The sequence below is a fragment of the Bacillus sp. MBGLi79 genome (assembly GCF_002953915.1).
Window position 1 is genome coordinate 4,603,593 of record NZ_CP026521.1, and the last position, 57,671, is coordinate 4,661,263.

Genomic DNA, 57,671 nt, shown 5'->3' on the forward strand with positions numbered 1-57,671 from the left:
TCATAATTGTTTTATATATTCTTTCTAATAAAATAAGGCTATTTTAAAGTAACTCCACTCCAACTTGTTTGCAAAATTTAACTTTAAGTCTCTCTTCTTGACCCACATTCATTACCATAACTTTGTCATCTTTTTTTATACTTGTTACATTATTAAAATCACCTGTAAATACTATAGAATCATTAAATGTAATACTTAGACTACACGTTTGCTTATATACATCTAAAGTTAAAATCACCTTGAAATTTTGGTCATCTTTGTAAGTATAAATTAATTCTCCATCATCTATATTGCCTGTTATACTCACTGGCTCACTTTGAAAAAGTTCTAATAGATCATATTCATCATACTTTATAAACATTTGTATTCATCCTTTTATTAATTATTTCGGTATAACTGTGATAACATCGCCTGCTTCATTTATTATTACTTTGACATCCTGTGTTTCATGAACAAACGTTCCGCTTCTATTACCAGGTATCTTTTTCGTATTCATTATAGCGTCTTCAATAACTGAAGGTGAAATATTTCTTGGGTCAACATATTTTTTGATAAAATCACTAAATTCTTTTGTTTGTGGTTTATATCCTAATTCTTCAGCTTTTTTAATTGCTCTACTTGTTAAAGTAGCTTTTACTTCAGGAATATCAGGTGCCATTCTTTCCAAAGCATGCTGAGAATACTTTCTTCCATTTATTTGCCCTCCGCCTTTTGACATGTTCCAACCAATTTCACCCGTACCCTTAGAAGCAACTTTATTAACTTCACCCTTAATTTCCTTCTCCGTAACTTGTTTAGCCACATCTGTGACAACACGTTTCCCGCCTCGGACCGCCAATTTTTTAACAGCACCCTGAGGGCTTACCCACTCAATAAATTCATACTGCGTTCCAGCGAGAAATGAATCAAGTGACTCGGCTCCGCCTACTTTATCCTCTGGAATGTAAGACACTTCTTCTAGCCGCTTTTTCCCTCCGGCGTAGAATTCTCTCACAATTTGGCCGTTTGCATATACAAAATATTTGCCGCCGACGTAGTCGATGCTTGCAGTATCGCGAGTTAGTTCGTCAATCACTTCTATCGTATCTATCTTTTTTAATCCTTTATGATTATATAGTTTATCATTTATCACCCGTATGTCTCCATCGACTTTCGGGTGAGCTGCTGCTTCTTTCTGCAGAACTGTTACGTTACTGTCATCACCATAAATCTCACGCTCAATCTTCTGTTGTTTGCCATCCTTCATCACGGTATCAACGTTGGACTGCTTATGTTTCTCCAGCTTCTTCAACATCATCTCCATCGGTGAATCATCCGCCTGCTTCATTTGCGGGTTAATCGCGCCGAAGGTTTGGTTGATGTTTTCTTCTTCCTGTGATTTCAGGATGGAGCCGCTTTTGTAGCCTGTGATTTCAATTTTCGGGCCAGTGTACATGGTTTCGAGCTGGTCTATATATTTTTTCATCGTTTGAAAATCTGATTTTGCGGTTTCTAGTGCTTGGGTTTGCTGGCCGTCAAATTGAAATAGCTTATGCAGGGTTTCTGAAATTAGCCGCTCAGCCTGTTCTGTTTCCATCTGAAAAAAGGAATCATTGACTGTCGGCAGGCTGACGATGTGGCCGATGGCTGATGTCTGGCGATTAACTGCGTCTGTGAGTTGCTCTGTCACTTCTCGTGCATGCTTGACCCCATGTCTCGCATCGTGTGAGAGAAAAGCCTCCCCAATCATGCCGTGAGAGTCAGATTCTACAGAGGCAATCGCATGCTGTGTTTGTTTCAGCACTTTTTTGTATTCGTCGATAAACATGCCAAAGAAAAGGAGAAAAGGCTTGTGACACTCCTCGTAAAAAGTCCGGATGGCGTCTCCGCCTTTTCCTTTCAGCGCATCCTTCATGCCTGCCAGATGCTCAACGCTTTTTTCCAGCTTCTCCAGCTGTTGTTTTTGCTTGTCCAGTTTCTCAATCGTATGCTGAATGCCCTCGTGAAGAGCGTGGACATCTAATGTTTTCAATCCCTTGTCCTCCCGCGCTTTATTTCATGGAAGATGATATGTTTTCATCCGTTTCCTTCATGGCATTTACTGCACTTTCCGTTTGTGCAATATGCTTGGCCAGAACGGACGCATATGCTTCAGTGAGCTCTTTGATGTCCTCATTTAATTGCTCGATGGACTTCACAACATTCAAATGGTTTCTGCCTGAGAGATGGCCGGGCAAGGAGGACTTGAGTTCAGCTGAATTCTTGAGCTGAGAAAGCCCTTGCTTCACTGTGCCATACACCATTTTAATTTCCTGTGCCATTTGTGCTCACCTCACTTTTTATGTTTTTCCTTCTCTATTTCATGCTCTATCCTCGTAATTTGGCGTCTTATGGAATAGACATCGCCCTCTAATGAGTGGATTTTTCCTTCTATGCTTTCGATGATTCCGCTGACTTGATCACTTTTGATTTGCTGATATGCTTTGTTCATTCCTTCACGAATATCTTCAAACCGCTGAGCATGTGTTCCTCTCCATGCCTCCCGGTTAAGATGAGGCCGGTGAATGAGATGCTGGGCCTCAGAGAAATCGTGTTTGATTTGCCTAATTTCGTGCAGCACTCGTTTTAATTGATGGATCTGTTCCTGCTTTTCATGTAAGTCGGCTTTTACCGAATGTAACAACATTTCACTATGCATGCCGCAACACCTCGTGTTTCTATCAAACTGTGTCAATTCTTTACAATACAGACTATTTTCATATTACATGATGGGTCATATTGGATAAATAGGTAAAAAGGTTTGTCTTAAGGGGAGTTATAGTGGTTCTAATTTGCTAAAAAAAACAGTTTTTACGATTTCACAAGAGGGCGAATAATCACAATAGGGACTTTTCATTCAGGTCTTTCATCTCACTATCATTTACATTTCCCCCTCGTGCTTAACTGTTACTTTTAGTCAATAATAATCATAAAAAAACGCCTTCCCTCGAAGGCGTTTCTCCATCTTATTTAGATCCCCAAACAGCCTCACCGCTGCCATTCAACACACTAAACGTCATCACGTTCTTCTCTCTCACCGAATCCCACTGGCGTACAAATACCCCGTTATACTTCTTGCCCGCTAATGTGATCTCAGCTGCGTTTTTTCCGGTTTTCTTCCATGTTCCGGTCATTTCCCCGGAAATGGTGTGGTTTTTGTTGAGCTGGATGTTGATGGTTTTTTTGATGTCGGCTGAGATGTCTTTTCCGTGCTGGATGAGTTTGTACGTTCCTGTGATGTCTTTTTGTTTTACTTCTTTCAATGTTTCGCCTGCGTAACGATATGGCGCTGCTACCGGCCAGCCGTCTTTGTTCATGAACAATTGGTGGACTCTGACTTCGTGTTCTTCACCTCTGCCCGGGAAGCGGGTGTGGAAGATTAAATAGGAACGCCCGGTTTTCTCGTCATAGTATGCGGAGTTGTGGCCTGGTGAAACGTACCCGGTGCCTTTTTCATTTTCTGTTTCAAAAGTGTAGCTGCCCATGAGTTTGACGCCATATGGTTCGATGGAGCGGTCGTCGAAGAATGTGCCTTCTTTGCCGCGGACGTCGAGCATTGGATTGCCTTCTGCATCATAGTAAGGACCGTCCGGTTTCTTGGAGCGGGCCACACGGATGTTATAGCCGCCTGTTGCATCAAGACCGCCATATGATAGGTATAAGTAGTAGTATTGGGTGTCTGGATTGTAGAGAACATACGGGCCTTCGATTCTGCTGTGGTTTCCGCCGAGCAGTTTTTTCCCGTATCCCTGTCCAGAAAGCGGGAAGCCCGTTTTCGGATTCATTTCAAGTATGAAAATGCCGCCTGAGTATGATCCGTACACCATCCACAGCTTTCCGTCTTTATCAAAGAAGGTATGCGGGTCGACGACATTCGGATGTTTGGTTGCGTCATACGGTGTTCCATCGCTGCTTGTGCCTTCCATTCCTGATTTCAAAAAGATGCCTTTGTTTTTGTATGGCCCTTCGATGTTGTCAGCGACGGCAACACCCATGGCTGACCTAGGCGAGTCGCCGCGGCAGGCGTTGTAGTACATGTAGTATTTGCCGTCCGCCAGCTGCGTGACGTCAGCCGCCCAAAGAGTGTCGGATTGGGCCCATTCGAAGGTTTCTTTTAATTCTTCATAGACATTCGGAATCAGTGGGTTGTCATTGCTTACGCTGGTGGTCAGCTGCTGCCATTGCATGAGGTCATTCGTTTTTGCTGAAGCGAGATGAGATCCAAAAACATAAAAGGTGCCGTTCGTTTCAATGATGGAAGGGTCATGGACGCTGACTTCTTTAAATACAGGTTTTTGTGCATAAACGGAGTTTGGGAGGGTGAAGGCCATGATAAGAGCTGCAAGAAAACATACACGGAACAATCGGTTGAACATCTAAACAATTCGCCTCTCTTTTTTATTAAATTTTAAACGCTTACATTTCCCTATGAAGAAACCCCGCCTATTAAAACAGCCGAATGTTTTCATATTCAAACAGATAGGTGATTTCTCTTACATAGTCAGACTGATGTCTGTCAGTCTTGCGCAGAACTGCTGCTTGCATATCCTCTCCTTCATAGTTCAACTCTTTTGCTGTTTCTCCTTCTTTCATCACTCTGTTTTCATTCGCGTACATGTAATAACTGCTTTGTCAGGTTTTGCATCGACTGTGATACAGCCATTTCGTTGTCGGCGTTTTTTAAGATGATGGCTGATTGCCCGTCAACACCTGAGGCAGTTAGGCTGGCTCTTTAGAAAATGCCTTGCGAAAAATACGACGTAGTAATTGCATATTGAGAGTAAGACAGCGGCGCTTGCCTCCTGTCTGGATATCGTGTCTGCGTCTCGCTATCACAATAGCAATCTAACTTGTTAAAGACTGTAAAAAATCTTTTGACTTCTGCTGCTGAACCAATTAATATAATACTCAGTTAATAGTTATCAGAATTTTTAGGAATTGAGTGATTCATATGACACTGCACAAAGAGCGTCGGATCGGCCGGCTGTCTGTTCTCCTGCTGCTGAATGAGGCGGAAGAGAGTACGCAGGTTGAGGAGCTGGAGCGAGATGGATGGAAGGTCTGTCTCGGCAAGGTAGGATCAATGGACGCGCATAAAGTAGTAGCCGCAATTGAAACCGCTTCCAAAAAGAGCGGCGTCATTCAATCTGAGGGTTATCGGGAGTCACACGCGCTTTATCATGCGACGATGGAGGCCTTGCACGGCGTGACCAGAGGTGAAATGCTGCTTGGATCACTGCTTCGGACGGTGGGCTTAAGGTTTGCTGTTTTGAGGGGAAATCCTTATGAAAGTGAAGCGGAAGGCGATTGGATTGCTGTCTCGCTTTACGGAACAATCGGGGCGCCGATTAAAGGTCTTGAGCACGAGACATTCGGTGTTGGAATTAATCACATATGAAACAGCCCATAGATCATAGACGATAGGGGGCTATGCGTGAAAACAGATGTTCACAGCATAGCTCCTTTTTGTATGGGCGCTTTACCAAAGTAAAGACAAAGGAGTTGGACTTATGGTGACTTTAGACGGTTCTTCATTGACAACAGCCGACGTCGCTCGTGTGCTGTTTGATTTTGAGAAGGCATCGGCTTCCGAGGAAAGTATGGAGCGCGTGAAAAAAAGCAGAGCGGCGGTGGAACGGATTGTACGTGACGAAAAGACAATCTACGGCATCAACACCGGATTTGGCAAATTCAGCGATGTCCTGATTCAGAAAGAAGACTCGGCGGCGCTGCAGATGAATTTAATCCTCTCTCATGCCTGCGGTGTCGGCGACCCTTTTCCTGAGTGTGTGTCCAGGGCAATGTTGCTTTTGCGCGCCAATGCGCTGTTAAAAGGCTTTTCCGGTGTACGCGCTGAGCTGATCGAACAGTTGCTTGCTTTTTTAAATAAACGCGTCCATCCTGTCATTCCCCAGCAAGGATCACTTGGCGCAAGCGGAGATTTGGCGCCGCTTTCCCACCTGGCGCTTGCGCTGATCGGGCAAGGAGAAGTCTTTTTTGAGGGGGAAAGAATGCCGGCAATGACAGGCTTGAAAAAAGCCGGTATTCAGCCGGTAACGCTGACATCCAAGGAAGGGCTTGCCTTGATTAACGGGACTCAGGCCATGACTGCAATGGGAGTGGTCGCCTACATTGAAGCTGAGAAACTAGCCTATCAAACAGAGCGAATTGCCAGCTTAACGATTGAAGGCTTGCGGGGAATTATCGATGCATTTGACGAGGATATTCACTTAGCCCGCGGCTATCAGGAGCAGATCGATGTCGCAGAACGAATTCGCTTCTATCTATCTGACAGCGGCCTGATAACCTCCCAGGGAGAACTGCGGGTGCAGGATGCCTATTCATTGCGCTGTATCCCGCAGGTACACGGTGCAACTTGGCAGACGCTAGGCTATGTTAAAGAAAAATTAGAGATTGAAATGAACGCCGCTACAGACAATCCTCTTATTTTCAATGATGGTGACAAAGTGATTTCCGGCGGAAACTTTCACGGACAGCCGATCGCCTTTGCCATGGATTTTCTAAAAATCGCAATATCAGAGCTTGCGAATATCGCAGAGCGCAGGATCGAACGACTTGTGAATCCGCAGCTGAATGACCTGCCGCCGTTCCTAAGCCCTCATCCCGGTCTGCAATCCGGTGCTATGATCATGCAGTATGCCGCGGCCTCACTCGTTTCTGAAAATAAAACACTGGCCCATCCTGCAAGTGTGGATTCTATTCCGTCATCCGCAAACCAAGAAGACCATGTCAGCATGGGAACCATCGCCGCTCGTCATGCTTATCAGGTGATCGCAAATACAAGGAGAGTCATTGCGATTGAAGCGATTTGCGCATTGCAGGCGGTTGAATACAGAGGCATAGAACATGCAGCGTCCTATACGAAACAGCTTTTTCAGGAAATAAGAAAAGTCGTGCCGTCCATTCAGCAGGACCGTGTTTTTTCCTATGACATTGAACGCTTGACTGACTGGCTGAAGAAAGAATCTTTATTACCTGATCATCAGAATGAAGAACTAAGGGGGATGAACATATGACTGATGTAAAAAAACCAATCCGTGCCAACAGAGGAACAGAGCTTGAATGCTTAGGGTGGGAGCAAGAGGCGGTGCTTCGGATGCTTCGGAACAACCTTGATCCGGAAGTCGCCGAGAAGCCGGAGGATCTCATCGTATATGGCGGCATTGGCAAAGCCGCACGGGATTGGGACGCTTTTCACTCCATTGAGCATTCCTTAAAAACACTAAAAAATGATGAAACCTTGCTCGTGCAGTCCGGAAAGCCTGTTGGCATGTTCCGTACACACCCGCAGGCCCCGCGTGTGCTCTTAGCAAATTCCGTTCTTGTTCCGAAGTGGGCAGACTGGGAGCATTTCCACGAGCTTGAGAAAAAAGGGTTAATGATGTACGGACAGATGACGGCAGGAAGCTGGATTTACATTGGTTCACAAGGCATATTGCAAGGAACCTATGAAACCTTTGCTGAGCTCGCGCGACAGCACTTCGGAGGCAGCTTAAAAGGAACATTGACGCTGACAGCGGGTCTCGGCGGAATGGGAGGCGCCCAGCCGCTGTCTGTCACGATGAATGAAGGCGTCGTCATCGCCGTCGAGGTTGATGAGAAACGCATCGACAAGCGGATCGAAACAAAATACTGCGATCGAAAAACAGCATCGATTGAGGAAGCCTTAGCTTGGGCTGAAGAGGCAAAATTGGCAGGAAAACCTTTGTCCATTGCGCTTCTCGGAAATGCGGCTGAGGTGCATCACACACTTTTGAACCGCGGTGTCAAAATTGATATTGTGACCGATCAGACATCTGCCCATGACCCTTTAATCGGTTATGTTCCCGAGGGCTATTCACTTGCTGAAGCTGACCGTTTGCGTCAAGACAACCCAGATCTTTACGTGCGCCTTGCGAAGCAAAGCATGAAAAAACATGTCGAAGCCATGCTGGCCTTTCAACAAAAGGGCTCTATTGTATTTGACTACGGCAACAATATCCGACAAGTCGCAAAGGATGAAGGGCTGGAGAATGCCTTCGATTTTCCGGGGTTTGTCCCTGCCTACATCCGCCCCTTATTCTGTGAAGGGAAAGGACCGTTCCGCTGGGCGGCGCTTTCCGGTGATCCGGCAGATATTTACCGTACGGATGCGTTATTAAAAGAACTGTTCCCGACAAATAAAGCCCTTCACCGCTGGATTGATATGGCACAGGAAAAAGTCACGTTCCAGGGTTTGCCGTCCCGTATTTGCTGGCTTGGATATGGAGAACGAAAAAAGATGGGCCTCGCCATTAACGAGCTGGTTAGAAACGGGGAGCTAAAAGCGCCTGTCGTTATTGGGAGAGATCATTTGGACTGCGGGTCTGTCGCCTCTCCAAATCGGGAGACAGAAGCGATGAAGGACGGAAGTGACGCTGTCGGCGATTGGGCTGTGCTCAATGCGCTTGTCAACACGGCGGCGGGTGCGAGCTGGGTTTCCTTCCACCATGGCGGCGGCGTCGGAATGGGCTATTCCCTGCATGCCGGTATGGTTGCCGTTGCCGATGGAAGTGAGCTGGCTGACGAGCGGCTCGCCCGTGTCTTAACGAGCGACCCGGGAATGGGCATTATCCGCCACGCTGATGCGGGTTATGAACGTGCCGTTGAAGTAGCGAAGGAACAGGACATTATCGTGCCGATGCAAAAATAAAGGAGTGATGATATGCCAAAGCAAATTGATACGATTCTCACCAACATCGGTCAGCTTTTGACGATGGAAAGCAGCGGTCCGCGTGCAGGCAAAAGCATGCAGGATCTTCATGTAATCGAAGACGCTGTTGTCGGCATCCATGAACAGAAAATTGTGTTCGCCGGACAAAAAGGGGCTGAAGCCGGTTACGAGGCAGACGAAATCATTGATTGTTCGGGACGCCTCGTAACGCCGGGACTCGTCGATCCGCACACCCATCTTGTATTTGGCGGATCTCGTGAAAAGGAGATGAACCTTAAGCTTCAGGGCATTTCATATTTGGATATTCTGGCGCAGGGCGGCGGGATTCTGTCTACAGTCAAGGATACCAGGGCGGCTTCAGAAGAAGAGCTGCTGCAAAAAGCCCATTTTCATCTGCAAAGAATGCTCTCCTACGGCACGACCACGGCAGAAGTGAAAAGCGGCTACGGCTTGGAAAAAGATACAGAGCTGAAACAATTGCGTGTCGCAAAAAAACTGCATGAAAGCCAGCCTGTTGATCTTGTTTCCACATTTATGGGAGCCCATGCGATTCCTCCCGAATATCAAAACGATCCAGATGAATTTCTGGATCAAATGCTTTCCCTTTTGCCAGAAATCAAAGAACAAGAGCTCGCCAGCTTTGCTGATATTTTTACAGAAACAGGCGTTTTTACAGTCAGCCAATCCCGCCGTTATTTACAACAAGCAGCTGAGACAGGCTTCGGATTAAAAATACACGCAGATGAAATCGATCCGCTTGGAGGAGCTGAATTAGCAGGTGAGTTAAAGGCTGTATCAGCCGACCATTTGGTAGGTGCTTCGGACGAAGGCATATCGAAAATGGCCGAGGCAGGAACGATTGCCGTCCTCTTGCCGGGAACAACATTTTATCTTGGCAAAAGCACATACGCCAGGGCAAGAGCTATGATCGATGAAGGGGTATGTATCAGCTTGGCAACGGATTTTAACCCTGGCAGCTCGCCGACTGAAAATATCCAGCTGATCATGTCGATTGCCGCGCTTCATTTGAAGATGACAGCAGAAGAAATATGGCACGCGGTCACTGTCAATGCCGCATATGCCATAGGAAAAGGAGAAGAAGCCGGTCAGCTCAAAGCTGGCCGCTCAGCTGATCTTGTCATTTGGCAAGCCTCGAACTATATGTATATTCCGTATCACTACGGAGTCAACCATGTACATCAAGTCATGAAAAACGGAACAATTGTTGTCAACAGGGAGGGAGCCATTCTTGGATAAGTACCCTTTTCTTAGAGAAGCCGGTTATTCGTTTAAGGACCGGGATGTCACAAAAATGAGCGATCTCATCGCAGCATGGGACGGCCAAGACATTAAGGGACCGGCGTTGATAGGTGTCCCCCTATCAAAATCCTCCATCAGTCATTCCGGCGCTTCCTTTGCACCCGGAACAATACGTCAGGCTCTGAAACATTCATCAGCCTATTCTGCTGAGCTTGGAGAGCACGTCGTATCAGATCTTCTATATGATCTGGGGGATATCGATATTCATGTCACTGATATCGTAAAGTCACATCATCACATTTTCCAAGCCATGCACGCTCTGCTTTCGGACCATCCGGATTGGGTGCCGCTCGTACTCGGGGGAGATAACTCGATCAGCTACTCCACCATAAAAGCGATAGCACAAACAAAAGGAACGACAGCTGTGATTCAATTTGATGCCCATCATGATGTCCGCAATACGGAGGACGGGGGGCCGACAAACGGCACTCCCTTCCGCCGCCTTTTGGATGAAGAGATTATTGAGGGCCAACATTTGATCCAGCTGGGTATCAGAGAATTCAGCAACAGTCAGGCCTATGAAGCTTATGCAAAAAAACATAACGTGAACATTCACACGATGGGCATGATCCGGGAAAAAGGACTACTCCCAACGATAAAAGAGATTTTGCCTGCCGTTCAAAAAAGAACAGATTTCATTTTTATATCTGTTGACATGGATGTCTTAGACCAGTCCCATGCACCCGGCTGTCCAGCGATTGGGCCGGGCGGTCTCTATACAGATGAATTGCTTGAAGCCGTCAAGTTCATCGCACAACAGCCCAATGTCGCCGGGATTGAAATCGTTGAAGTTGATCCTACCCTCGATTTCCGGGATATGACAAGCAGAGCTGCAGCCCATGTTCTGTTACATGCATTAAAAGGAATGAAACTCTCCCCATTCAAGTGATCTTCTGGCAGGTTGTATTTTGGGTATAAGAAACTCATCTGCCTAATGAATGGCAGCTAAAAGGAGGGCGAGACAGTGAATCTTCAGGAGAACAGCGGCCAACAGCTAAAACGCACAATGAAAAGCAGGCACTTATTTATGATTTCATTGGGAGGCGTCATAGGTACAGGACTTTTTCTCAGTACAGGCTATACGCTGCATCAAGCCGGAACCGGCGGTACGATACTCGCTTATGTAATCGGCGGGTTGATGATGTACCTCGTCATGCAATGTCTCGGCGAATTGTCGGTTGCCATGCCGGTAACCGGCTCTTTTCAAAAATATGCGACAACATTCATCGGCCCATCAACCGGTTTTATGGTCGGCATTATGTACTGGATCAATTGGGTGGTGACGGTAGGTTCTGAGTTTACCGCATCCGGTATTCTCATGCAGCGCTGGTTCCCGGACAGCAGTGTGTGGATGTGGAGTGCGATTTTTGCGGCTCTTCTTTTCGTATGCAACGCATTTTCAGTTAAGTTATTTGCGGAAACTGAATTTTGGTTTTCCAGCGTAAAGATTGTCACCATTATTTTATTTATCATTTTAGGAGGAGCCGCCATGTTTGGCCTGATCTCTTTAAACGGGATGGCGGATGCTCCTATGCTGTCGAATTTCACAGACCATGGCGGGCTGTTTCCGAATGGCTTTCTCGCCGTTTTTATCGCGATGATATCTGTGAGCTTCGCCTTTTCCGGTACAGAGTTAATCGGCGTTACAGCAGGAGAATCAGCAAATCCTCAAAAGGATATTCCGCGATCCATCCGTAATGTCGCATGGAGAACAGTGATTTTTTTCATTGGCGCTGTCTTCGTCTTATCCGGGTTGATTTCGTGGAAGGACGCAGGCGTGATTGAAAGCCCGTTTGTCGCCGTATTTGCGGAGATCGGAATCCCTTACGCCGCGGACATTATGAATTTCGTGATATTAACAGCCTTGCTGTCTGTCGCCAACTCAGGCTTATATGCTTCGACCCGTATGATGTGGTCGTTAGCAAATGAAAACATGATCAGCTCCCGTTTTAAGAAAGTCACATCGAAAGGGATTCCTTTAAATGCCTTAATGATCAGTATGGCTGTATCTTGTTTATCTCTCATTTCCAGTATCGTGGCCCCCGGAACTGTCTATGTGGTGATGGTTGCAATTGCTGGATTTGCAGGAGTCGTGGTCTGGATGAGCATTGCCTTGTCCCAGCTCTTGTTTCGAAAGAGGTTTCTGAAAAAAGGGGGAAATGTAAAAGACCTGACATTTCGCACGCCGCTTTATCCTCTTATGCCTATAGCCGCTCTCTTATTATGTTCTGCTTCTTGTATCGGTCTTGCTTTTGATCCCAATCAAAGAATCGCACTTTTCTGCGGAATTCCTTGTATCATCCTTTGCTATCTCATCTACCATTTCAAAAGAAATGTTTCAAAAGCGAAAAAAATCAGCCAAGAGGAATATCCGGCTGATCACATCCTATAATCAAAAAAGCACACCCCCGCTCAGCATGGGATGTGCTTTATTTTTTACTCTGTAATCAACGTATGGATCAGCTTCGGCGCCTTCGCTTCCGCGGCGAGGCGGATGTTGTCATAGACTTTTGCGATGACTTCATCGACGTTTTCGCGGTTGGCGTAAAGCGTCACGAGCGGTTCGCCTTTTTCTACTTTGTCGCCGACCTTTTTGCGGAGCATGATGCCGACGGCTAAATCAATTTCGTCTTCTTTTGTGGCGCGTCCGGCACCCAGCAGCATTGCTGCGACGCCAATTTCGTCAGCGACGATTTCGGAGACGACACCCGCTTCTTTCGCAGGCACATCAATTTGATATGCCGCTTGCGGAAGCTTAGACGGATCGTCAACAATTGAGCTGTCGCCGCCTTGGTTTTTCAGGAAATCCTTGAACTTCTCAAGCGCTTTGCCGTTTTTCATGACTTCTTCCAGCTTCGCTCTCGCTTCGTCCAATGTGTCGGCTTTTTTCGCAAGCACAACCATCTGGCTGCCGAGCGTTAAGACAAGCTCATGAAGATCCTCAGGCCCCTCGCCTTTGAGCGTGTCGATCGCTTCTTTGACTTCAAGCGCGTTTCCGATCGCAAAGCCAAGCGGCTGGGACATGTCTGAAATAACAGCCATTGTTTGGCGGCCGACGTTATTTCCGATGCGTACCATTGCTTTGGCAAGTTCAGCTGCGTCTTCTTCTGTTTTCATGAAGGCGCCCGCTCCCGTTTTTACGTCAAGCACGATGGCGTCCGCCCCGGCAGCGATTTTTTTACTCATAATCGAACTTGCAATGAGCGGAATGGAATTGACTGTTCCCGTTACGTCACGAAGCGCGTACAGTTTTTTATCAGCCGGCGTTAAATTGCCGCTTTGGCCGATGACCGCAACCTTGTCGCGGTTCACAAGTTTAATAAATTCATCCTTCGTCAGTTCCACGTGGAAGCCGTCGATTGCCTCTAACTTATCAATCGTGCCGCCCGTATGGCCGAGGCCACGGCCGGACATTTTGGCAACCGGCACATCAAGAGCCGCAACTAGCGGGGCGAGAACGAGCGTTGTCGTGTCGCCGACGCCGCCGGTGGAGTGTTTATCCACTTTAATTCCTTCAATGGCAGAAAGATCAATCGTTTCACCGGAGTTCACCATAGCCATCGTCAAGTCCGCGCGTTCACGGTCACTCATATCCTGGAAGAAAATCGCCATAGCAAGCGCGCTTGCCTGATAATCAGGAATGCTTCCGTCCGTATAGCCGTTCACGAAAAATTGAATTTCTTCAGTGGTGAGTTCTTTTCCGTTTTGTTTTTTGATGATGATATCTACCATTCTCATGTTTGGTCACCGATCCTTTTCGATTAAGTTCAGTAAATCAAGCCCACAATTGCTGCTGATAAAAAGCTGACAAGCGTAGCACCGTATAATAATTTCAAGCCGAAACGAGCGACGACATTTCCTTGCTTTTCATTCAGTCCTTTTACGGCACCGGCAATGATTCCGATTGAGGAGAAGTTCGCAAATGACACAAGGAATACCGATACGATTGCTGTTGTACGGCCACTGAAATGGAAACCATTTTGCGTAAGCGACGTCATGGCGACAAATTCATTCGACACCATTTTTGTTGCCATAATGCTTCCCGCATTAACAGCTTCATTCCATGGGATACCCACAAGAAAAGCGAATGGAGCAAACACATATCCAAGAATGCCTTGGAACGAAATACCGAATACTGCATTAAAAATGCCATTGATCAAGGCGATAATCGCGACAAATCCAATCAGCATCGCAGCGACGACAACCGCTACTTTGAAACCGTCAAGGATGTATTCTCCGAGCACTTCGAAGAAGGATTGTTTTTCTTCTTCCTCAACACGAAGCATATCCTCTTCTTTTGCAACCTCGTACGGATTGATAATAGAAGCGATAATGAAACCGCCGAATAAGTTCAAAACAAGCGCTGTTACAACATATTCCGGTTTCAGCATTGTCATATACGCGCCGACAATCGACATTGATACAGTGGACATCGCAGATGCGCAAAGCGTGTACAAGCGCTGCTGATTTAAAAGACCGAGTTCTTTCTTCAAGGAGATAAATACTTCCGACTGACCTAAAATCGCAGAAGCCACTGCGTTATACGATTCCAATCTTCCCATACCGTTTACCTTGCTGAGGGCAAGGCCGATATATCTAATAATAAACGGGAGGACTTTCCACTTTTGCAGAATCCCGATCAGAGCGGAAATAAACACGATCGGCAAGAGAACATTCATAAAGAATGTCGTTTGGTCCGCATTCACCAAGCCGCCAAACACAAAGTTGATTCCCTCTGCCGCGTATTCAAGCAGGTAACCGAATCCTTTTGCAAATCCTCCTACGAGGAAATTCCCTATCCCGGTATTGAGGAGAATGTAGCCAAGGATAAATTGCAAGATGAGCATAACAACAATTGGGCGGATCTTAATTCTTTTTTTGCCGCTGCTCGCGATCCACGCGAGGCCTAAAAACACGATTAAACCGATAATCCCAATCAAATACTTCATATGTGTTGTTTCTCCTTTATTTGTATTCGCTTACAATCACTGTTTCCTCAGAAAACGGAAAGCAGTCTGCCTTCCGTCAGCTTTTTAATAGTTGTCCCCGCTTGATGCATTTTCTCCTTTTACGATAGAAACGCCTGCGCTGGCGCCAATTCGGCTTGCTCCAGCCTCAACCATTGTGTCTACATCTTCTTTCGTTCTGACGCCGCCAGATGCTTTCACGCCGATATCAGGTCCTACTGTTTTGCGCATTAAGGCGATATCTTCCTTCGTTGCGCCGCCTGTAGAAAAGCCTGTTGATGTTTTTACGAAATCCGCTCCCGCAGACACCGCTAAACGGCATGCACGTTCTTTTTCTTCATCAGTCAGAAGGCACGTTTCGATAATGACTTTGACAAGCGCTTTTCCGGCTGCAGCTTCCACTACACCGCGGATATCAGCTTCCACCACATCGTCTTCCTTGTCTTTTAAAGCGGCAATATTAATGACCATATCCACTTCAGTGGCGCCTTTTGAAATGGCGTCTTTTGTTTCGAACGCTTTTGTTTCAGTTGTATTGGCACCGAGCGGGAAGCCGATGACCGTACAAACGTCGACTCCAGTTCCCTTGAGCTCTTTCGCAGCAAGCGCCACCCATGTCGGATTGACACATACTGAAGCAAACTTATATGTTTTCGCTTCTTCAATAAGTTTTAGAATTTCCGCTTTTTGTGTATGCGGTTTCAAAGCTGTATGATCAATTATGTTAGCTAATGACATCCTTCGCACACTTCCTTTTTTGTTAAGATATTTTTTAGCATAACCGACTTTTGAACATATGTAAATTGGTAATTGAAATTTTGTTCAGCGAACGGTTTGAACGTGTCACAAATCATTAACAAGCACCCTTGCGGTATGCTGGTCAATGATTAAAACATTGGCATATTTTCCGGTTAATGCTCCGTGAATGGAAGATACTTTTCTGCTTCCGCCGGCCACTAAAATCGAGCGTTCCTTCAGTCTGAGGTCTTCAAGCTCAACACCGATGGTCCGGTCATTGATGGCACTGCTGCAAATATTCCCTTTCGCATCAAAAAAGCGTGAACAAATATCCCCAACGGCCTGTTTTTTCAGCAGGGCTTTCTCTTCTTCGTTAAAATATCCGAGCCGAAACAACAGCGCTTCGTCACGGACAGTGCCCACCGTGAAGAGAGCGATATTCGCCTGCTTGCCCATTTCAATAATCCGCTCAATATGACGGTCTTTCTCTACCATTCGCTTCACATCCGCATTATCAAATACGACGGGCAGCGGGAGATAGCGCGGCATCGTTTGAAAAGCCTCCGCAAACAGCTGAATTGTTTCAGCGGAATACGTGTTCACCCGCGAGTGGCTGATACCGCCTTTCAGCTGGACGACCTCGACGCCTTTTACCTGCTTCGGCTGCATGTTTTGCGCGATTTGATACATGGTGGTTCCCCAGCTGACGCCGACAATGTCGCCGTCTTTTACCGTTTCATGCATATATTCTGCACCATAGCGGCTTAGGTCATGTGTAATTCCTGCATAATCGGGTGTCGGGGAAAACACAACATGCGCCTCGAGGAGACCATATTTCTCTTCAAGCATGGAACCGAGCGCATCCAAATCCTCAAAAGGGTCCATGACGCGAATCTGGACATACCCTTTTTCCTTTGCATATTGCAGCAGCCGGGAAACGGTTGGCCTTGAAATGTTGAGCTGCTCAGCAATTTGCTGCTGACTGTAGTCAGACTGATAGTAAAGCCTTGCCGCTTCTATGCTTAATTGTTGTTTTTCCCGATCCATTCCGCACCTCCTTGTGGATCAGTCCTGATGAAAACTGCTTTTGATTTGCTTTTATTATACAGGCTGGCGCCAGCTTTCATCCACCTGATTTCTGAGAAACTGAAAAACGCCCTTGGCGCGGACCCGCCGAGAGCTCACCTCTCCCATGACATATGCTGATAAATGCCTTTCATAATGGCATACATTCCATATAAGATCAGGCCTAACGCTAATATAGATAGAATCAATTTGCCATGCGGCTGCTGCGCGAGTTCGGCGAGCGCACCGTCAAAGCCTCTTGTGTCGTCAGGATCAGCGGTCATGGCTGTCTTGATGAGAAAATAGCCGATGGCTGAGAAAATAATGGCGCGGGCGATATTGCCTGCGCGTCCGGTGTTTTTCGTAATGCATATCATCTGTTTGTTCATTTTTGATGTATCGAATTCTTTCATAAAAGCAGCCCGAACGCCTTTCATAAATTGAACAATCGCAAATACGATAAAACCCGCACCCGTAAGCCCTGTAAGCCATTGGCCGAACGGCTGCGCCAATATGTAAGCTGACCACGTCTGTTCTGAAGTGCCGCCTTTCCCTTGGCCAAACACAAATCGCAAGGCATTCCAAGCGATGGATGCGTAAACGGCGGCACTGAAAAAGTTTCCTATTCTCCGTGACAGGCCGCGCCTGCTGTTTCCGTGGCCCTCCGTGTCCTTGATCGCGCTTAACACCATCCAGATCACATAGCCGATAAGGCCGACACCTATTAAAAAAAGCAATAACGATCCATACGGCATGTGTGATAGCGTTTGGAGCGCTCCGCTCGAGTCTTTCGCGCGGCCTGCCCCGGCAGCCGTCATAAATGCCAAAATCCCAAGCAGAATAAAAACGCCGCCGAATGCAAAATAACCAAGCCTACCGAATCGTTTGATCCAAGGCTTGGTTTCCTGTTTTATTTTTGACACGTACTGGTCTTTCCCCGCCATGTGTCCAACCCTCTTTCACAGAAATCTTTACTGTAACATTCCCGATTGGACAAAGTTGAAACAGCTTCTGCCTCAGCTGTGGCCGGCTGAGATACGTTTTTGCTGATCAGCTGACTGTGCAGGCATCATCCAAGCAGCCGCGGCGGCAGCTGTGACTCCGCCTGCTACTTTTCCAATGATCATGGCCGCCGCCATTTCTTTTTTCATTCCGGCTACAAAACCGAGATGGCTGCCGAGTACAAAGGCGCCGCTGACCGCAAACGCGACATTGATGACCTTTCCTCTCGGCGTCATATCCTTTAATGAAGCCAGCATCGGGATATGATGCGCCAAAGAGGTCACTAAGCCTGCTGTTGCTGTCTCATCTAAATGAAGGCATTTACCCAGAGCCTGTAGCGGTTTTTTAAAGGTTTTTGTAATAAAAGCCGTCATCGGAAACGCCCCTGCCAGAGCAATGGCGATGGTCCCTGTCGTTTGTATCCCAGTCTCGACATTCTCCATTCCCGGAATCAGCACAATGCCTGTCAGCGTTTCAACGGAGACAGCCGCAAGCCCGATAATCGCAACCACACTGACCGCTTTCCCGAAGAGATGAAACAACCGAATCATACTGTCGGTATACCTCCATAACCCAAAAGCGATCACAGCAGATAACAGACTCGGGATCAGAAGGTTTTTACCTATCATGCCGATGTCAAAGCCCGCGCATAATCCGCCGGTGAAACAACCGATCGGCACTGTGCACAGCCCGATTAATATGCCTTTCGCAAAATACGGATGGTCCTCTTTTTCGATGATGCCAAGAGCGACGGGAATCGTGAAGACGATTGCCGGTCCCATCATTGTTCCTAAAAACACCCATGAAAACAGCCCGGCCTGCGGATCTTTCGCCATTTCTCCCGCCAGCGCATATCCTCCCATATCAATCGCCAAAATGGTGTTCGCAAAGGAAGAAGGGTCCGCGCCAATCGCTGTGTAAACCGGAGAAACAATGGGAATCAGGATTGCCGCCAGCACGGGCGCCAGTGACACAATACCGATCATGGACAGCGCCAGCGGCCCCATAGCCTTGAAGCCGTCCGCAAACCGCTCGCCTAGCCCCCATCTGTTTCCCAAACAATAATCCGCCGCTCCCCATAGTAAAAAGGCAGCCAAAATGAATACAACCGCGTCATTCACCGTCATGGTTTTCTCCTTTTTCAAACGTATGATTGGTTTTATCATATCATCTGAAATCATCGAATAGAGCTGAATCTTATTCTATATGAGCTAAAAATTCTTTGATATCGGCTTTTTCAACAGCTGTTATAATGCGTCGCGCTTTTTCTTGCGGAACCGTTACTATCAATTTTTCTTTTATGTCTTCTTCCGACAGCTCATTTCCCGGCGCCCCTTTTGGACAGTCCACACGCGCTTCGCAAATTCGGCCGTCTGATAAATAGGCCCGGACAATCGTGAAACGGCCTTTCGGAACGGCATGAGGAGCCGGCTGAATAGCATTGTCATATACTCGCTGAATTCGCCCCATTGTTGTTTGAATGTTGCTAGGGATCGGCTGGCTAGTGAAATGTTCAATGGTCAGCTCGTGTCCGTGCAAAGCAAGAGCAATCACATATTCAACGCTGAAACGGCCTTCCTCTCCAGTTTTCGGAGATCGTTCCGTCAATGCAGCATCTCCGCCTGGCGGAAAAACCACTTCAACCCGCTCGGTATTGGCGGCAGAAATGGCTTCTCCAGAGATAAGCTTTCGTACCGCGTCTGCAGCATGGTGTGCCGCGGAACAAAATGGATAAATTTTAAACCATAGGCCCGGCTTTACGATTCTCCACGGTCCGCTCCAATCGTTTAGCAAAGTGTGTTGTGCTTTTTCCAAATCACCGTACAGATTGAAAAAACCAGTTTCTCCATCAAGTGCCGTACGGGACCCGCCAAATTCTGATTGGGCCAGCTTAACGGCCAGCAAGCCAGCCTGGGCCGCCAGACCGGCGTGCAGCGGTTTCATTTCTGTTCCAAATTGCATCCTCATCCCAGCAGATTGCGTAGCCGCAAAACCAATCGCTTTTTCCAACTCTTTCTGAGGCAGTCCCTCAGCATAACCTACGGCGCAGGCGGCAGCAATCGCGCCAAGCGTTCCTGTATTATGCCAGCCCTTTTCATAGTGGCGGCTGCCAATTGATTCGCCCAGCCGTGCCATTACTTCAACACCAACAACATAAGCGCCAAGAAGCCGCTCGTCATGTCCGCGAGCGGCAGAAGCAATAAGAGCAGGCACGATGACTGCACTTGGATGCCCTCTTACATCAGAGTGGACATCATCAAAATCCAATGTATGAGCGATAAACCCATTGAGCATCGCAGATTGTAATGGCGCGGCCTTTTTGCCTTGTCCAATAAGAGGAACAAGGGGCCGGCCTCCTTCATCCTCTATCAGACGGAGGAGCTTTTGAATGCCTTTATCTTCTCTTCCTGCGAATGAAGCGGCAGTAAAATCAAGTAATCCTTTTTTTGCTTCGCGAATCGCGTCAACTGAATGCTCCGGCTGTGACGTTCTCACAGCCTCTGCAAGACCTGCTGTCAGCCCTTGTTTGCTCATTTGATGGTCCCCAATACAATAACCGCCAGTTCCGCAAAGTAGTGAGAGGCAACCGTAAGGGCTTCTTCATCCAGTGTAAAGGCTGGATGGTGCCACTCCTCCGTTCCGTTCGTTCCCATCCAGACAAAAAAACCCGGGATCTTCTCTTGATACAGAGCGAAGTCTTCTCCGCCCGGAGACTGCTCAGCGTGAACAGTTTGGCAGCCAATCCGTGCCGCAGCTTCGGATGCCGCATTCAAAAAGGTGCCGTAATTCTGAACGGAAGGCAAATAAGGAAACCACTTGAATTCGGCTTGTGCCCCATAGCCCGCTGCAATTCCTTCAGCCACCCGTTTCATATGCTCTGGAACAGCCTGCCTCGCTTCTTTTTGAAAGGTTCGAACCGTTCCCTCCATTTCAGCTTGATCTGGAATCACGTTCCACGACGTGCCCGCCTGTACTCTTGTGATACTGACGACTGCGTTTTGCAGTGAGCTGATGTTTCGGCTGACCACAGATTGCAGGCCGCTGATGATTTGTCCTGCGGCAGCAATTGGATCAATACTGTTATTCGGGATGCCGGCGTGACCGCCTTTCCCTTTGATGACGATCTCAAACCGGTCAACACTTGCCATTAACGGACCTTCCTTTACACCAATGGTCCCGACAGGCAGATCCGGCTTATTGTGCATGCCGAAAATGGCAGAAACACCATCAAGCACGCCAGCTTCTATGACCTTTCTTGCTCCCGCGGCAATTTCTTCGGCCGGCTGAAAGATAAAGCGGACGGTACCTTTCAGCTCATCCCGTCTTTGGTTCAGCAAAATCGCTGTGCCAATAATAGAAGCGGTATGAAAATCGTGTCCGCACGCATGCATCGTACCGTCAACCTTAGAAGCAAACGGCAGGTTCGTCTGTTCATGGATCGGGAGCGCGTCAATGTCCGCCCGTATGGCTATCACAGGGCCGTCTGCCCGTCCTTTGATTTCCGCAATCACACCAGTCTCCAATTGAGGAACGTCCAGTATTTCGATTTGCTCCTCCTCAAGCCAGCGGCGGATTTTTTTCGTCGTTTCAATCTCTTGAAATGACAGTTCAGGATGTTCATGAAGATCACGCCGCATATTGATTAAACGGGTATGAAACGTTTTGTCGGCCATTGTTCTTCTCCCCTTCTTATATAATCTCTGCAGGCTCTCCCACCTGCTTGATAAACCGTTTTGTCCGTTCGTTCTTTGGATGGTCAAACAGTTCTTCTGGCGTTCCCTGTTCGATAATATGGCCGTCTGCCATAAAAATCACTTGATCAGCGACCTCTTTTGCAAACGCCATTTCGTGTGTCACGATGATCATCGTTGTTTGTTTTTCCGCAATGGATTTGATGACCTGAAGCACCCCTGTGACGAGCTCAGGGTCAAGCGCTGACGTTGGTTCATCCAGTAAAATCGCATGCGGATTGACCGCAAGCGCCCGGGCGATGCCAATTCGCTGCTGCTGGCCGCCGGACATTGTGATCGGATAGCTGTCAGCCTTATGCTCCAGACCGACTTGTTTCAGAATCTCCATTCCAATGCGTTTTGCTTCGTCGCGTGATTTGTGTTGAGCCACAATTAAAGCTTCTGTAATGTTTTGCAAAGCCGTTTTATTTTTAAACAAATTGTAGTTTTGAAAAACCATGGCCGTTTGCTGGCGAAGCCGGTGTGCTTCTTTGCGTGTGAATTTTTCCGCGTTCAGTTTGGCTTCTCCAATTTCAATGAGGCCTTGATCCGGACGTTCTAATAGATTCAAGCACCGGAGAAGCGTTGATTTTCCGGAACCGGACGGACCGATGATCGCCACCACTTCTCCGCGCTTCACTTCTAGATCGATTCCATCTAGCACGACGAGATCTTTAAACGCTTTGCGAATATTTTTTACTGTTATCAACTGATTTCACCTCTAAGTCCGGTATGGCTTGCTCATGGCGCGTTCAAACAAGTCCTGCAACATGCTGTAGATAATGGTAAGAGCCCAATAGACGATCGCAACCGCCAAATACGTCTCAAAATATTTGAGGTTTCCTGAGGCGTACATCTTCCCTTGGGCGAACATCTCCATGACCCCTAATGTAAAGGCCAGTGACGTTTCTTTTAGCAGTCCGATAAATGTATTACCCGTTGCCGGAATCGCATTTCGGATCGCTTGCGGCAAAATAATCCGTCTGTATGCCTGAAGTTTTGTCATGCCGACAGACAGACACGCCTCCAGCTGCCCGTCATCAACCGAATTGAGGGCCGCCCGGAATATTTCTGCCAAATAAGCGGCGTTTTTTAAGCTTAACCCGATGATGGCGGCAGTGAGAGCTGTCATTTTGCTCATCTCTGGAAAGAGCTGCGGCAGCCCGTAATAGATTAAGAACAGTTGCACAAGTGTCGGCACGCCCCGGAAAAAGGATATATACAGCTTTGACAGCTGATGAAGCACTGGAATTTTGTTCTTTGTAATGAGTGCGAGAATAAGTCCTCCGATAATGGCAAAAATCATAGCCGCTATGGCCATAAACAAGGTGATCGGAAGGGCCTGAATTAAAGTCGGGAACGCTGATATCATGAATTCCCAATCAATCGTGTTCATTCTGGTGATTCACCGCCGTTTCTTAATGCTTCTGTTCTACTGTGATATCTTCATTAAAATATTTTTCAGAGAGTTTTTTCAGTGTTCCGTCTTTACGCAATTCATCAAGCGCCTTATTGACTTTTTTGCGGAGCTTGTCGTGCGCATCGTCCTTAGCGAATGGGAATGCAACCTGTTCGTAAACAATCGGATCTCCGGCAAGCTTTAATGGCAAACCGGTCTTCTTGATTTGCGCGATCAATACAGTTCGGCTGTTAACATAAGCGTCAACACGGCCGTACGCAACATCCTTCAGCGTGCCCTCTTGTGTTTCGTACGTTTTGATATTGATTTTTTTATCAGGATCTTTGCTTTCAAGGTTTTTCGCGTGGTTTGAACCGAGAACGGCCGCGACTGTCTTCCCTTTTAAATCGTCTGCTGATTTGATATCTGTATTGTCTTTTTTGACGACAATCTGTGTTCCCGCATAAGCGTATGGTTTCGTAAAGTTATACGTTTCCTTGCGTTCGTCTGTCACAGCTACCTGGTTGGAAATGGTGTCAAGCTTGCCTGTTTGAAGCTCTCCCATCAGCCCGCTGAATTCAAGCAGCTTCCAGTCCAGCTTCATGTCAATTTTCTTAGCCACTGCTTCCATCACTTCTACATCAAAACCTGTCAGCTTTCCGTTTTCTTTATATGCAAATGGATAACTTTGTCCTGTCGCACCGACATGAAGCACATTGTCATCCTCTTTACTGCTGCTGTTTCCATTGCCGCAAGCGGAGAGCACCGCTAATAATGCAGCAACGACCAGCACAATCCATTTTTTCATTTTCATTTGATTTTCCCGCCTTTTCTATTTTTATAGATCATGTCGCAATTGTTTTTTCATATAAACTGTGATATGCCCTTTGCCAAGGTCTTGTTCACCTGTGCGGATATATCCTTTTCGTTCGTACATCTCAATCAGCCACGGATGCTTGTCTGCTGTTCCGAGTGAGACAAACGGAACCTTTAACGTATCACGAAGGATTGTTTCCTCCAGCCATTGAAGCAGCTTTGTTCCGATTCCTTTTTTACCGGTGTCAGGGTCCACAGCGAACCACCAGATATGCGGAACGCCATACGGTCCCGGCTGCTGTCCCCATGGCATTCTTAAGGAGATGGTCGCGATGATCCGCCCGTCTTCTTCCATGACGTAGCAGGCGTTTTTCCGGATATTTTTCAGCACCAAATCCAAATCCGCATGAGCGGCGGCAAAACGAATGCCGAGCTTTCGAATCGGTTCATAAGCCCGCAATGTCAGCTCGAGAAGCTGTTCAGCATCACGTTCAACTGCAAGGCGATATTGTGGCTTCATCTAGCGTTCCTCCTTACTTTGCATAGCGGTTGACCGGCTTTTCCAAACCGAAGTGCTCTCGTAATGTTGTGCCTTCATATTCTTTTCTGAACACGCCGCGCTCCTGTAAAATCGGAACCACTTGATCAACAAACACTTCAATTCCTTCTGGTAGAAGCGGAGGCATGATATTAAACCCGTCACACGCTTCCTTTTCCACCCATTCCTGCATCTTGTCAGCGAGCTGCTCCGGCGTGCCGACGAAGATATGGTGTCCTCTGGAGCCTGCAACGTATTTGTAAAGCTCGCGTATCGTCATATTGTCCCGTTCAGCCATTTCCTGAACAAGCTTGAAGCGGCTCTTCACCGCATTGGAAGCTTCTGCGTCAAGCTTCGGCAGAGGCCCGTCAAGCGGATACGCCGACAAATCAATTCCGCCTAAATAATTTTGGAGAATTTGCAGACCGACGGATGGAATAATCAGGTCTTGAAGCTCCTTGTATTTGGCTTTCGCTGCTTCTTCGGTATCAGCAATGATCGGGAAAATCCCCGGCATGATGGCGATTTTCTCTGGATCACGTCCGAATTCCGCAGCCTGTTCTTTAATGGATTGATAAAATTCTTGAGCGGATTCCAGGTGGTTTTGCGCTGTGAAGATCACTTCTGCTGTTCCGGCAGCCAGCGCTTTTCCGTCTCCTGATGATCCTGCCTGGATAATGACTGGCTGGCCCTGCGGCGTTCTTGAAACGTTCAGTGGCCCGCGAACCGAGAAATATTCTCCTTTGTGGTTCAGCTCATGCATTTTTTCCTTCTCAAAGAATTCACCTGTTTCTTTATTGCGGATAAAGGCGCCCTCTTCCCATGAATCCCAAAGCCCCTTTACAACCTCGACAAATTCCTCTGCCCGCTTGTAGCGCAAATGGTGTTCAAGGTGTTTTTCACCGCTGAAATTCAGCGCTGTTGATTCAATCGATGAAGTGACGACGTTCCATCCGGCACGGCCGTTGGACAGATGATCCAATGACGCAAACTGTCTGGCAATGTGAAACGGCTCGCTATATGTAGTGGAGGCTGTTGCTGTCAGTCCGATTTTTGATGTGACCTGCGCCAAAGCAGAGAGCAGGGTGAATGGCTCAAACCTTGTTAATACATTTGGGTGTGATTTGCTGTCAATTGAAAGGCTGTCCGCTAAAAACAGCATATCCAGCTTGCCCCGCTCCGCTGTTTTCGCAAGTTCTTTAAAATAATCCAAATTCATGCTCGCATCTGAAGGCGCGTCGGGGTGCCGCCAAGACGCGACATGATGGCCTGTGCCTGCTAAAAATACCCCTAATTTGATTTGTTTCTTTTTGCTTGTCATGACGATACTCCTTTTATCATGTTTTAGGCTGAATAATCCGAAAAATAAACTCCTATATTCCTAGTCGTTTAATATGAATAAATCAAAATGTACCTTTGTCTTGGACGTTTGTCAATGAGTTAAGATCAAATTTTTCTTTTTAAGCTGAAAAGAATCTCGCAGCATCATGGGATGGCATTTGTGCAACCTGTATCCTTACAAAACAGCCTGATGATGCTGAGACTCGTTTTGATTCAAAGTTTATATAAATGCATATCTGTACTTCCGACCATACGCGTTTTGCCGCCGCTTTTGCTCTTTGCTAATAAACGCGCGTGATCGCGGTCGCAGATCGGTCCATTTTGACTCATTCAGAAGCTGAGACATCGCATAAAAAATGAGCTGATCCCGGGTTCATACCGAAATCAGCTCATTGTCTCTTAATTAAGTTCTAGAATACTTTCTTCCGCTTTAGCAGAAAACACTTTAGGCTCAAGGCGATCTAGGTCTTCATGAAATAAACTTACTTTTTGGATTTGCCGATTGTCGTAGTGGTGAAAGTAGTAGTTTCCCGTGTCGCTGCACATCACAGAAGTGTATTGCGTATAATCAATTTCGTCTTCTTCCGTTATCACAGCACCCTTGGGTATCGCCATGTTTGCCAAAAGCTGAAAAGCTGCTGATACACCTTTCGTTTCATCAGCCGCAGGCTCTAGATGTTCTTTCAGAAAACAAGCTCTGACAAACCGTGAAGGCGGTGTATAATCTCCCGGCAGACCCACTGTACCCGAGCCTTGGCCAAAAGCGGACAGCATCAATCCGCCCAACTCCTTGCTCTCAAATTGTTTCGGCCTTATTCCTATATATTGCCGAAGATTGGCCACATGCCATAAAAAGTCGGGGCTGTTCGTCATGACACCTGGTTGATTGTCATAGATTTTGATGCCGTCTGCTCTCGGTTCGATCGTCAGGCTGCGTCCCGTCCGGTCTGACAATATCCAGTGCAGCGGTAAAACGGTATCCAATAGATCTAATTTCTTCTCCATAATTGTTAAAGAGTGGATCTTTTCTTTTACGTCATCCAAAGACTTACAAACTGATAGCGCCCATGTTACAAATTCATGCGGGGCAATATGAACGCCGTCTCCCCGAAGTGTTTTTTCGTACTCCGCATATCCCATAAAATAAAGCGCCGCACAAGATAAACCGCTTTCATTAACTCCGTCGGCAAATAATATATTTCCAAGTTTTCTCCCCATACCGATAAACGCGTACTGTGTTTGATGCACCCTTCCGTCAGCTTCACTCTTCCAGCTGTAACGGCGCGGATAGAGAATGACCTCCGTCCCCAGCTGAAATGCGAAATCCATTGTTCTCGCTAATAAATGATTCCGGTCAGCAGTTTCCAATGTAAGACTTGTGCACATCTGATTCAGTCCCCTTTCCATTTCAGGCTAAAATCATACATTTTGTGAACAACTTGTTTTATCAGCATAACGAAAGACAAAGAGATTCGTCAAAAGATTGACATCACCTTCCAACATAAAGACGAAGAGATTCTTTCAAGGTACTATGCTGATGTTTATGGTGAAAGCTTCCTTTTTATTTTTACTAGCCCCTGCTGTATCAGAGCCAATCAGAAATGTTGCAGTTTCATGATCAATCGCTGATATTATAAGGCAGCAGGAAAAGAAGTTGTAGCGTCCATTCCGCAAAAAAACCTCATGGCGCTTACAGACCGGCCGGGCACAACATAACAAAAAATCCAGCCTTAAAGGCTGGATTTCATTATTATTTCGCCAAAACAAGCTCGTGAATCGCATGCGCAACACCATGTTCATTATTGGAGCGTGTTTGAAAGTTCGCGGCTTCCAATACTTCTGGGATGGCGTTTGCCATGGCAACCCCGCAGCCCGCCCATTCGATCATTGTCAGGTCGTTCCCGTTGTCGCCTATGCTCATGACTTCAGCCTGCTCGATTCCAAGCAGCTGTGCCAGCTGGCGTACAGCATTTCCTTTGCTGGCTTCCGGGTGCAGAATTTCGTAAAAGAACGGCGCGCTTCTGACCATTGTATATTTTTCTCTCACGTCTTTCGGAATCGATGTAATGACGCGGCTTAAGTTCTCCGGTTGATCAATAAACATCACTTTCGGGATCAGGATATCTTTTGGCACCTCGTCAATCTTGCGGAAATGAAGCGGCACCTGTGTCACATAGGATTCGTATACGGTAAATTCGCTAATATCCCGGTTAGGCGTATACAAATGAGATGAGTCAAAGAAATGCATCGGCGTCTTCAGCTCTAAGCTCAGGTCATATAATGAAGCCAAATCATCATAGCCGAGAGACAGCTCTGAGACCACTTCATTTGTATGCGTATTTTGAACAAGCGCTCCATTGTACGCGATAACATAGTCGCCTTCTTCAATTAAATTCAGTTCATCTAAGTATCTCCGCACACCCCCGATAGGCCGGCCGGTGCAAAGCACGATTTTGACACCTTCCGCTTTTGCCGCGTGAAGCGCGTCGCGGACCTCCTCTGTTACTTCATGATGATCATTTAAAAGTGTTCCATCCATATCAATTGCAATGAGTTTGTACATCCTGCATCTCCTTCATGTCGTTTTCAGTCTATAGTCCCATCATATCGTTTTTCCTTTTTGATATTCAACCGGAAGAGATGGTTTTCTCCGGATTAGACGCCGCCCTTGTCTTCGGATACGTTTTCGTGGTTCCCGCTTTCTTTCTGTTTTCACGACGTTTTCTGCTTTTTTCTGTTTCATCAGCATAAAGCCGGCAGCTAAAAACGGAATGCCGGTTATATTCAAGATGGCAAGCTTCACACCCGCCGCGATGAAAAAGAACCCCCATGAAGATGCAGAATTCCGTCTGATCATAACGTAAGCCGCCATTTCCAGAACGATCAGGATGGCATGAAGCACGATGCCATAAATAAGCAATACAAGGGCAAAAAACAACACATAATTCACGATTGCCCCTGAGTACACCATAGCGCGCATCATTTGGATAAACGATAAGGACTGCATGGAGCCGCTGATGACATTAGGGTTATAGATCGTATAGTCACTAAATAAATGTTTGACCTTGAGAAAAGCCCATAATATAAATATCCACTGAATGATATGTAAAACAAGTCCCGCTGCCACCAGTCTTTCGGCTTTTTTATTTCTCATCTTTCTCCTCCCTGCCGGTCTTTGATTCGATTCTTGTCATCGTTTTTGTCTGTCCGTTTTGCTCCCATATCAATGTCCCGTTTTCTCCTCTTTTCAGCGTGCTTTTGAGCGGATAATAGGGACCGAGATACTGAATCTCGATAGACCCGTCAGCGCTTTGGGAGATCACCTTGTATGCCATAAAAGGCAGCTGTACCTCTCCTCTTCCTTCCATTACTTCCGTTTCCACAACCTCGTCTTTGGTAAATGTGACCGTTGCTGATTTCACGCCGTCCGTTGGCCCGGGGGCAATCCCCTCATCCCACGTTCCGTAATAAAACGGCGTCTCTTCTTTTTGCTGCTGGCAGCCCGATACCATCATGCATACAGCAATGAATAACAAAATGCCATATTTGTTTTTCAAGGAGATCCACATCCTTTCCTCCTTTTTTTAGGCGAATGCCGTGACACTGTGCCAATGACTACATAAGTTATAAGGAATTCACCCACAAGGAGATTGATCATAATGAACCCTTATCAATATTACAGCCCACAGCTGCCTCAGCAGGAACCTTACTATAGCCACTATGAATACAGCCCTTATCCACAGCAGGATATATACGAGCCATACCAAATGGAAAGACAGCCTGCATTGGAAAGAAGAATCGCGGCACTTGAACGGCAAAATGAACAGCAGTCGAGAGAATTAACCCGTCTCACAAACGAAGACCGCCGTCAAAATCGGGAAATTGCACGGATTGCCGAACAGGTCAATCAGCTAAGCCAGGCTGTTGAACGCCATACACGCCGCTTAAATCGGCTCAATCAGCGCCTCCGCACAGTAGAAAACAGACTGAATATCCCATTTACTGCAGGGGAAGGCGGTTTCTGAGCAAACAAAGAAAAAAAGCGGAATACGATTCTCCCAATTCAGGGTTTCGTTTTCCGCCATTCTTATATGTTAAAACGGAACATTTACATAAAAAGGGTTTGTACCCAGTATACAATCTTTACCGTTTTCATTCAAAGACAGAGGGGCCGAGGAAAATAATTGTAGTTCCTCTTTGACAGAATTTCTTTTCATGCCAGTTGCATGATAATACCGACTCACGTCAATCGATCACATGGAGGAATGATTTATGCATCATACACAACACGGCTTGCAGCAGCTGAACCAATGCCGCCAGACTGCTCAGCAGCTCATTCAGCAAACACAGCAAAGCAGCCAGCAATACCGCCAAATGCTTCACCAGGAGCAGCAAAACATCCAAATGCTGCAGCAGATTCTAAATCACGAACAACAAGCTGCACATACAATTCAACAAGCGCTGCACGGACATGACATGGCGATTCAAAAATGCCAGCAGGTTGTCAACATGTGCAACCAAATGCAGCAGGAACTTACTGGACAATCCAGCGTGATGAATACGAATGTGTCTACACTTCCATTCGGCCAAAATACGCCATTTCAACAGCAATCCTACCAGCAGTAGGATAGAAAAAGCTCAACACAATGCGAGTGTTGAGCTTTTTTCTTACTGTTCTTTGCGAATATGTATATCCTGAATAGACTGTTTCGGCGCATGAAATCTGCTTTCGGCTTCACTTCTTGCCTCAGCAAAAGCCCGTGCCTCCACATGATCCTTGTAGACATCCAGCTGAATCAAATACAGCGGGCGCACTTTAAAGCCGTGAATAATGGTCACAGCCCACAACGGGAGCACAACAAAAACGCCAGGCAGATCGGGCAAAACAAAACCAAACGCAAAAATGAAAAAATAAATGATGCCGTACATTATCCACTTTCTATTTCTAACCTTGATGCCAATAAATAAAAAGGCAAAAAAACTGGTAATGGCAAAAGGCATGAAAATAAACAGCATCCACCAGCTATGCAGCCATTCCCAAGCGGCACCTCTTTTTGTAATTCCCATATTTTTCTCCTCCTATTTACCTATAATAATCGATTAGGCATACCGCGTCACCTATAAATGAAAAAACGTTCTTCCTTGAAAATAGTGATAGACGGAGAATGGGTTTCTTGCTATATTATTAATTGATAATGATAATCATTACTAATCTATTTACATACATATTGGGAGGGTTTTTGATGAAAAAGAACACATTGCTCGTGGGCATGCTTGTGCTGCTTCTCATGTTTGTCAGCGCTTGCAGCGGCACGGCTTCTAAAGGGAGCTCAAGCGATTCTGCTTCCGAAAAAACAGAAATGAGAACATATAAATCACCTAAAGGGAACGTCAACATTCCTGCACATCCAAAACGCATCGTCACTGATTTTTATGCCGGTGAATTGCTTTCTGTCGGAGCCAATGTAGTCGGCTCAGGCTCGTGGTCATTTGATAATCCGTTTTTAAAATCAAAGCTGAAAAATGTGAAGGATGTCGGTGATCCAATCAGCGTTGAAAAAGTGATGGAGCTTCAGCCTGACCTCATTGTTGTCATGAATGAAGAGAATGTCGATAAATTAAAGAAAATCGCTCCGACTGTTGTCATACCTTATAACACAGCGAAAAACGTCGAGGACACAGTCAGCATGTTCGGAGATATCGCAGGAGCGAAAGACAAAGCAACCTCATTTATGGCTGACTTTAACAAAAAAGCGGACGCGGCTAAAAAGAGAATTGCCGGCGTCATCGACAAGGATGCGACCTTCGGCATTTATGAAAACACAGACAAGGGCGAATTCTGGGTGTTCAATGACAATGGCGGACGCGGCGGCCAAGCTGTATACAATGCGCTCGGGTTAAAAGCGCCTGAAAAAATTGAACAAGATGTCATCAAAAAAGGAGAGATGAAACAGCTCTCTCAAGAGGTGATTCCTGAGTATGCCGCAGATTATATGTTCATTACGGACTACAACCCGAAAGGCGAAAGCAAAACACTCGACAAGCTGGAGAATTCCTCTATTTGGAAGAACCTTGACGCTGTTAAACATAATCGCGTGTTTATCAATGACTTCGACACGTTCTACCCGTACGATCCGATTTCTGTCAGCAAACAGGTGGATATCATCGCCGACATGCTGATCAAACGGGCCGAAGAAAATAAAAAGTAAAGAAAAAGGCACAGTCATGAGGGACTGTGCCTTTTTTATGATTCATTTTAATGCTGACTGTGCGGAGCCCGGCATATCTTCAAACCTGACTTCCTCCCAAGTCTCGACATACTTTCCTTTCGCCTTCACCTTCAAATACGCGTTCTTCCGAAGCTCTTTGCCGGCGAAAAAGGTCACTTCTTCTTTTTTCCCGGATGCATTGTATCCGTCTAATGTATATTCAGTACCGCCCGGGCTAAGATGTCTGCCATCTCGATCAATCTGCACATAGACATCTTGCTGGTGAATAAACGGATTAAATCGGTCTGTAACATCATTATGAAAAAAGAGAAGACCGCATATTACGGCAGCAGCCGCCAAGACGGCCAGGATCGCCAATGCTTTTTTCATCTTTGCACTCCCCTTACTTGTTCATTTTTTTCAAATAGTTTGATCGCACCACGAGGAAGAACAAAAGCTGAAAAATGAAAAACCCTCCAATCGTGAGACTGAGCGGCCCCGCTACATCGGAATAGCCTTCGACGGCCAATGTTCTTAAGGCAAACAGCGTATGCATGACGGCAATGACAAATGGAAAGAAAAAGAGAATCGCCAATTGTATCGTCACGCTTTGTGACATTTCACGCTCACTCAGGCCGATTTTGGCCAGTGAACGGTAGCGCTCCCGATCTTCATCTAAATCGGTGAACAGCCTGAAATATAAGAAACTTGCTGCCGCGACAAAGAAGACGATCGCGATAAACAGCCCGATGAATAAACTCAAGCTCGGCAGCTGCACCGTATCATAGTAAGTCCCGGCTTTTGCCATAAAATCAGAATGCACGTCGATATAGTTGCCGTAAATCTCATTTTTCAAGGATTGGCTGATCCCAAGACTGTCTTTCCAATGATCATAGCTGTAGCCGTATAATGACGCTTTATCACCTAGTGATTTAAGCTGATCAAAGGTTTGATCGTTCACCGCGATGATGGCATTCAATGAAATCAGCGGTTTTTGGACTTCTTTTACCGACAGTTTTTGATCAGACGGCTTGCCTTTTTGGTTCAGCAGCTTCAGCTGATCCGGCGCTTCGTTTTTGAAATTACGGTCATACGTTCCCGGGAAATAGACAGCCTCATCACTTTTCAGGCCGTTCAGCTTAACATGGAAGTATTTTGATACATCTGATTCGCTGATCATGTAAACAGGGGGAACAGTTTCTCCTTCCTGATAGCGAACATAAGAAACATCTATTTTGTCTTTCTTATACGTAAAGCCGTGTGTTTTCAGTTCATGGTCAATATCTTTCAAATGAGTCTGTTCTTTTGGATTGTTACTGAAAGATATATACTCCATCTCATAAGCGGACTCTTCCGCCCCGACGGTCGATTTGTACATGGCGAGCACGCCTGTCGCCGTAAACGCAACCGCGGAAATAATACTGACGATAAAGAACAGGCGGGCGTTGTCTTTTAAACGATAGACAAGGTCAGAAACCCAAATGACATTTTTCCCGTGCAAATAAAAGGTTTTCCACTTCTTCAACGCGCGCAGAATCCAGATGCTGCTTTGGCTGAAAAAGAAATACGTACCGATGACGGTGAGCAGTAAAATGATAAACGGTTGAGTCCCGTGAACATTTCCTTTCAGAACCATTCCGTACCCGCCGCAAAGACAGGCGATGCCGAATAAGGACAGAAGCACGGACGGCTTCGGCTCCGGCTTAATCTTGTCTGTGCCTTTTATTAATTTGATAACGGTATTTGATCTGACAAAAAGGATTGTGAACTGCGATAAAAGGAAAAATAAGAGCAGAAATCCGCCGGCCGTAATGCCGAGCGCTTTCCAAGGCATATACAGAGGCAGCGCGTCCATTTCTAAAATATAAGCGCCGACCGTAAAGAACGTCTTTGAAAAAATGAATCCTCCGATAATCCCGGCTGCAATCGACATGACGCCAATGATCATGTTTTCCGCCGTAATGAGCTTTCTCAGCTGCACCGGCGTAATACCCTGCATAAGCAAAATGCCGAATTCTTTATTTCTCGATTTCAAAAATGCATTAACCGAATACAGAACAAATAAGAAAGAAAAAACAAAGATCATCCATTCCGCAGCGGTTAAGCCTTTTTTGGCGATGTTATTCAGGTAGCCTTCCTTTAATGCCGGATGAAACAGGAACATCGCAAAGGTAAAGAAAATCAAAACGGAAAAGGCGCTGCTTAAAAAGAATGCAAGATAGGCTCTTTTGTTTCTCGTGACGTTTTTATAAGCGAACTGAAGAAAGGTCATTTGCGTTTCCCCCCAGCATAGACAGCACATCAAGAATTTGTTCATAAAAGACTTGGCGGTTTTCTCCGCGGTAAATCTCATTAAACAATTCGCCGTCTTTTATAAAGATGACGCGGCGGCAGTAGCTTGCCGCAACCGGATCGTGGGTCACCATCAAAGCCGTGACATGATCATCCCGATTCAGGCTCTGCATCGTTTCCATGACGTCTTTTGACGCTTTGGAATCAAGGTTTCCCGTCGGTTCATCAGCCAGAATGAGTGATGGCTTATGAATGACCGCTCTTGCAATGGCGGCCCGCTGACGCTGGCCTCCGGATACTTCAAACGTCCGTTTGTTAAGCAGGTTTTCGATACCGAGCTTTGCCGCGATGGCGTGCAGTTTTTCTTCCATGACAGACGGCGCTTCTTTTTCAAGCGTTAACGGCAGCATGATATTTTCACCGATCGTCAGCGTGTCCAGAAGGTTGAAATCCTGAAACACAAATCCGAGCTGCTTGCGGCGGAAATGAGCGAGCTTTGTCCGCTTCAGGCGATGCGGGTTTTCTCCGTGAATCAGGATATCGCCTGAATCTGGACGGTCAATCGTTGAAATGATATTCAAAAGCGTTGTTTTTCCGGACCCGGACGGCCCCATCACCGCCGTGAACCCGCCTTCTTCTATTGAAAATGAAATTTGTTTTAAAGCTTGATAAGATACTTGTCCTTTATAGGTTTTATTTATATGTTTGACTTCAAGCATATTCGCCATGAGAATCCTCCTTATGATTTTATTCTTGTTGATCTGGGCTGCTTTCATGTAGTGCCGGGGCATTTAACATAAAAATCCCCTTGACGTAAATCCATGTTATCAAGGGGAAACAAAACGAGCTATGTTGTTTTCTTAACGCAGCCTTACATTTTTGTAAGAAATGAAAATCGAACCGATGTCCCTTCACCGGGAGACGAGCTGATGTCCACCGTATGATTGAGCTTGTCCGTAATTTCTTTGACGAGATGGAGGCCGATTCCCGTAGATTCTTGGAAACGCCGCCCGTTTTCACCGGTATAATAAGGGTCAAACACCCGCTTGATGTCTTGCGAGGGAATGCCGACACCGTAATCTTTGACTTCAAGCACCGTCCTGTCTTCATCGCGGAAGACATTCAGCTCCAGTCTGTCACTCTTGCCTGCCGAATACTTGACCGCATTTGTAACCACTTGGCCGATCGCAAATTTGAGCCATTTTGCATCAGTGTAAATCTGATGGTCATCGCGAATGTCCATTTTCGGATAAACGCGGTATTGAATAAAAAATCGTTTATAGCTTTGAATGACTGATTGGAGAAGCTCTGATAAGGAAACCGCTTCGACTTTAAAATCCCGCTCAAACAGGTCGAGCCTTGATGAATAAAGAAGCGTCTCCAGCCCGAATTCAATCTGCCGAACCTCTTTTTTGATTTGTTCAAAAACGGGTTCATCCTCTTCCTGAATGATTAAATTAATGACCGACAACGGCGTCTTCACTTGGTGCACCCATTGATTCATATACGTCACCCGCGCTTCTAGCTTAGCTTCGGTCTCGTGGAGCTTCTGGTGCTGCAGCCGGATCAGCTCCATCTGCTTTTCATATAGCTCTGAACAAAACACTGAAGAACCGAGATACGGGATGTCCGTCCCTTCCTGCTCCGAGCTGAGCCAATGATACACGCCGCGGTCTTTGTACCAGCGATAGGCAAGATAGCCCGCCAAAATAAGAAGCTGGACGCCTAATATGTAAAACAGGTGAGAAAAAGAATGAAGACCTGCAAACCAGTAATAAAAGAAGACAAACAGCCCTTGAAGGAGAAAAAGCAGAATCAGCACTGCATGAGACCGGAGAAACAGCTTCATGACTGCGCCCTCAGCTGGTAGCCTTCGCCCCGCACCGCTTCAATAGAAACAGGCGCATTCAGCTCCCGCAGTTTTTTTCTGAGCCGCGTGATATACACGTTAAGTGTATTATCATCGATGAATATGTCGGTGTCCCACGTCTTTTCCATGAGACGGTCCCGACTCGTCACCTTTTCTCCCCGCTCCAGCAGCACTTCCAAAAGCTTGCTTTCTTTTTTAGAAAGCTCGCTTTTTTCATCCTGAAAACGCAGTTCAAAACGTTCCACAAAGAGCTGGACGCCGGCATATTCAACCACTTTCTCTCCCTGCTTCGCGGCGTACTCCCCGTACGCCCTCCGGATCTGGCTTTTGATTTTCGCCAGCACAATATCGTAGGAAAACGGTTTTTCGATATAATCGTCTCCGCCGTTTTCAATCGCCATCACCTGATCCATTTCCCCGCTTCTGGCTGAAATGAAAATGATCGGGCTTGTGGAGTGCTGGCGGATCTGGCGGCACCAATAATAGCCGTCATATGACGGCAGGTTGATATCAAGCAGCACCACATCAGGCTTTTCCCGCAAAAAGACATCAAGAACAGCCGTAAAATCCGCGGCGACTACTGTTTGATATCCGTATTTTTCAAGGTAATTCTGCAATAGTCCGCGAATGTCTTCACTGTCTTCCACAATCATGATTTTATTCAAACTGAACCACTCCCGTTTCTTACACTGCTGCCATCATCATAATCGTTTTGGGCGTATGGACGCAACACCGCGCAAAAAAACCGCCATCCCGGCGGTTTCTGGTCTCTTCAGCCGACCTGCTGCTTAGCTGCTTTACCGGCTGATCCGAACTCTCTCATTTTGCTTCGCACTGTCTCTTCCACGGCTTCAATGCCGGGTGTCATATAGCCGCGCGGTTCGTACAGATCGCTGTTTTCCTGAAACATGCGGCGTGTTTTGTCTGTCCAGGCGACCATACATTCCGTATTGATATTGATCTTCGCGTGGCCGAGCGTGATGGCTTTTTTGATCTGATCCTGCGGAATCCCGGATGCCCCGTGAAGAACGAGGGGAATATGAGTCATGCGGGAGATAGCCTCCATTTCCTTAAATCCGAGATTCGGCTCACCCTGATATTTGCCGTGTACAGAGCCGAGGGCGGCGGCCAGCGCGTCGATATTGGTTTCTTTGACGATCCGCTCACATTCTTTGATATCGGCATAGCGGACCCCGCCGACCAGGCCGTCTTCCATTCCGCCGACCGTGCCGACTTCCGCTTCTACTGACACGCCGTGCTTTGCGGCATAATCGGTGACTTCTTTTGTCATCGCGATATTCTCGTCAATCGGCTGATGGGAGCCGTCGATCATCACCGAGCTGAATCCGGCGTCAATGGCCTGTCTGCAGCGTGCCGCACTGCTTCCGTGATCGAGATGAAGCACCACGGGAACGGTAATCGCCATGTCCTCCATTAACGCGCCGACCATGGCGGCAATCGTTTTAAATCCGCCTAAATAGTCGACCAGGCGATCGGAAGCCGCGGCGATGACCGGTGATTGCTCCTTTTGCGCCGCCTGCAAAATCGCCTTCGTCCACTGCAAACCGTTGATATTAAACTGGCCGATCGCATAATGCTCCCGCTTTGCATCTTCAAGAAGCTCTTTCATCGATACAAAAGCCATGTCCACCCCTCCTTTTTCCATTAGATATTGAAGTATTTTGATACGACGTCCACTGTTGTTTTTTTCGCTGTTTGAATGGCTTCCTCAGCACTCAGCTTATAGTATTCAGGGCGGAAGAGCTCAACCGATACAACATCTGAAAAACCGATTTCCTTCAGTGCTGATAAGTGGGCATCTAAGTCAATCGCCCCTTGTCCCGGCCAGACGCGGTCTTCATCCGTTAAAAAGCCGATCGGGAAGTCTTCGGTATCATCGATATGATAGATGAAGATTTTCTTTCCGTCCGCCTGCTTTAAGCTCTCAATGTTCGAACCCATGGCGTGGAAGTGGAAACTGTCAAGGACAAGCCCGACATTGTCCCGGTTGACTGTGTTTATGATGTCATACGCCTGTTCAAACGTATTGACTGTACATTGCGGGTGGCCGACAAATTCAAGCGCGATTTTTACGCCGTACGGCTCCGCGATATCTGAAAGCTCAGTCAGCACCTCTACACTGCTCTTTTTGATCTCTTCTTTTACAATCTTCTGCTCTGTCACAAGCGGAACGGCTACCACATATTTCACACCGAGTGTTTTGCACGTTTCCATCATGCCTTTAAACTCAGTGATGATCTCATTATGGCCCTTTTCATCACGATTGTTGAAGAAAACAAGTGCATTTAAGGCAAGCGGCTTGATGTGATGAGTTTGAAAATACTCCGCAAGCTCAGCCAGTGAATGGTCTTCTAAGTACTCCGGTAGCTTATCCATTGTGCGGATTTCAATATAATCATAGCCGTGCTTTTCGCAAAGCTCTAAATCCTGTTTAAGGTTTGAGTTTTCCAATGTTGTGGCTTCATTAAAACAAAGTTTCATGTCAGACTCCCCCATCTGCGTGTTAGATATGAAGGGAGTTCGGCAGGAAGGCTGTTCGCCATATCCCGCCGAACTCCATGCTCAACTTATGCCAGACCTAATTCTTCTTTCATTTTTTTAAGCATAAATCGGCTTGATTCATCCGCTCTTTCGTCGACCCAAGCAAATACGGCATTTGTCGCAATTCCGTCGAACTTCATCTCTCTCAGTTTTCTGAAAATCGTCTCAAAATCAACTTCGCCTTGGCCAATGTCCAAATGCTGGTGAACCGTTACTTTCGCGTCAGGCGGATTGACGATGTAGCGCAAGCCATGAGCCGCTTTATGATTATAGGTGTCTGCAAATAAAACATGTGTGAGGCGGTCCCCGGCTTCGTCAAACATGGTCTCAATGTCGCCTTTGCCGTCATCATAGAAGAACGTATGCGCAGTCGAGTAGACAAGATTGATCCAATCCTTGTCAAGCGCGCGGATCATATCCATCGCACCTTTGTGCGTTTCGATAAAATCGTATGGGTGGGCTTGAAGGTTGAGTTTCATGCCTTCTTTTTCAAAGACTGGGAGAAGCTCATCCATAGATTTGATAAATTTTTCTTCACTTGTTAAAGGATCATACTTTGATCCGCTGAATTCGCTGTTCATCAAATCCACTTCAAGTTCAACCGCAATTTCGATCGCCCGCTTCCAATTGCGCACCGCTGCCTGCCGGCGGTCTTCATCAGGACCCGCCCAGTGGTAAAGCGGAAGGAGTGATGAAATCTTAACACCTGTATCCCTTAAAAGGCGCTTTAATTGTTTGATCTTTGCTGAATCGACTTTCGGATATTTATAGAATGGACAAAAATCCTCTCGCGGCGAAAGTTCGATATATTCGTAGCCAAGCTCCGCCGTTTTATAGACCGTTTCCTCCAAAGTTAAATCATCACGATACATGGATGGATCTAATGCTAACTTCATATTTTCACTCCTCTGTTTTTTAGTTTTGAACGGTTGTATAAGATTGATAGAATTCCGGTTTTTCCTTCAATTCAACCTTTTCTTTTTGTCCGGATTCTTGGGCTTTCACACAAGCATCCGTTGTAACAGCGGCAATATAGCCATCCCATGCCGTTGGTCCGCTGACCTCGCCTTTCTTTTGAATCGAATCAATAAAGTCTTGGATTTCCACATCGTACGCAGCCACAAAGCGTCTCTGCCAATCCATCAAAATATCAGTGCTGAATTTGCCTTCTTTTCTCAAGCTGATGCTGGATGGTTCAGGAAGCTTGATGATGCCGTCTTCTCCGACGATTTCGCATTGAATGTCATAGCCGTATTTACAGTTCACATAGATTTCAGCATTGATGACGATGCCGCCTTTTGTTTCAATCACCACGATTTGCGGATCTTTTAAATGCGGAAGCGCGTTTTTTGATTTTTTCGGATAGATGACTTGAACGGACTCGTAGTCATCATTGACGAGCCAGTGGAGTACGTCAATTTCATGAACAAGCGTGTCGACTACAGCCATATCCGTTGTATAGTTATCTCCTACAGTCGGGTTGCGGTGCGCGCAGTGAATCATAAGAGGCTCGCCGATGACATGATTATCGAGCGCTTCTTTCAGCTGTACGTAACCGCTGTCATAACGGCGCATGAAGCCGACTTGAACAAGGCGTTTGCCCACTTTGATTTCTTCTTCGACGATGCGCATGCATCCTTCAGCCGTTGTCGCGAGCGGTTTTTCACAGAATACATATTTCTGGGCTTTAATCGCTTTCAGCACGCTTGACTCATGCGCAGGCCCCCAGCTTGTCACTAAGACAGCGTCTACATTTTCGTCTGCAAGCAGGCTGTCATCATTCGGATACACTGTCGCATTTAATTGGTATTGATCAACGACTTTTTGTGCAGCTTCTTGATTAACATCCGTTACAGCTACGATTTCTGCGCCGGACAGCTTGTTCGTAATGCGGTTAATATGTTCTTTTCCGATTGCTCCAGTTCCAATTACGCCAATACGTAAACTCATTGACAGCCACTCCTTCTGTTGATTACATGATTTTGCTTTCTGTTCCTTGCTTTACTTGGCTCCGAGGAGATCCGTAGAGTTCCTCTTGAATTTGTTCAAGCGACTTGCCAGACGTATTCGGCGCAAAGAGCAGCCCGATGATCATGCTGGCCGTCACACATCCGAGTAGAATTGCAGCCATCGTTCCAATGCCAAAATTGGTGATAATCATTGGGACAAACAGACTCCAAATCCCTATTGAAATACGGACAAGGAAAAACATCAGTCCCTGTGCGGAAGCACGATATTGGGTAGGGAAGATTTCACTCGCCCATAACTGATAGTTCGCTTGCTGCCCGGCCCCGTTATTAATGCCGATCACGACAATAAACAGGAGCAGAATCGGCAGGCCTTCAACCGGCAGCAGAAACAGTGTCCACCCGATCACCGCCATGAAAGCGGCGATTCCAAATACGGTTTTTCTATATTTGTCGGCAAAGGGCATGAAGATCAAGGCGACCCCCAATCCTGTGAAGATAAACAGCCCCATTTGCAAAAGGTTGGCCATGTTGGCAGATACACCGCCGACCTGCTGATAAATGTATGGCATAAAGAAGCCCATGACCCCGGCAGCTAAGTTCCAAACCAAGTACACACCCATCAAAAACAGGATGCTTTTGAGATACATAGGCTTGAGCAAATCAAAATACGATGTCTTATTCAATACTGCCACCTTCTCTGTTTGAGCATCCGTCGGCTGATTGTTTGACTGCCAGGCATCTGACTCCGGAAGCCTGATTCTCAGGATGTACGTAATCAGCGCAATCACAAGCAGATGGGCAAATACGATTTTATTCCCCAAGAGTCCCAAGTCACCGGCCAGTACGGAGAGAAGCAGTACAACAACTGCCCCCGCGGCCCAAGCGACTTGTGCCACGCCACAATGACGGGCCCGATTCTTCTTTGGCGCATTTTCCGCAATAATGGTCCATGATGCGGTAATATCAGCTCCTACCGATAAACCGATAATCATGTAACCGCTTAACAACATGGGGAAATTAACCCCAAATAAAACCAAACAAATCCCTAGTGCATAAACCAGCATACTATTGGTGTAAACAGCCTTCCGTCCGACTTTATCAGCCAGAAACCCGCCGAGCAGCGCGCCGACAGCAGCAGAAATCGCGTTTGCGCTCAGCGCGCCGAGCAGCCCGATCTGCGCATCGGACAGCTTAAGGTAACTGACCCATAACGATAAACCGGCAGAGCCCGCCACAATTGAACCGGCATCAATATAGTTGGCTAACGCTGCCGCGATTGTCCGTTTATTGAAGGCTGAATCTCCATTGGTATTGCCCATATGTTCAGTCCCCATTAAGCCAAATCCAACAACTGCTGATCAATATAGTTTCTCGCGATCAATGCATATTCAAGCGGGTTTGCCACATCGGGGTCCTGTTCAGCTTCAATGACAATCCATCCGGAATAACTGTGCTTTAACAGCAGCTGATATACTTCTCTAAAATCAATGCAGCCGTCACCGGGAACTGTAAACATGCCTTTTAAAAATGATTGCCGGAACGATTGCCCTTCAAGCCTGCATTGTTCCATGACGTTCAGGCGGGCATCCTTAAAGTGCACATGCTTAATGCGGCCGATATGCTTCACAAGCAACCCCATGTAATCGCCGTCAGAAATATACGCATGGCCTGTATCATAGAGGAGGTGCACATGCGCAGGGTCTGTTCCTGTCATCAGGCGGTCCACTTCTTCCGCTGTTTGGACACCAGTGCCGAGATGGTGATGATAGACGAGCTTCAAGCCATGCTGGTCAGCAATGTTGCCAAGGTGATTCAGCCCTTCGCAAAGCCGCTCCCATTCATCATCTGTAAAGTGCGGCTTCTCTGTGAACACGTTTTTCTCCAAGCTTTGCACGCTGTAGGTTTGTTCAGAGACAACTGCGACATCCGCGTTTACTTGCTGCAAATACTCACAATGCAGGGTAAATGCCTTTGCCGCTTCACCAAGTCCGTCACGCAAAATAAAACTGCTGAACCATTTGCCTGCAATGCGTAAATTCCGAAGCTTCAGCTCTTTGTTCAGGATGGCAGGTTCGGGGAAAAAGCCCCCGACCTCCGTGCCTTGAAAACGTGCGACAACGATATCACTTAACAAATGCTGAAGTGTATTTCCCGCTCCAATTTCAGGCATGTCATCATTCCGCCACCCAATGGGAGCGATTCCCCACAGGATTTCATTTTTGCCCATCTATGGTGCCTCCCCTCTAATACTGCTTCGCAGATTCCAGCTTTTTCTCTTTTGCTTCGTAAGCTTTCTGAACGCTTTCTTGTTCAGATACCTCTGCCACTCCGACATGCCACCAGCTGTCATATCCGTCCGTCATTGTTTTTGGCAGAACCTTCATTTCTATTAATGTTGATACTTCCTGTTTCTTCGCATCCTCTAACGCCGCTTTTAATTCTTCTACTGTGTTCGCGCGGTAGGTTTTCGCGCCGTATCCCTCAGCGACTTTCGCGTAATCGACATTCAGGATTTGGTTGTCGTCTGTGCGGAACTCGCAATAGTAGCTGCCGCTGCCGTGATCCATTTGCAGGTTGTTGATGCATCCGAATCCCGAGTTGTCAAAGAGCAGCACATTGATTTTCTTGTTGTACTGAATCGCCGTAATCAGCTCGGAGTGAAGCATCAGGAAGCTGCCGTCTCCGACAATGGAATACACTTCTCTATCAGGATGGGCCAGTTTAAGACCGAGTGTCCCTGACACTTCATAGCCCATGCAAGAATATCCGTACTCCAGGTGATACGTATTCGGAACATTAGAATGCCACAGACGCTGCAAATCTCCTGGAAGTGAGCCTGCTGAACAGATGATGACGCTGTCTTCAGGAATCGTCTCATTGATTGTCAGCAATGCCGTTGTTTGCGGAAGCTCAGTATTCAAGGCGTCGGCATATTCATTCAGAACCTCTTGAGAGAAATGATGTTTGATTTCCGGATCAAATGCTTCCCGCTTAAACGTCACTTTGCTGAGACGTTCGCGTTCAGCGAGCCATTCGTCCTTCAGCTCCCGGATCGTTGTGCCGAACACGCTCTCATAGCCTTCAAGCAATCCATGCAGTTTGCCAAGCGTCACTTTCGCATCCGCTACCACTTGGAATGCATCAAATTTATACGCCTGCATTCTGCTGACATTAATGTTCAAAAACTTCGCTTTATCAAAATCAAAAGCGGTCTTAGAGGATGTCGCAAAATCTGTATACCTTGTGCCGATGCCGATAATCAAATCAGCTTGGCGGGCCGCTTTATTTGCCGCAAGTGTACCTGTGATGCCCATTCCGCCAAGGTTGTTCGCAAAATCAGCCTCAACAGTAGACTTTCCTGCCTGTGTTTCAACTAACGGAATGTTATAGGCTTCAGAAATGGCAACCAATTCATCCCGCGCACCGGAGTATTTTGCGCCTCCGCCGACGAGGATCACGGGTTTTTTGCTGGATTTAATCAGCTCGGCCGCACCTTGAAGCTCACGCTCGCTCGGCTGCATGCGATCAATATAGTGAACCCGTTTGACGAAGAAACTTTCATCAAAATCGTATGCTTCCCCTTCAACATCCTGAGAAATACAAATCGTTGCCGGACCTGCTTTTGCCGGGTCAGTCATGACTTCAAACGCGCGCAGCAAACTGCTCATGAGCTGCTCAGGGCGCGTAATGCGGTCCCAATATCTCGAAACAGGTTTCAATGCATCGTTTGTTGTAATCGCCGCACTGTATTCTTGCTCCATTTGCTGCAGTACAGGGTCTGGCTGTCTTGTCGCAAATGTGTCTGCCGGAATCAAGAGAACTGGGATATTGTTTGCCAATGCAGTGCCGGCTGCTGCCACCAGGTTAGCCGCTCCCGGTCCGACGGATGTAGACACCGCATATATTTTTCTTCTCAGCATTTGCTTGCTGTACGCCATGGCCGCATGCGCCATTCCTTGTTCATTTTTCCCTTGATAGACTTTCAAATGGCCTGCATCCTGCTCAAGCGCCTGCCCGATCCCCAATACGTTTCCATGGCCGAAAATCGTGAAAATCCCTTCGACAAAAGGCTCTTCCTTTCCATCAACATGGATGTACTGCTGGTTTAAGAATTTAATCAGCGCCTGTGCTGTTGTTAAGCGAATTTTCTTACCCACAAACGATCCCACCTTTACTCGATCTTTTTCAATTATGACTGTGCTTCAATAAGCTGTACGATTTCATCCGCAGTCGGCATCGCTTCTGACGAACTGTGCTTGCTCACCACAATGGAAGCTGAAGCACTGCCGTATTTCAATGCCGTTTCGATGTCTTTTCCGGTGACAAGGCCATAGATAAAGGCTGACGCATAGGAGTCACCGGCTCCAAAGGTTTTCAGCACTTTTGTCTTGTACGCTTGAGCGCGGAATACCTCGCCGGATTTGCTGTATGCGTAAGAGCCTTCGACGCCGTGTTTGATGACAACGAGGTCGGCTGAATGGCCAAATAAATGATTGACGGATTCCTCATTGCTTCCGCCTGTGCGGTTTTCCATCACATCAAATTCATCACGTGTGCCGATGACGATATCAGACTGCTCGGCAACCAAAGTGTAGTAAACGGCTGTTTCATCCGCTGTCTGCCACGTATATGGCCGGTAATCCAGTTCGAATACCACCTTGACCTGATGCTTTTTCGCGTATTGAACAGCTTTTAACACCGCTTCCCGTGACGGGCTTTTGGCGAGCGCTGTCCCGGAGACAAGCAGCATTTTCGCATTTGCGATATAGTCCTCGCTTACCTCTGAAGGCTCAAGATAAAGATCCGCCACATCATCGCGATACATTAAAATGCTGCATTCTTCAGGGCTGAGGATTTCTGTAAATGCAAGGCCTGCTTTGTGTCCATCTTGATCAACAATCATCTGCGTAGTATCAACGCCGGTCTTTCTCATATAGGACTCTATGAATCTTCCATGCTGGTCATCCGGAATTTTGCCGATGAAGCCCGCTTTTAAGCCAAGCTTCGCGCTGCCGATCGCGATATTCGCAGGTGAACCGCCGACATATTTCGAAAATGTCATCGTTTCTTCCATTGGGCGGTTGTATTCGACTGCGTTCAGATCAATACATGCCCGGCCGATGGCAACAATATCAAAAGCCTTCTCTTCATTGAATGTATACTTCATCGTAAACAGCCACTCCTCACTTGTTAACGTTCTAAAATCCACTCATGCGCCGGGTCGTTATGAAACTTCCATTTCCGCGTCGGCCCTGCCATGACATTTAAATAGTAGGATGTGTATCCGTCCGGAACGCCTACCGGGTGGTATCCCGCAGGAACGATGACAACGTTTTCATTTTCTACAGTCATTGTCTCATCAATAGAACGGTCATCTGTGTATACGCGCTGAAACACAAAGCCCTGCCCCGGGTCTAACTCATGGTAGTACGTTTCTTCTAAGAAAGATTCTTCCGGCAAGTTGTCTTGATCATGTTTGTGAGGCGGGTAGCTGGACCAGTTGCCGCTGTCTGTATAGACTTCAACTACTAATAGGCTGTTAGCTGAAGGGTCTGAATCCGGAAGAATATTATGAACAGTACGTTTGTTTGAAAACTTCCCGCGATGCTCAATTCCGTTGTCTTCCGCTTTGATTAGCTTTGTCGGCAGCTGTTTTTCCGATGGAGAATAGCAAAGCGCCACTCTTGCGTCGCTGACCGCTGTAATCTCAAATGCACGGTCATTTGACATATAGACGCTGTCTGTCGGTTTTCGTTCGAATACGCTTTCACGCGTGCCGATATTCTCAAAAGTCGACTCATGGTCCGTCACTGTAATTTTTCCCGTTACCGCCACAATACAGATTTCTTGTTTTTTCAATTCTTCTGCATAGCTGGAACCGGAAGCTAGATCTAACACCTTAAACTCTACATAAGTGAGATCAGAGTTGGATTTCGTTACTTCGTGCACCAATTTGACTCCATTAGACACGTCATGCGACTGCGGCTTACGCAACAAATAACTCATAGTGAAGCCCTCCTCTTTCTATTGGCAGAATGAGTCCGAACAGCGCACATGGACGCCGTTCGGCTTTTCGTCGTTTAGTTGAAATCAGGTGCCGGATATCTCGCCGTAACCACTTTTTTACGCGTATAGAAGTCGACGCTGTCTTTTCCGTTCGCATGCAGCGTCCCAAAGAATGAAGACTTCCAGCCTGAGAATGGGAAGAATGCCATTGGAGCCGGCACACCAAGGTTGATGCCGAGCATTCCCGCATCAATGTTTTCACGGAAATAGCGGATTGCGTTTGCGTTGGATGTAAACAGGCAGGCGCCATTCGCAAACTCAGACTTATTGGCAATTTCAATCGCTTCTTTCAGGTTTTTCACACGGATGATAGATAAAACCGGAGCGAAAATTTCATCTTTCCAGATCGTCATCTCTGTTGTGACATTGTCAAAGATCGTCGGGCCGACAAAGTAGCCGTCGTCAGACACATTTTCACGGCCGTCACATACGAGTCTCGCGCCTTCTTCAAGGCCTTTTTCGATATAGCTGAGCGTGCGTTTCTTGTTGTCTTCACGAATCACCGGTCCTAAGAACACACCGTCATCAAGGCCATTGCCGATTTTAATGTCCGCCACTTTTTCCTGCAGCTTCGCCATAAATTCATCAGCGATACCTTCTTCAACCGTCACAACCGCACAAGCCATGCAGCGTTCACCGGCAGAACCGAAGGCAGCACCGACGATGTTTGTGACCGTGTCTTCAAGATGCGCATCGTTCAGGACAATCGTATGGTTTTTCGCGCCGGTCAGAGATTGAACGCGTTTTAAGTGTTCGCTTCCTTTTTTGTAGACGTATTCGCCGACCGGCTTGGAGCCTACGAATGAAATCGCTTTAATTTCAGGATGCTCGAGGATGCCGTTCACAACGTCATGCGCACCGTATACGACGTTGAATACCCCTTTCGGAAGGCCCGCTTTTTCAAAAAGCTCAACCAACTTCTCTGTTAACAGCGGTGTCCGCTCTGATGGTTTTAAAATAAATGTGTTGCCGAGTGCGATCGCCATCGGGAACATCCAGCAAGGGACCATCATCGGGAAGTTGAATGGCGCGATTCCGCCGACAACTCCGATTGGGTAGCGGTAGTTGGCCGCTTCAACGTCCGTTGCGATGGAAGCAAGCGAATCACCCATCATCAGGGAAGGTGCTCCAGCGGCGAACTCTACGTTTTCAATCCCGCGTCCCACTTCACCTAAAGCTTCTTTTGTGTTTTTTCCGTTTTCAATGGTAATCAGATGAGCCAGTTCTTCTTTATGCTGGGACAGCAGCTGCTGGAAGTTAAATAGAATTCTGGCACGGCGAGGAACCGCCACCTTTGACCATGTTTTAAATGCTTCAGCCGCTGTTTGCGCTGCGTAATCAATATCCTCTTTTGTAGAAATCGGCACTTGGCACAGTACTTCTTTCGTCGCCGGGTTGAAGACATCTTCATATTGATCTGTTTTGCTTTCAACCCATTCACCGTTGATGTAGTTTTTTAATTTTCTGATTTCTGTCATTCTTATTGCCTCCTTCATTAGTAAACACATACACTTGTATGGATGGTTCAGGATAGATTCATATCAATATCCACTTTTCAGTAAGCCAAGAATTAAACGCTTTCAAAAAAACCAAAAAAATAAATGGCGGATGTATATTTACATACAAGCAACCATTTCATGCACACCAGGTTACTTTTTGGTCATTTCTTGGTTATATTCTAATCGCATAATACCCATAAGTCAATCATAAACACTACATTTTTTCATTATTTTTATGATATTAATCTTTTAATCAATAAGAAGAGTGACGAGAAATCCATCGAATCTTGCGAAAGATATATAACGATGTTATCATTTTTTAAGCAACTATTGATTAACTTTTGGTTTTTATTATATATTTAAGTTACGTAAAGATTCAAGAAGGAGTTTTTGATATGAAACTGATGCGGATTCAGGAAATGGAGGAGTACATTTTATCGCATGGCACTGTTTCCTTAGATGAACTGTGCCAAGTGTTCAATGTCTCTAAAAACACAGTCAGACGTGATATCAACAAGCTAACAGAAAAGGGTGCGATAGAAAAAGTATACGGCGGCGTAACTTCTATTGAAAAAACCGCATTAGTTCCTTTTGAAAATCGCACCATTCAGCACCAGGATGAAAAAACAAAAATCGCCCATTATGCTTCCCGTTTTATTGAAGATCACGATTTGGTCTTTATTGATTCAGGAACGACGACAAAGTCTATTCTTGATACGCTTGATCCTGCCAAAAATGTCACCATCTTAACCAACAGTTTAGACATTATCAATGCGGCGTCAGCTTTGAAGAATATCAACTTAATCATTATCGGAAACAACTATAAGAGAAAAACCCGCTCCTTTGTCGGCATGGACGACCCGGCTATGCTTGATAAGTACAATATCAACAAAGCCTTTATGTCTGCTACCGGAACGACGCTGACACACGGATTGACCAATTCGGATCTGCTGGAGTATGAAATTAAAAAGAGGATTTCAGAAAAAGCAAAAGAAGTGTATCTATTAGCTGACCATTCTAAATTTGGAAAATCAACGCTTCTGACGTATGCACCGTTTGACAGGCTGCATTGCATTGTGACCTCTCAGCCATTAGACGACGAGTACACACAGTACTGCAATGAGCATCAAATCGGCATTCATCTGGCCTAACGTTTACAATAGTGTTGAGAGTCTTTCATCCATTTTATTCTAGGAGGCAGATCATGAAAAAAGCTACGCTCGGAAAATCAGACTTGCAGGTATTCCCTATCGGATTAGGAACAAATGCTGTCGGAGGACATAACCTCTACCCAAACCTGAATGAAGAAACCGGAAAAGAATTGGTGCGCGAGGCGATTCGTAATGGCGTGACCATGTTAGACACCGCTTATATTTACGGGATCGGCCGTTCCGAAGAATTAATCGGTGAAGTGCTGCGTGAATTCAACCGTGAAGATGTTGTCATCGCAACAAAAGCCGCTCACAGAAAACAAGGCAATGACTTTGTCATTGATAATTCACCAGCATTTCTTAAAAAATCAGTTGATGAAAGCCTGAAGCGCTTGAATACCGATTATATCGATTTGTTCTACATTCACTTCCCTGACGAACATACGCCGAAGGATGAAGCCGTTAACGCACTTAATGAGATGAAGAAAGCCGGAAAAATCCGCTCCATCGGTGTATCCAATTTCTCTTTAGAGCAATTGAAAGAAGCAAACAAAGACGGTTTGGTAGATGTATTGCAAGGCGAATACAACCTGTTAAACCGTGAAGCGGAAAACACATTCTTCCCGTATACGAAGGAGCATAATATTTCATTTATCCCTTACTTCCCGCTCGTATCTGGCTTATTGGCAGGAAAGTATACAGAAGATACAACGTTCCCTGAAGGCGACCTGCGCAACGAACAGGAACACTTCAAGGGCGAGCGTTTCAAAGAAAATATCAGAAAGGTCAACAAGCTTGCGCCGATTGCTGAAAAACACAACGTGGATATCCCTCACGTCGTATTGGCTTGGTATTTAGCAAGACCGGAAATTGATATTTTAATCCCTGGAGCAAAACGTGCCGATCAGCTGATTGATAACATCAAAACAGCCGAAGTGACGCTTTCTCAAGAGGATATTTCGTTTATTGATAAGCTGTTCGCATAAGAGAAAACAGCCTTCCATTGGGGAAGGCTGTTTTCTCTTATGCGATAAATTCCTAGAAGCAAAATCTTACAAAAAGAGCCATACATCCGATAAAATAAAGGGAGTTGAATATCAGAAAGAAAGTGATGAAAAAGCAAAAGCATGCAATGTTAATCTCACCTAGAAATATAGACTCATATCAATCAAAAAAGCTGATCCAGCTTCTTTGATTCGCAGCTCAGAATAGCGGGCCGTTTCGGCGGTCTATGGAGGAAACAGAATGAAACTTAAATATGTAAAAGCCTTAGTCGCAGTAATTGTTGCTTTAGGTGTACTGCTGCCATCAACGATTTCTCATGCAAAAAGCTTTAGCGGCCGCTCATCATCTAGTTACAGCAGCCGAAGTTCAAGCTCATCATACAGCGGAAGCTATAAATCCAGCCCGAAGTCAAGCTACAGCTCAGGATCAAGCTCCTCAAGCAAAAAATCCAAGTCTGACGATTCATCATCAATTTCGCTGAAAAAGAAGCCATCGGAAAAGGCAAGCTCATCAAGCGCTAAAAAATCGTCAGGCACCTTTTCCGGCGCTACATCAAAAGTAAGCGGAAAGACATATAGCGGAAAAACGTCTAAAGCTTATGTTGGCGGACGATATGTTTCAGTCAATCATTACTATCACGCAGGTTTCGCGCCATCAGGATGGTTTGGATATTATAGCGGATTTACAATGGGGATGTTCATGATCAGCATGATGCACCCGTGGGGTTACACCTATCATCCAGTCGGAGGCCCAGGCTATGTTTCTTATGGCGCTTCCCCCATTGCCTGGATCGTTGATATCATCGCATTGATCGTTATTTTCATCATTGTGTTCGCACTGATTCGCGCATTTAAAGCACCGAAGACGTACAGAAGGAGATTTTAGGCAATGAGATTAATATTAAATGAGCAAGAAATGGTAGACGGAATTTGCGTATATATTTCCAATGAAGAAGATATCTGCCCTGAAGACGTTGAAGTAAAAGAACTATCCTACAACAAGCGTACAGGATTCTTCGCTGAAGCCACGTTTGGCCTGCACCACAAGCAGCTTATGTCAGATGACATTTCGGAAGGCATTATTCAGTTCTTAGAGGAATACCACAACTTCAATCCGGACGTTACCGTCGTTGAATTGCAATTTGATAAGAAAAAAGGCTTCTCCGCCTTGGTTTTCGTCAACGAGGACGAATAAAAACCAAAACCTTACTCCGCGCGAGTAAGGTTTTTTGATGCTTTTCCCCTCCGGTCCATGAAATGCAGGTACAGAAACAGCATGTTTTCCGGTAAATAGGAAGAGCGTCGGCTCCCTTTCAGTATAATATCCTAACAGAAAAATCATTTTTGTTTTGTAAGTTATATTTACAAATGATCATTTCATTATGCTGTTGTAAACCACGTATATAGATAAGCTGTTGTCCCTTCATAACCAAACACCATGAACAAATTCCAATCATCATAGATGACGACATGCCTGCTTTCATCCATAAACAGCGACTCATCAATTTGAATACCGTTATTTTCATAGGTATGGATTCGCTGTAAAGCAGATGCTCCGTCAATTTTGGAAAAAATCCCATGCTCTATTACCGGTTCCAGTATGTTCGTTAATACAGCATCTCTAGTTTTCTCTATTGCTGCTCTGTTCCATTCCCGGCTTGCTTCGGCTTACTCTTCCCTCTCTAGTAATAAACAAAAGACATCTTCAATTGATTTATCTTCTGGCCTTTCAGCTGTTAAGTAAAAAACGAATGATTCTGAATCAGGCTGGCGAAATTCCTGAATGCCGATATGCGGTAAAACATCCAATTGGCTGCTGCATACTTTCTTAAGCTTTTGCTTTTTCAACATAAAAAAGCCTCCCTTTATTCATATCCTTGCGTAAAAAAGGTTTTGGCGCTTACAATAATTTTGAAAGGAATGATCACAATGGCAAATGCTCAATTCCCTCTTATCACACATAACCTATCTGTCGATCTTGTGAATACTGAAATCGTAAGCTATGATAAACGGCACGAGCTCATCCCGTCAGAAAAAGACCTGATGACATGGTTTGAAATAATGGGAGAAACAGCTCCTTTTCTCAGTTCTTTGACGCTACAGGAAGTCCGGGGACAATTGCAGCGGATTCATCAATTCCGGGCTGAGTTGAGAAAACACTTTGAGTGTATCGCCGAGGGCAGTGAACCTTCCCCAGCTTTTATCTCTTTCCTGCAAGATCAAATCACCGCCGCTCCTTTTTCTTATCAAATCATAGATGACAAACTTGCCCGCATTCCGAATGGAAAACCAGATGATTCCATTTTATCGCTTATCGCTTACGATGCGTTATGGCTGATTCACACAAAAGAAATCCAACAGCTGAAACGGTGTGCAAATGAAAAGTGCATTTTGCTATTTCTTGATAAAACAGGAAGACGAAAATGGTGTTCCATGAAGATATGTGGCAATAGACATAAGGTCTCACGCCATCAGAAAAAAATAAATCATGAGTAAGAATCCGTTCCCCAGCGAACGGTTTTTTTATTGTTCCGAAAAACTAACCCCTAAAAATAAAATTGACAGGTTATTATTTACCTATTATTCTATACATACTGGAGGGATAAATTTGGAAAACAACTTCTTTTTAAAAATGAAAGGGACAGGAAAGACGCCTTTACGGGTAAACGGCAAAGACGCTGTTACAGGGCTTATCGGAGGATTTATAACCATACTGACACTCGCTTCGCTGACCGCTTACACATCAAGCCCATGGTTAATGGCGCCTTTTGGAGCAAGCTGTGTGCTCGTCTTCAGCGCTTGGAATGCTCCATTATCACAACCGAGAAATGTGATTGGCGGCCATTTTATTTCCGCGCTTACCGGGATTGTTGTCCTTCACATATTCGGCGCCCATCCATGGACCTTTGCATTGGGGACAGGGCTTGCCATTTGCTTGATGATGCTGACCAAAACCACTCATCCTCCTGCCGGCGCTGACCCGATTGTTGTCATTCAAGGGGCATATGCTTGGAGTTATTTAGTATTTCCCGTGCTCATTGGATCTGTCATCATCGTGATTATCGCTCTCATTATTAATAACTTACGAAAAAATCGCCAATACCCCGCCTTTTGGCTTTAATGTTTCCGTTTTTTCAAAACAAATGTTTCAAATGAGATAGGAAATGGGTACTAATCTATTAACTTTGTTACATATTTTTAGTTACTCATTGGCTCAACAACTGAGGAGGAGACATTTGTGAAGAAAGACACAAGGAAATATATGATCTACTTTTTCGGCGCTTTAGGGGGACTGCTTTACGGTTACGATACAGGCGTTATCTCCGGGGCACTCCTGTTTATCAATAACGATATTCCTTTAACGACATTGACAGAAGGATTGGTTGTCAGCATGCTGCTCCTTGGCGCGATTTTCGGTTCGGCCTTGAGCGGCACATGCTCAGACCGCTGGGGCAGGAGAAAGGTTGTATTTGTCCTTTCCATCATTTTCATTATCGGAGCGCTCGCTTGCGCATTTTCTCAAACAATCGGCATGCTGATTGCATCTAGGGTGATTCTCGGATTGGCCGTCGGCGGTTCAACGGCGCTTGTGCCCGTATATCTTTCAGAAATGGCACCGACAAAAATTCGCGGTACACTCGGCACAATGAACAACTTAATGATCGTCACAGGAATTTTGCTCGCCTATATCGTGAACTACCTGTTCACACCGTTTGAAGCGTGGCGCTGGATGGTCGGTCTGGCCGCGGTGCCTGCCGTGCTTTTATTAATCGGCATCGCATTCATGCCGGAATCGCCAAGATGGCTCGTGAAGCGCGGCCGTGAAGAAGAAGCGAGACGAATCATGAACATCACTCATGATCCCAAAGACATCGAAATGGAATTGGCAGAGATGAAGCAAGGAGAAGCAGAGAAAAAAGAAACAACACTCAGCGTCCTAAAAGCCAAATGGATTCGCCCTATGCTTCTGATTGGCGTCGGTCTTGCCATTTTTCAGCAGGCTGTCGGCATTAACACGGTCATCTACTACGCGCCGACCATTTTTACTAAAGCCGGTCTTGGCACATCAGCTTCGGCGCTCGGCACAATGGGGATCGGCATCCTCAACGTCATCATGTGTATCACTGCCATGATCTTAATTGACCGTGTCGGCCGCAAAAAACTTCTGATCTGGGGAAGTGTCGGCATCACACTGAGCCTTGCTGCTTTATCAGGCGTGCTCCTAACGCTCGGACTTTCCGCATCAACAGCGTGGATGACAGTAGTCTTTCTCGGCGTCTATATCGTCTTTTACCAGGCGACATGGGGTCCGGTAGTGTGGGTGCTCATGCCTGAGCTCTTCCCATCCAAAGCGCGCGGAGCCGCGACAGGGTTCACGACTTTGGTGTTATCGGCAGCCAACCTGATCGTGTCGCTCGTCTTCCCGCTGATGCTAAGCGCAATGGGCATCGCATGGGTCTTTATGGTTTTCTCAGTCATTTGTCTTCTCTCATTTTTCTTCGCGTTCTACATGGTGCCGGAAACCAAAGGGCGAAGCTTGGAGGAAATTGAAGCAAGCCTGAAAAACCGGTTTAAAAAGAAGAAAAGCACCCAAAACCAAATGCTGAATGAGCGTACATTATAAAAAAAGGAATCGTCTCCTTATGAGACGATTCCTTTTTCTGTTTACACCATGACCTTGCAAATATTGTTCGTAAATTCAACAGGGTCCTGAATCGGCAGGCCTTCAATGAGAAGCGCCTGATTGTATAAAAGGTTTGTGTACAGGCTCAGCTTTTCTTTATCCTGTGCAAACGCGTCTTGGAGCGTTTGGAATACCTCGTGATTCGGGTTAATTTCCAGCACTTTGTCCGCCTTTACATTTTGGCTGTCAGGCATCGCGTTTAAGATTTTTTCCATCTCAATTGTCACTTCGCCGTCAGCAGCAAGGCAAACTGGATGTGATTTAAGCCGTTTTGAGATTCTGACGTTTTTCACCTTGTCTGACAGAATGTTTTTCATTTCCTCAAATAGATCCTTATACTTGCTTTCCTCTTCCTCGGACTGCTTCTGATCCTCATCCGTGTCTATGCCAAGGTCTCCGCTTGATACGGATTTGAATTCTTTTTCCTGATAAGATGCCAGCATTTTAATTGCAAACTCATCGATGTCCTCAGTAAAGTAGAGAATTTCATAGCCTTTATCCGCCACCATTTCCGTTTGCGGCAGTTTCTCAATGCGATCGTATGAATCACCAGTCGCGTAATAAATGTATTTCTGCTCCTCTGGCATTCTGGAAACGTACTCATCTAAGCTGACCAGCTTTTTCTCTTTTGAAGAGTAGAATAATAAGAGATCCTTCAATTGATCCTTATTCGCGCCAAAATCATTGTATACGCCGAATTTCAGCTGTCTGCCGAACGACTTGTAGAACGTCTCGAATTTCTCGCGGTCTTTTTTCAACAGGCTTTGCAGCTCGCTTTTGATTTTCTTGCTGATGTTTTTTGCGATCAGCTTCAGCTGGCGGTCATGCTGCAGCATTTCTCTGGAGATGTTCAGCGACAGATCCTCAGAATCGACCATGCCCTTCACAAAGCTGAAGTGATCCGGAAGCAGATCTGCGCACTTATTCATGATCAGCACGCCATTGGAATACAGCTCCAAGCCTTTTTCATATTCCTTGGAATAGTAGTCAAACGGCATGTTTTCAGGGATGAATAGAATCGCGTTGTAGCGAACCGCTCCATCCACACTGATATGAACGTGTGTCAGCGGTTTATCAAACCCGTAATGCTTTTCAGCATAAAATTTTTCGTAGTCCTCATCTGTCAGCTCGCTTTTGTTCTTTCGCCAGATTGGCACCATGCTGTTGACCGTCTGCTCTTCCTGCACCTCTTCAAACTCATTTTCGCTGCCTTCCTTCGGCTTATTAATGGTTGTGTCCATTTTGATTGGGTAGCGAATAAAGTCGGAGTACTTCTTGATGATCGCTTTTAAACGATATTCCTCTAAAAACTCGTCATAGCTGTCATCTTCTGTGTTCTCTTTGATTTTCAGGATAATGTCTGTACCGACAGAATCCTTTTCACACGGTTCAATCGTATAGCCGTCTGCACCCGCAGACTCCCATTTATAAGCCTCATCGCTGCCAAGCGCTTTACTGATAACTGTCACGACATCGGCAACCATAAATGCCGCGTAAAAACCGACACCGAACTGCCCGATAATGTCATGCCCGTCTTTCAGCTCGTTTTCCTTTTTAAACGCGAGGGAACCGCTTTTTGCAATCGTGCCAAGGTGCTGTTCCAGCTCATCCTTTGTCATTCCGATCCCCGTATCAGAGATGGTTAATGTTCTCGCATCTTTGTCAGCCGCGACCTTTATGTAGTAACTGTCTTTATCAAACGTAAGCGCATCGTCCGTCAGCGCTTTGTAATAGATTTTGTCAATTGCATCACTAGAATTGGAGATTAACTCGCGCAGGAAAATTTCTTTTTGGGTATAAATGGAGTTAATCATCATATCCAGCAAGCGTTTAGATTCTGCTTTAAACTCTTTTTTCGCCACTCTTGATCGCTCCTTTAACGTTATGTAAACCCTTTTCAGCATCTATTTATCACATAGGGTGACAATTGTCAATCAGATTGATAGATGCATATATATGTAAATTTAACATTAGTTGGACATGTTTTCACTCTTTTTCACGCTCATTCTAATAAAAAAAGAGAGGCTTCATCATCCTCTCTTTTTTTCTGCGTCATTCCAACGGCCAAACTCCCGCTTCATCCATATATGCACCGGGTAGAAAAACAAACCGAACGGTATCAAAAACAATAGATTATGCCATGAAGCTCCTAGAAATGCGCTTGCAGTCACCGGAAACGTAATCTCTTGCAATACAAAAGAGATGACAGTCAGCACAACAAATGCAGCTGGAATGGTCACGAAGCAATAAAATTTGAGCTCCTTCTTATGCTGTACCTTCAAACTTACAAACCTCCCAACAATTTCCAACCCATCTTAACATATGTTGGCAGTTCTTTTTCTGCATGTTTATCACTGCATAGAGCGGGAAGACAAATAGAAAAAGGAGGTCTCGTCATGGGAAGACTTGAAAACAAAACCGCAGTGATCACAGGCGCCGCGACAGGCATTGGACAAGCGACGGCAGAGGTTTTTGCCAATGAAGGCGCGCGTGTAATGATCGGAGACATCAATACAGATCAAATGAAAGAAACAGTCGAAGCAATCAGACAAAACGGAGGACAGGCGGATGCCTTTCACCTCGATGTGTCAGATGAAAACAGTGTGAAAGCATTTGCTGATCAAATGAAGGAGGCGTGCGGAACGATAGATATTCTGTTTAATAACGCCGGCGTTGATCAGGAAGGGGGAAAAGTGCACGAATACCCCGTTGAGCT

General features: G+C 46.1%; 58 protein-coding genes and 1 pseudogene (1 of these 59 only partly in view). 17 read left to right on the forward strand and 42 right to left on the reverse strand.

Features of this window, described 5'->3' with window-relative positions:
- Positions 1–43 precede the first annotated feature (43 nt).
- From C1T29_RS23475 to C1T29_RS23500, 6 genes and pseudogenes are all read right to left on the reverse strand, one after another.
- Positions 44–361, reverse strand: a complete 318-nt coding sequence (locus C1T29_RS23475) for a hypothetical protein (RefSeq protein WP_041519597.1) — start codon at positions 359–361, stop codon at positions 44–46.
- Between the two features lie 21 nt (positions 362–382).
- Positions 383–2,011 (reverse strand): ribonuclease YeeF family protein, encoded by a 1,629-nt coding sequence (locus tag C1T29_RS23480; protein ID WP_103749179.1) that lies wholly within the window; start codon positions 2,009–2,011, stop codon positions 383–385.
- A 19-nt stretch (positions 2,012–2,030) separates the two neighbouring features.
- Positions 2,031–2,300 carry a YwqI/YxiC family protein gene (locus C1T29_RS23485; RefSeq protein WP_014481382.1) on the reverse strand — a complete coding sequence of 90 codons (270 nt, stop codon included), beginning with the start codon at positions 2,298–2,300 and terminating at the stop codon, positions 2,031–2,033.
- Positions 2,301–2,311: 11 nt separating this feature from the next.
- Positions 2,312–2,677, reverse strand: a complete 366-nt coding sequence (locus C1T29_RS23490; RefSeq protein WP_014478447.1) for a YwqH-like family protein — start codon at positions 2,675–2,677, stop codon at positions 2,312–2,314.
- A 307-nt stretch (positions 2,678–2,984) separates the two neighbouring features.
- The gene (gene abnB, locus C1T29_RS23495) at positions 2,985–4,394 is read right to left on the reverse strand and encodes an arabinan endo-1,5-alpha-L-arabinosidase AbnB (RefSeq protein WP_103749178.1); all 1,410 of its coding nucleotides are present in this window, start codon (positions 4,392–4,394) and stop codon (positions 2,985–2,987) included.
- 140 nt (positions 4,395–4,534) lie between these two features.
- Positions 4,535–4,681, reverse strand: a pseudogene (locus C1T29_RS23500) (hypothetical protein).
- 288 nt (positions 4,682–4,969) lie between these two features.
- Between C1T29_RS23500 and hutP the strand changes: the two are divergent.
- The 6 genes from hutP (at position 4,970) to C1T29_RS23530 (ending at position 12,443) form a co-directional block, all read left to right on the forward strand.
- Positions 4,970–5,416 (forward strand): histidine utilization transcription antiterminator HutP, encoded by a 447-nt coding sequence (hutP, locus tag C1T29_RS23505; RefSeq protein WP_003243875.1) that lies wholly within the window; start codon positions 4,970–4,972, stop codon positions 5,414–5,416.
- A gap of 112 nt (positions 5,417–5,528) precedes the next feature.
- Positions 5,529–7,055, forward strand: coding sequence for a histidine ammonia-lyase (gene hutH / locus C1T29_RS23510; protein WP_103749177.1), 1,527 nt, complete (start codon positions 5,529–5,531; stop codon positions 7,053–7,055).
- Positions 7,052–8,710, forward strand: a complete 1,659-nt coding sequence (hutU, locus tag C1T29_RS23515; protein ID WP_103749176.1) for a urocanate hydratase — start codon at positions 7,052–7,054, stop codon at positions 8,708–8,710. Before hutH ends, hutU begins: the two co-directional genes overlap by 4 nt.
- Before the next feature lie 12 nt (positions 8,711–8,722).
- A complete protein-coding gene (gene hutI, locus C1T29_RS23520) occupies positions 8,723–9,988 on the forward strand; it encodes an imidazolonepropionase (protein WP_103749175.1) in 1,266 nt (421 codons plus the stop codon).
- Entirely contained in the window at positions 9,981–10,940 is a 960-nt protein-coding gene (gene hutG, locus C1T29_RS23525; protein WP_103749174.1) for a formimidoylglutamase, read from the forward strand. The genes hutI and hutG overlap by 8 nt, the downstream gene beginning before the upstream one ends.
- Positions 10,941–11,015: 75 nt before the next feature.
- Complete coding sequence (locus C1T29_RS23530; protein ID WP_103749173.1) at positions 11,016–12,443, forward strand: amino acid permease; 1,428 nt, start codon at positions 11,016–11,018, stop codon at positions 12,441–12,443.
- Between the two features lie 44 nt (positions 12,444–12,487).
- On the opposite strand, the gene C1T29_RS23535 is transcribed toward C1T29_RS23530, so the two are convergent.
- The 17 genes from C1T29_RS23535 to C1T29_RS23615 all read right to left on the reverse strand — a co-directional run bounded on the left by C1T29_RS23535 (position 12,488) and on the right by C1T29_RS23615 (position 29,217).
- On the reverse strand, positions 12,488–13,789 hold the full coding sequence (locus C1T29_RS23535; RefSeq protein ID WP_069150628.1) for a pyrimidine-nucleoside phosphorylase: 1,302 nt from the start codon (positions 13,787–13,789) through the stop codon (positions 12,488–12,490).
- A gap of 29 nt (positions 13,790–13,818) precedes the next feature.
- The gene (gene nupC, locus C1T29_RS23540; RefSeq protein ID WP_003244143.1) at positions 13,819–15,000 is read right to left on the reverse strand and encodes a nucleoside permease NupC; all 1,182 of its coding nucleotides are present in this window, start codon (positions 14,998–15,000) and stop codon (positions 13,819–13,821) included.
- 84 nt (positions 15,001–15,084) lie between these two features.
- A complete protein-coding gene (deoC, locus tag C1T29_RS23545; RefSeq protein ID WP_103749172.1) occupies positions 15,085–15,756 on the reverse strand; it encodes a deoxyribose-phosphate aldolase in 672 nt (223 codons plus the stop codon).
- A 105-nt stretch (positions 15,757–15,861) separates the two neighbouring features.
- A complete protein-coding gene (gene deoR / locus C1T29_RS23550) occupies positions 15,862–16,803 on the reverse strand; it encodes a DNA-binding transcriptional repressor DeoR (protein WP_040081298.1) in 942 nt (313 codons plus the stop codon).
- Positions 16,804–16,937: 134 nt separating this feature from the next.
- Positions 16,938–17,765, reverse strand: a complete 828-nt coding sequence (locus C1T29_RS23555) for a DUF1206 domain-containing protein (protein WP_014665990.1) — start codon at positions 17,763–17,765, stop codon at positions 16,938–16,940.
- A 72-nt stretch (positions 17,766–17,837) separates the two neighbouring features.
- Positions 17,838–18,950: an ethanolamine utilization protein EutH gene (gene eutH / locus C1T29_RS23560; RefSeq protein WP_040081296.1), complete on the reverse strand. Its 1,113-nt coding sequence runs from the start codon at positions 18,948–18,950 to the stop codon at positions 17,838–17,840.
- Positions 18,951–19,020: 70 nt separating this feature from the next.
- On the reverse strand, positions 19,021–20,358 hold the full coding sequence (locus C1T29_RS23565; RefSeq protein ID WP_103749171.1) for an MmgE/PrpD family protein: 1,338 nt from the start codon (positions 20,356–20,358) through the stop codon (positions 19,021–19,023).
- On the reverse strand, positions 20,355–21,497 hold the full coding sequence (gene sndB, locus C1T29_RS23570) for an N-acetyl-sulfur-metabolite deacetylase SndB (protein WP_103749170.1): 1,143 nt from the start codon (positions 21,495–21,497) through the stop codon (positions 20,355–20,357). Before sndB ends, C1T29_RS23565 begins: the two co-directional genes overlap by 4 nt.
- A gap of 16 nt (positions 21,498–21,513) precedes the next feature.
- On the reverse strand, positions 21,514–22,263 hold the full coding sequence (locus C1T29_RS23575; RefSeq protein ID WP_103749169.1) for an amino acid ABC transporter ATP-binding protein: 750 nt from the start codon (positions 22,261–22,263) through the stop codon (positions 21,514–21,516).
- Between the two features lie 12 nt (positions 22,264–22,275).
- Positions 22,276–22,950 (reverse strand): amino acid ABC transporter permease, encoded by a 675-nt coding sequence (locus tag C1T29_RS23580; RefSeq protein WP_103749168.1) that lies wholly within the window; start codon positions 22,948–22,950, stop codon positions 22,276–22,278.
- Between the two features lie 22 nt (positions 22,951–22,972).
- Positions 22,973–23,767 carry an amino acid ABC transporter substrate-binding protein gene (locus tag C1T29_RS23585; protein ID WP_103749167.1) on the reverse strand — a complete coding sequence of 265 codons (795 nt, stop codon included), beginning with the start codon at positions 23,765–23,767 and terminating at the stop codon, positions 22,973–22,975.
- 24 nt (positions 23,768–23,791) lie between these two features.
- Complete coding sequence (snaB, locus tag C1T29_RS23590) at positions 23,792–24,289, reverse strand: sulfur-containing aminoacid acetyltransferase SnaB (RefSeq protein WP_103749166.1); 498 nt, start codon at positions 24,287–24,289, stop codon at positions 23,792–23,794.
- A gap of 13 nt (positions 24,290–24,302) precedes the next feature.
- Positions 24,303–25,628 carry an LLM class flavin-dependent oxidoreductase gene (locus C1T29_RS23595; RefSeq protein ID WP_103749165.1) on the reverse strand — a complete coding sequence of 442 codons (1,326 nt, stop codon included), beginning with the start codon at positions 25,626–25,628 and terminating at the stop codon, positions 24,303–24,305.
- Positions 25,629–26,047: 419 nt separating this feature from the next.
- Positions 26,048–27,034, reverse strand: a complete 987-nt coding sequence (locus C1T29_RS23600; protein WP_103749164.1) for a choloylglycine hydrolase family protein — start codon at positions 27,032–27,034, stop codon at positions 26,048–26,050.
- Positions 27,035–27,398: 364 nt separating this feature from the next.
- Entirely contained in the window at positions 27,399–28,211 is an 813-nt protein-coding gene (yidA, locus tag C1T29_RS23605) for a sugar-phosphatase (RefSeq protein WP_103749163.1), read from the reverse strand.
- 39 nt (positions 28,212–28,250) lie between these two features.
- Complete coding sequence (locus tag C1T29_RS23610; protein WP_095431035.1) at positions 28,251–28,802, reverse strand: hypothetical protein; 552 nt, start codon at positions 28,800–28,802, stop codon at positions 28,251–28,253.
- Positions 28,792–29,217: a DUF3255 family protein gene (locus C1T29_RS23615; RefSeq protein WP_095431034.1), complete on the reverse strand. Its 426-nt coding sequence runs from the start codon at positions 29,215–29,217 to the stop codon at positions 28,792–28,794. The genes C1T29_RS23610 and C1T29_RS23615 overlap by 11 nt, the downstream gene beginning before the upstream one ends.
- Positions 29,218–29,307: 90 nt before the next feature.
- On the opposite strand from C1T29_RS23615, the gene cotNE reads away from it, so the two are divergent.
- Together cotNE and C1T29_RS23625 are read left to right on the forward strand one after the other, a co-directional pair.
- Positions 29,308–29,673, forward strand: a complete 366-nt coding sequence (gene cotNE, locus C1T29_RS23620; RefSeq protein WP_014666005.1) for an inner spore coat protein CotNE — start codon at positions 29,308–29,310, stop codon at positions 29,671–29,673.
- 247 nt (positions 29,674–29,920) lie between these two features.
- Positions 29,921–30,274, forward strand: coding sequence for a hypothetical protein (locus C1T29_RS23625; protein ID WP_014666007.1), 354 nt, complete (start codon positions 29,921–29,923; stop codon positions 30,272–30,274).
- 42 nt (positions 30,275–30,316) lie between these two features.
- Here the strand turns inward: C1T29_RS23625 and C1T29_RS23630 are convergent, their stop codons facing one another.
- Positions 30,317–30,715 (reverse strand): hypothetical protein, encoded by a 399-nt coding sequence (locus tag C1T29_RS23630; protein WP_069150640.1) that lies wholly within the window; start codon positions 30,713–30,715, stop codon positions 30,317–30,319.
- Positions 30,716–30,891: 176 nt separating this feature from the next.
- Here C1T29_RS23630 and C1T29_RS23635 point away from each other — a divergent pair, with 176 nt between their 5' ends.
- On the forward strand, positions 30,892–31,857 hold the full coding sequence (locus C1T29_RS23635; RefSeq protein WP_040081278.1) for an iron-hydroxamate ABC transporter substrate-binding protein: 966 nt from the start codon (positions 30,892–30,894) through the stop codon (positions 31,855–31,857).
- 42 nt (positions 31,858–31,899) lie between these two features.
- On the opposite strand, the gene C1T29_RS23640 is transcribed toward C1T29_RS23635, so the two are convergent.
- The 15 genes from C1T29_RS23640 to iolA all read right to left on the reverse strand — a co-directional run bounded on the left by C1T29_RS23640 (position 31,900) and on the right by iolA (position 48,095).
- Entirely contained in the window at positions 31,900–32,247 is a 348-nt protein-coding gene (locus C1T29_RS23640) for a YxeA family protein (RefSeq protein WP_014666010.1), read from the reverse strand.
- Positions 32,248–32,260: 13 nt separating this feature from the next.
- Positions 32,261–34,129, reverse strand: a complete 1,869-nt coding sequence (gene yxdM, locus C1T29_RS23645; RefSeq protein WP_095431033.1) for an ABC transporter permease YxdM — start codon at positions 34,127–34,129, stop codon at positions 32,261–32,263.
- A complete protein-coding gene (gene yxdL, locus C1T29_RS23650; protein WP_014666012.1) occupies positions 34,104–34,877 on the reverse strand; it encodes an ABC transporter ATP-binding protein YxdL in 774 nt (257 codons plus the stop codon). Before yxdL ends, yxdM begins: the two co-directional genes overlap by 26 nt.
- Positions 34,878–35,020: 143 nt before the next feature.
- Entirely contained in the window at positions 35,021–35,998 is a 978-nt protein-coding gene (gene yxdK / locus C1T29_RS23655) for a two-component system sensor histidine kinase YxdK (protein ID WP_095431032.1), read from the reverse strand.
- Entirely contained in the window at positions 35,995–36,684 is a 690-nt protein-coding gene (gene yxdJ, locus C1T29_RS23660) for a two-component system response regulator YxdJ (protein ID WP_014666014.1), read from the reverse strand. The genes yxdK and yxdJ overlap by 4 nt, the downstream gene beginning before the upstream one ends.
- Before the next feature lie 107 nt (positions 36,685–36,791).
- Positions 36,792–37,664, reverse strand: a complete 873-nt coding sequence (iolJ, locus tag C1T29_RS23665; protein WP_103749162.1) for a 6-phospho-5-dehydro-2-deoxy-D-gluconate aldolase — start codon at positions 37,662–37,664, stop codon at positions 36,792–36,794.
- Between the two features lie 20 nt (positions 37,665–37,684).
- Positions 37,685–38,521 (reverse strand): 2-keto-myo-inositol isomerase, encoded by an 837-nt coding sequence (iolI, locus tag C1T29_RS23670; RefSeq protein ID WP_071578914.1) that lies wholly within the window; start codon positions 38,519–38,521, stop codon positions 37,685–37,687.
- Between the two features lie 86 nt (positions 38,522–38,607).
- On the reverse strand, positions 38,608–39,477 hold the full coding sequence (locus C1T29_RS23675; RefSeq protein ID WP_103749161.1) for a sugar phosphate isomerase/epimerase family protein: 870 nt from the start codon (positions 39,475–39,477) through the stop codon (positions 38,608–38,610).
- A 19-nt stretch (positions 39,478–39,496) separates the two neighbouring features.
- On the reverse strand, positions 39,497–40,531 hold the full coding sequence (gene iolG, locus C1T29_RS23680) for a bifunctional inositol 2-dehydrogenase/D-chiro-inositol 1-dehydrogenase (protein ID WP_103749160.1): 1,035 nt from the start codon (positions 40,529–40,531) through the stop codon (positions 39,497–39,499).
- Positions 40,532–40,553: 22 nt separating this feature from the next.
- Complete coding sequence (iolF, locus tag C1T29_RS23685; protein WP_103749159.1) at positions 40,554–41,870, reverse strand: myo-inositol transporter IolF; 1,317 nt, start codon at positions 41,868–41,870, stop codon at positions 40,554–40,556.
- Between the two features lie 14 nt (positions 41,871–41,884).
- Positions 41,885–42,778 carry a myo-inosose-2 dehydratase gene (iolE, locus tag C1T29_RS23690; RefSeq protein ID WP_069838353.1) on the reverse strand — a complete coding sequence of 298 codons (894 nt, stop codon included), beginning with the start codon at positions 42,776–42,778 and terminating at the stop codon, positions 41,885–41,887.
- A gap of 16 nt (positions 42,779–42,794) precedes the next feature.
- Complete coding sequence (gene iolD, locus C1T29_RS23695) at positions 42,795–44,708, reverse strand: 3D-(3,5/4)-trihydroxycyclohexane-1,2-dione acylhydrolase (decyclizing) (protein ID WP_103749158.1); 1,914 nt, start codon at positions 44,706–44,708, stop codon at positions 42,795–42,797.
- A 32-nt stretch (positions 44,709–44,740) separates the two neighbouring features.
- Complete coding sequence (iolC, locus tag C1T29_RS23700; protein ID WP_103749157.1) at positions 44,741–45,718, reverse strand: 5-dehydro-2-deoxygluconokinase; 978 nt, start codon at positions 45,716–45,718, stop codon at positions 44,741–44,743.
- Between the two features lie 23 nt (positions 45,719–45,741).
- Positions 45,742–46,557 carry a 5-deoxy-glucuronate isomerase gene (gene iolB, locus C1T29_RS23705; protein ID WP_103749156.1) on the reverse strand — a complete coding sequence of 272 codons (816 nt, stop codon included), beginning with the start codon at positions 46,555–46,557 and terminating at the stop codon, positions 45,742–45,744.
- A 74-nt stretch (positions 46,558–46,631) separates the two neighbouring features.
- Positions 46,632–48,095: a methylmalonate-semialdehyde dehydrogenase gene (iolA, locus tag C1T29_RS23710; RefSeq protein WP_103749155.1), complete on the reverse strand. Its 1,464-nt coding sequence runs from the start codon at positions 48,093–48,095 to the stop codon at positions 46,632–46,634.
- Positions 48,096–48,511: 416 nt separating this feature from the next.
- Here iolA and iolR point away from each other — a divergent pair, with 416 nt between their 5' ends.
- The 4 genes from iolR (at position 48,512) to C1T29_RS23730 (ending at position 51,466) form a co-directional block, all read left to right on the forward strand.
- A complete protein-coding gene (gene iolR / locus C1T29_RS23715; protein WP_003227050.1) occupies positions 48,512–49,267 on the forward strand; it encodes a myo-inositol utilization transcriptional regulator IolR in 756 nt (251 codons plus the stop codon).
- Positions 49,268–49,320: 53 nt separating this feature from the next.
- On the forward strand, positions 49,321–50,253 hold the full coding sequence (locus C1T29_RS23720) for an aldo/keto reductase (protein WP_103749154.1): 933 nt from the start codon (positions 49,321–49,323) through the stop codon (positions 50,251–50,253).
- 259 nt (positions 50,254–50,512) lie between these two features.
- Complete coding sequence (locus C1T29_RS23725; protein WP_103749152.1) at positions 50,513–51,157, forward strand: hypothetical protein; 645 nt, start codon at positions 50,513–50,515, stop codon at positions 51,155–51,157.
- Positions 51,158–51,160: 3 nt separating this feature from the next.
- Positions 51,161–51,466 carry a DUF2653 family protein gene (locus C1T29_RS23730; RefSeq protein ID WP_014666028.1) on the forward strand — a complete coding sequence of 102 codons (306 nt, stop codon included), beginning with the start codon at positions 51,161–51,163 and terminating at the stop codon, positions 51,464–51,466.
- Positions 51,467–51,939: 473 nt separating this feature from the next.
- On the opposite strand, the gene C1T29_RS24970 is transcribed toward C1T29_RS23730, so the two are convergent.
- Positions 51,940–52,122 carry a hypothetical protein gene (locus tag C1T29_RS24970; protein WP_231516522.1) on the reverse strand — a complete coding sequence of 61 codons (183 nt, stop codon included), beginning with the start codon at positions 52,120–52,122 and terminating at the stop codon, positions 51,940–51,942.
- 78 nt (positions 52,123–52,200) lie between these two features.
- Between C1T29_RS24970 and C1T29_RS23740 the strand changes: the two genes are divergently transcribed.
- The 3 genes from C1T29_RS23740 to C1T29_RS23750 all read left to right on the forward strand — a co-directional run bounded on the left by C1T29_RS23740 (position 52,201) and on the right by C1T29_RS23750 (position 54,895).
- Positions 52,201–52,767 (forward strand): CGNR zinc finger domain-containing protein, encoded by a 567-nt coding sequence (locus C1T29_RS23740; protein WP_103749151.1) that lies wholly within the window; start codon positions 52,201–52,203, stop codon positions 52,765–52,767.
- A 136-nt stretch (positions 52,768–52,903) separates the two neighbouring features.
- Positions 52,904–53,392, forward strand: a complete 489-nt coding sequence (locus tag C1T29_RS23745; RefSeq protein WP_231516588.1) for an HPP family protein — start codon at positions 52,904–52,906, stop codon at positions 53,390–53,392.
- Between the two features lie 117 nt (positions 53,393–53,509).
- Positions 53,510–54,895 (forward strand): sugar porter family MFS transporter, encoded by a 1,386-nt coding sequence (locus tag C1T29_RS23750; protein ID WP_103749150.1) that lies wholly within the window; start codon positions 53,510–53,512, stop codon positions 54,893–54,895.
- 41 nt (positions 54,896–54,936) lie between these two features.
- Here C1T29_RS23750 and htpG read toward each other — a convergent pair whose 3' ends face one another.
- Together htpG and C1T29_RS23760 are read right to left on the reverse strand one after the other, a co-directional pair.
- Positions 54,937–56,817, reverse strand: coding sequence for a molecular chaperone HtpG (gene htpG / locus C1T29_RS23755; RefSeq protein WP_103749149.1), 1,881 nt, complete (start codon positions 56,815–56,817; stop codon positions 54,937–54,939).
- Between the two features lie 168 nt (positions 56,818–56,985).
- A complete protein-coding gene (locus C1T29_RS23760) occupies positions 56,986–57,237 on the reverse strand; it encodes a hypothetical protein (protein ID WP_103749148.1) in 252 nt (83 codons plus the stop codon).
- A gap of 114 nt (positions 57,238–57,351) precedes the next feature.
- Between C1T29_RS23760 and C1T29_RS23765 the strand changes: the two genes are divergently transcribed.
- Positions 57,352–57,671, forward strand: the start of a protein-coding gene (locus C1T29_RS23765) for an SDR family oxidoreductase (RefSeq protein WP_103749147.1). 502 nt of this gene lie beyond the right edge of the window; the window shows 320 of its 822 coding nt (coding positions 1–320); the start codon lies at positions 57,352–57,354; the stop codon falls past the right edge of the window.

What these genes read in the sequence shown, in the direction of transcription:
- C1T29_RS23610 (WP_095431035.1), bottom strand. Translation starts at nt 28,802, where the DNA reads ATGAGAAATAAAAAAGCCGAAAGACTGGTGGCAGCGGGACTTGTTTTA.
- yidA (WP_103749163.1), bottom strand. Translation starts at nt 28,211, where the DNA reads ATGTACAAACTCATTGCAATTGATATGGATGGAACACTTTTAAATGAT.
- nupC (WP_003244143.1), bottom strand. Translation starts at nt 15,000, where the DNA reads ATGAAGTATTTGATTGGGATTATCGGTTTAATCGTGTTTTTAGGCCTC.
- yxdM (WP_095431033.1), bottom strand. Translation starts at nt 34,129, where the DNA reads ATGACCTTTCTTCAGTTCGCTTATAAAAACGTCACGAGAAACAAAAGA.
- iolR (WP_003227050.1), top strand. Translation starts at nt 48,512, where the DNA reads ATGAAACTGATGCGGATTCAGGAAATGGAGGAGTACATTTTATCGCAT.
- C1T29_RS23565 (WP_103749171.1), bottom strand. Translation starts at nt 20,358, where the DNA reads ATGAGCAAACAAGGGCTGACAGCAGGTCTTGCAGAGGCTGTGAGAACG.
- C1T29_RS23635 (WP_040081278.1), top strand. Translation starts at nt 30,892, where the DNA reads ATGAAAAAGAACACATTGCTCGTGGGCATGCTTGTGCTGCTTCTCATG.
- C1T29_RS23580 (WP_103749168.1), bottom strand. Translation starts at nt 22,950, where the DNA reads ATGAACACGATTGATTGGGAATTCATGATATCAGCGTTCCCGACTTTA.
- iolI (WP_071578914.1), bottom strand. Translation starts at nt 38,521, where the DNA reads ATGAAACTTTGTTTTAATGAAGCCACAACATTGGAAAACTCAAACCTT.
- C1T29_RS23720 (WP_103749154.1), top strand. Translation starts at nt 49,321, where the DNA reads ATGAAAAAAGCTACGCTCGGAAAATCAGACTTGCAGGTATTCCCTATC.
- iolC (WP_103749157.1), bottom strand. Translation starts at nt 45,718, where the DNA reads ATGAAGTATACATTCAATGAAGAGAAGGCTTTTGATATTGTTGCCATC.
- sndB (WP_103749170.1), bottom strand. Translation starts at nt 21,497, where the DNA reads ATGGCCGACAAAACGTTTCATACCCGTTTAATCAATATGCGGCGTGAT.
- C1T29_RS23595 (WP_103749165.1), bottom strand. Translation starts at nt 25,628, where the DNA reads ATGACAAGCAAAAAGAAACAAATCAAATTAGGGGTATTTTTAGCAGGC.
- deoC (WP_103749172.1), bottom strand. Translation starts at nt 15,756, where the DNA reads ATGTCATTAGCTAACATAATTGATCATACAGCTTTGAAACCGCATACA.
- hutI (WP_103749175.1), top strand. Translation starts at nt 8,723, where the DNA reads ATGCCAAAGCAAATTGATACGATTCTCACCAACATCGGTCAGCTTTTG.
- C1T29_RS23485 (WP_014481382.1), bottom strand. Translation starts at nt 2,300, where the DNA reads ATGGCACAGGAAATTAAAATGGTGTATGGCACAGTGAAGCAAGGGCTT.
- yxdL (WP_014666012.1), bottom strand. Translation starts at nt 34,877, where the DNA reads ATGGCGAATATGCTTGAAGTCAAACATATAAATAAAACCTATAAAGGA.
- C1T29_RS24970 (WP_231516522.1), bottom strand. Translation starts at nt 52,122, where the DNA reads ATGTTGAAAAAGCAAAAGCTTAAGAAAGTATGCAGCAGCCAATTGGAT.
- C1T29_RS23555 (WP_014665990.1), bottom strand. Translation starts at nt 17,765, where the DNA reads ATGGCGGGGAAAGACCAGTACGTGTCAAAAATAAAACAGGAAACCAAG.
- C1T29_RS23630 (WP_069150640.1), bottom strand. Translation starts at nt 30,715, where the DNA reads ATGGGAATTACAAAAAGAGGTGCCGCTTGGGAATGGCTGCATAGCTGG.
- C1T29_RS23475 (WP_041519597.1), bottom strand. Translation starts at nt 361, where the DNA reads ATGTTTATAAAGTATGATGAATATGATCTATTAGAACTTTTTCAAAGT.
- eutH (WP_040081296.1), bottom strand. Translation starts at nt 18,950, where the DNA reads ATGACGGTGAATGACGCGGTTGTATTCATTTTGGCTGCCTTTTTACTA.
- C1T29_RS23640 (WP_014666010.1), bottom strand. Translation starts at nt 32,247, where the DNA reads ATGAAAAAAGCATTGGCGATCCTGGCCGTCTTGGCGGCTGCTGCCGTA.
- C1T29_RS23625 (WP_014666007.1), top strand. Translation starts at nt 29,921, where the DNA reads ATGCATCATACACAACACGGCTTGCAGCAGCTGAACCAATGCCGCCAG.
- iolF (WP_103749159.1), bottom strand. Translation starts at nt 41,870, where the DNA reads ATGGGCAATACCAATGGAGATTCAGCCTTCAATAAACGGACAATCGCG.
- C1T29_RS23745 (WP_231516588.1), top strand. Translation starts at nt 52,904, where the DNA reads ATGAAAGGGACAGGAAAGACGCCTTTACGGGTAAACGGCAAAGACGCT.
- hutU (WP_103749176.1), top strand. Translation starts at nt 7,052, where the DNA reads ATGACTGATGTAAAAAAACCAATCCGTGCCAACAGAGGAACAGAGCTT.
- C1T29_RS23535 (WP_069150628.1), bottom strand. Translation starts at nt 13,789, where the DNA reads ATGAGAATGGTAGATATCATCATCAAAAAACAAAACGGAAAAGAACTC.
- C1T29_RS23600 (WP_103749164.1), bottom strand. Translation starts at nt 27,034, where the DNA reads ATGTGCACAAGTCTTACATTGGAAACTGCTGACCGGAATCATTTATTA.
- iolJ (WP_103749162.1), bottom strand. Translation starts at nt 37,664, where the DNA reads ATGGCTTTTGTATCGATGAAAGAGCTTCTTGAAGATGCAAAGCGGGAG.
- C1T29_RS23730 (WP_014666028.1), top strand. Translation starts at nt 51,161, where the DNA reads ATGAGATTAATATTAAATGAGCAAGAAATGGTAGACGGAATTTGCGTA.
- deoR (WP_040081298.1), bottom strand. Translation starts at nt 16,803, where the DNA reads ATGGATCGGGAAAAACAACAATTAAGCATAGAAGCGGCAAGGCTTTAC.
- hutH (WP_103749177.1), top strand. Translation starts at nt 5,529, where the DNA reads ATGGTGACTTTAGACGGTTCTTCATTGACAACAGCCGACGTCGCTCGT.
- snaB (WP_103749166.1), bottom strand. Translation starts at nt 24,289, where the DNA reads ATGAAGCCACAATATCGCCTTGCAGTTGAACGTGATGCTGAACAGCTT.
- cotNE (WP_014666005.1), top strand. Translation starts at nt 29,308, where the DNA reads ATGAACCCTTATCAATATTACAGCCCACAGCTGCCTCAGCAGGAACCT.
- C1T29_RS23675 (WP_103749161.1), bottom strand. Translation starts at nt 39,477, where the DNA reads ATGAAGTTAGCATTAGATCCATCCATGTATCGTGATGATTTAACTTTG.
- abnB (WP_103749178.1), bottom strand. Translation starts at nt 4,394, where the DNA reads ATGTTCAACCGATTGTTCCGTGTATGTTTTCTTGCAGCTCTTATCATG.
- C1T29_RS23740 (WP_103749151.1), top strand. Translation starts at nt 52,201, where the DNA reads ATGGCAAATGCTCAATTCCCTCTTATCACACATAACCTATCTGTCGAT.
- iolE (WP_069838353.1), bottom strand. Translation starts at nt 42,778, where the DNA reads ATGGGCAAAAATGAAATCCTGTGGGGAATCGCTCCCATTGGGTGGCGG.
- C1T29_RS23725 (WP_103749152.1), top strand. Translation starts at nt 50,513, where the DNA reads ATGAAACTTAAATATGTAAAAGCCTTAGTCGCAGTAATTGTTGCTTTA.
- iolA (WP_103749155.1), bottom strand. Translation starts at nt 48,095, where the DNA reads ATGACAGAAATCAGAAAATTAAAAAACTACATCAACGGTGAATGGGTT.
- hutP (WP_003243875.1), top strand. Translation starts at nt 4,970, where the DNA reads ATGACACTGCACAAAGAGCGTCGGATCGGCCGGCTGTCTGTTCTCCTG.
- C1T29_RS23615 (WP_095431034.1), bottom strand. Translation starts at nt 29,217, where the DNA reads ATGTGGATCTCCTTGAAAAACAAATATGGCATTTTGTTATTCATTGCT.
- yxdK (WP_095431032.1), bottom strand. Translation starts at nt 35,998, where the DNA reads ATGAAGCTGTTTCTCCGGTCTCATGCAGTGCTGATTCTGCTTTTTCTC.
- C1T29_RS23490 (WP_014478447.1), bottom strand. Translation starts at nt 2,677, where the DNA reads ATGCATAGTGAAATGTTGTTACATTCGGTAAAAGCCGACTTACATGAA.
- C1T29_RS23585 (WP_103749167.1), bottom strand. Translation starts at nt 23,767, where the DNA reads ATGAAAATGAAAAAATGGATTGTGCTGGTCGTTGCTGCATTATTAGCG.
- iolB (WP_103749156.1), bottom strand. Translation starts at nt 46,557, where the DNA reads ATGAGTTATTTGTTGCGTAAGCCGCAGTCGCATGACGTGTCTAATGGA.
- iolG (WP_103749160.1), bottom strand. Translation starts at nt 40,531, where the DNA reads ATGAGTTTACGTATTGGCGTAATTGGAACTGGAGCAATCGGAAAAGAA.